A 40,737-nucleotide genomic window follows, 5' to 3' on the forward strand; every position below is an offset into this window, starting at 1 on the left:
TCAAATAAAAAATTACCTCAAATTCGAGAACATGCCATTAAAATTAAAGATTTAGAATCAAAATGCGATAATATTTTACGACAATCGATTAAGCATTTATTTTCTGTTGAAAAAGATCCAATTCGCATTATTCAATATAAGGAAATTTATGAAAATCTAGAGGATATCGCTGACTATTGTCAGACAGTTGCAAATACCCTTGAATCCATTATCATGAAAAATGCATAAGGAGCTTAAAAATGAGCCTTGTTTTAATTTTAACCATATTAATTGTTATTGGCGCCCTTGCATTTGATTTTATTAATGGTTTCCATGATACAGCAAATGCAATCGCAACTTCTGTTTCAACTAAAGCACTAAAACCCCGCCAAGCCATTCTATTGGCTGCAGTAATGAATTTTGTTGGTGCTCTAACATTTACAGGCGTTGCTAAAACAGTTTCAAAGGATATTGTTGACCCATTTACATTACATAATGGCTCGGTAGTAATTCTAGCTGCACTACTTGCAGCTATCTTTTGGAACTTACTTACTTGGTATTACGGGATCCCAAGTAGTTCTTCCCATGCGATTATTGGATCCATTGCAGGTGCAGCGATTGCAGCAGAAGGATTTCATGCTCTGAACTATAGTGGTTTCATAAAAATTCTTGAAGCACTTATCCTTTCTCCAATCTTAGCTTTTGCATTAGGCTATACTGTGTATAGCATTTTTAAAGTGGCTTTTAAAAATTTTAACTTAACAAAAACGAATCGAAATTTCCGGTATATCCAAATTGCAACAGCAGCTTTGCAATCTTATTCCCACGGAACGAATGATGCTCAAAAGTCGATGGGAATCATCACCTTGGCACTTGTTGCCAATAAATATCTTGATCCTGATGCTGGCATTCCTTTTTGGGTACAAGTATCCTGTGCAATTGCAATGGGTTTAGGTACCTCTATTGGCGGTTGGAAGATTATCAAAACAGTTGGCGGGAAAATTATGAAGATACGTCCAATTAATGGTGTTGCTGCCGATATAACCGGTGCCGCTATTATTTTTGGGGCGACATTTATCCATTTACCTGTAAGTACTACCCATGTTATTTCTTCAGGTATACTAGGAGTAGGTGCTTCACATCGTCTTAAAGGAGTAAAGTGGGATACAGCTCAACGGATGTTAATTACTTGGGTTATTACCCTTCCTATAACAGCATTAATTGCCGGATTTACTTATTTCATTTTAAATCTATTCTTTTAATTCAAAAACCAGAGAGTACTTTCTCTGGTTTTTTGTATATTTCTTCTAAATATTAATGAAGACAGTTACCGATCTCCCTTATGTTTCCCCTAAGGAATACCACCGGTCTTTTTAGACTGGTGGTATTTTTGAAATTCTTATTCTTTTTATTCCTTACTTTCTTTCCATTAAATCGGTTGTCCCGTATATTTCCGCCATCATCTGGTAAGAATCCTTTAATCTTTCATGAAATATTGGATTGTCCCAGCTTTTCCAGCTATATAAATATGCATCTTTTTGCTGAAGCATGCCATTAGCCGCTTTTGGAAGTGTTTGTTGCACCTTACCGTCCTCTGTCGCGACGACAGTAACCCGTACTCCGTTTGTTTCAGCGCTAGCTGATAAACCGTTTTTCCATAAATCACCCATTACTTCCTTTAAGCTTGGATCCTTAAAATTCAATAGCTGCCATGGGATCCTGCCTTCAATCACTTTTTTATCGGTGCTAATGCTAATATCCGTTAAAGAATCAAACTTTTCACTTGCTGGATTGGCATTCCCAAACCTTAGTACTCCTGTTTCATCATCCTGAAATTTAATCGTTGTTTTAGTAGAAGGAATGGTTAGTTCTTTATTAAGTGCCAGACGGATGGGATGAAACACCCCATTATCCTTTTGGGCTGCATATGGTTCCTCCCGAATCATTTTTAAGAGCTTTGCATACTGGTAATAGAATGAATCATAATAACTATCGACCATTATTCTGGAGTCCTTTGGCCCTGTCAATTTGATGAAAAAATCAATTCCATAATCTGTTTGAACCTCTGTTTTATCGTTTAAAGCTATCTTCGTTTGCCCTTGATTGCCGATTGTATCAAGCAATAAGTAGACTCCCTGGTTTGCTAGTTCAACTGGCCGATTATATTTAAGCAAAAAATACAAATAGCCGCTGTCAGATGTAAGACGAACTTCCTTTAAAGGCACCTGTTTATTTGAAGACTGATACCCTTTTTTTACACCTGCCAGTTCCCAATCGGCGGATGTACCATCCACCACTATTCCTGTTCCCCTTTTACCAGATTCAAAACCAAGCAAACCAAAATGCTGTTCATTTGTTTGCTGATTGTTCCAATATGGACGGCGGTCGGGATTATCGAAATCCATCGTATTCCAGGTTCGCTTAAACCATTCATCCTGCCATGTAAAAACAAGTCCACCTGCATACCCTTCTGAGACTATCGATTGGTACAAACGGCTATCAATTTCTCCCTGCTCTTTCTCTGAATGTTTTCCCTGATTCATCCCATACGGATTCTTATGGGTTATTCCCCTAGATGACGGCACACCAAATTCTGCAACTAAAATAGGCATCTGATGAACGGTACGAAGCTCATGAAGGTAACCTGCATAATTATTTTTCTTTCCACTTGCATCCTCATAGTCAAGATATTTTTGTTCATAGTTAAGAAAATCGGGGTAATAAGGATAAATATGATAAGAAGCAAACTGACCCGCTTGAAAGGAATTTGCAGTCTGAATATGATTCGGGTCAATTGAAACCATGTCCTCATTCTCAAGCGGTTCGGCAGGATGGTTCAACAAATCGGTTGTTACCCAATTCGTAAAGCTCATGGAATGCTGCCAGTTGTATTGCTTTGCTTCGTAAGCTGCAGCATAGTCCATCATGCCCGCAAGCCAAACCTCAAACGGGCTGGCATTCTCCGTTTTAAAATAATCACCTTTTAATTGGGCTGCTCCTGCATGAAGTACATTTGTATTGGTCACCATTGCCGGATCCCATTCTGTTCCAATAATCAAACCAAGGACATACTTGGAAATATCATATTGATACACACCTGATGCATGTCCAGGACGTTTAGCAAGATTGGCATTCCCATGAATAATATCAATCATATTTTTTATTTCCAGCTTAGCGTCATCCACATTCACCTTCGCAAATGCATCCTGTGTTTGGATTAAATTCTCTTCATTTACCCATGTCCCATGGAACAGGTATAAAGGTTTTTTCGCCAGTTGATTATATTCATAAAATGCCTCGTAGAACTGTGGCGGGTGAAGTGTATAAATCCTAATGGCATTGGCATTCATCGCTCCAATTTCCTTAAACCAGCGGAAATACTCTTCTTTGGTAATCGCCGTTTCACCTGGAAAATAACCTGGCTTTCCAATTCCCATATTAACTCCCTTGATTAAAAAGTCCTTCCATTTTCCATTCTTTTGGATTTGAATATAAGAATCTCCTGTCTTACTATTTGTCTTCACACCGTCATGTTGTACTATTTCAATTTCTTCTTGAGTCTTTACTTGATTCAGACCATTTTTTAAAATATCCTTCATCATCGGTACATACGCTTGCCAGTAAAAAGAATCTTTTGATCCAAAAGTTCTTTTCCATGTATCAAAGCCCTTCGTTTGATAAATTTCAGGCACTTCCGCTTCATCAGCATAATCTCCAGAAAAATAGTAGGAAGAATACTTTGCATTTTGGTGATAAATGACTGCCGGAAAATGATCTGGAATCCCATATCCTTTAAGCTTTTCCTTTGCAGATGATGAAATCGGCAGTTTATACGAGGCCAAAACTTCATTCTTGTCCATAGGCTCGATAATATCGAACCAATACTGGTACTTCCCCTTTATTTCATGGGTAAAATGTTTTTTTCCCTTATTTGTTAATTGAAGCAGGAGCCCATTATCCTTCACATCCTCGTTTGCAATCACTACAACATAATCATTGCTGCTGACAAAAACAAAACCTTCTCCATTAAAGGTCCATTTTTTGTTTTGCTTCTGATAATTCTCCTTTACCCATTCAGGTACTTCCCGACTATTAAGATCTGAAAAATATCGGCCAATCCAGCCAGACCATTCAACATTAAGTAAATTAGCAATTTCAGCCTTTGCAGTTTCTGAGGTTGGACTTGCAAACGTATTAAATTCCGCGATCAACGTTTTCCCTTTTGAATGAATTAGTGTTTTTTCAATTTGATTAACCTCACTCGATTTAAGGCCACCATAAATTTTTGCTGACCTTTTGCCTGAGGGGTTCTCTCGATAAAAGTCATCTTTATATACACCATATTGGTCTGTCAAATAGAAAACATCATATTGATTTAAGTCCTTAGGTAAGGGATCTATCGTATATTTTTTTTCAGTTTCTGGTACAAATCCCTTATAATCCTGTTTTTCAGAATAAGGTTTTTCTCCATTTTTAAAGTATTTTGCATTGTTTAAAATCCAAACCAGCCCTTTATGTTCGCGGTATGTTGGATTAGGCACCGTTTTATCTACGATTAATACATTTAATTTTTTGGAGGGCTCGATTTTCCATAACCAAAAGGGGCTTGTCACAAATATAATGAATAGAACTGCATAGATAATTAATTTGGTTTGTTTCTTCATTCTGATACACCTTTTCTCTTCATTTCTCCCCAGCTTGTATCCCCTTTTAGCATTTGCCATATACCTTCGCAACGCCAAATAACAGTCATCGGCCTATACCAAATGGTTTCTGTTAAAGAATATAGGAATAGTTTAATGATATCTGATACCTTTGGATACTTTGTTAAACTCCATTCCTCTAAAAGAACTGCTGCCATCGAAAAAATCGAACCATATAATAAAGATAATAGAAATAATAAAATAGCAAACTCAATATAGATTCCACCAAGAAATAAACAAAGAAGCATAAAAATATATCCGAATAATTCGATTATCGGGCCAAAAAACTCGACGATCCAAAAGTATGGGAAAGCCAGGAGTCCGATTGAACCATACTTAGGATTAAAAGTTAATTTTCTATGAATCCATAAGCTCTCAAATAGACCCCTATGCCAACGTCTCCTCTGTCTTCTTAAAAAGGTAGTATCTTCTGGTACCTCTGTCCAACAAACAGGATCCGGGACATAGACAATCTTCTTCTTTTGTCCTTTTTCCTTTAAAAGGCGGTGCATTCTCACCACTAATTCCATATCTTCTCCGACCGTATCAGTTCGATACCCTCCTGCAGCAACCACCCAACTCTTTGAAAAAACTCCAAAGGCACCGGAGATAATTAATAAGAGATTATGCCTGCTTAGTCCAATTCTTCCCATTAAAAAGGCACGTAAATACTCAATAATTTGCATGACAACTAAAGGTTTATCTGATAAGGCAATCTTTTGAATACGGCCGTTTTGAATTTGACAGCCATTCGCAATCCTTACACTGCCTCCGGAAGCAATCACTTCCTCATTGGAGTCGATAATCGGCTTCATCACCTTTAAAAATGCATCCTGTTCGAGTACAGAATCACCATCAAGAGAGCAAAAATAGGGATAATGAGAAAAATTAAGACCAACATTTAGTGCATCCGCTTTTCCTCCGTTCTCTTTATCGATAAGAAAAAGATTTGAAAAAATGGCGGATTGATAAATCTTTCCTATTGGTTTCGTGTTTATTTGTTTTCGAACAACTTTTTTTATTTCTTGCATATCATAGTGATCTATCATTTTATCGAGGGTGTGATCGGTTGAACCATCATTCACAACAATCACTTCGAATGCAGGATAATTCACACTTAATAAGGATCGTACACTATGGACAATCCCTGCTTCTTCATTATAGGCCGGGACAATGATCGAAACGGGTTTTGTATATATTCCCTCCATATAATCTTCATAGACCTGAACACGATCAAGTTTATATTCCTTTCGAAGCTGCAATATCGAAATAAGTAAAATAACTGTGTAAAACAAAATGACAATCACCATATAAACGGCAATGAACAAAGTAAAAGCAGTAACAATATCTTCCCACTGAAAAAATGGCATCGTTTATACCCCTTTATGCAGCCATTCCCAGGCCATATCTTTTGCAAAAACATCTTTAGATGTTTCTAACACCTTACGTAAAATATCTTTCCCATTTGCAAACTGACAGATAGACTGTCCAGCTTGGTAACGAACCCACCACGTTTGATCATGCAAAAGCTCTATTAATCTTGGCATTGCTTTTTCTACTTTTAATGAACCAATTAATTTAGCAGCTATCATCCTTTCCTCCCATTTAGTAGAATAAAGTAGATCTAAATATGGATTTATATTTTTTACATAGCCAATTTCCGCTAATGCCTTTAAAGACCTTAGCTTTACTTCTCCTGTGTTGATGAGAATACTATTTTCAATGAAGGGAAGATAACTTCTCTCTCTTTTTATTGAAATAACTTCAAGAACGGCCTTCTGTAAGGGAAGCTCAGCTTTATGAAAATGAAGAACAAACTGATCAAATTGCTTTTTCTCTAAGCGAATCAAAATATGACGGTAATCATATTCAGATAGGTACTGATAATTATTGGTAAGCAATTGGAATAGTGGTTGAAATTGGAATAATGCAAGGATTCTTAAGATATGTACTAGTTCTTCATGGGAAAGTCGATTCTTTTTCGTTAACCCATAAACATCATCTAAAAGTGATATCATATTAAAATCATCAATATGATATAGGGTATTCATGCGTGTACTCCACTTTTTACTTTTAAGCCGCTTTCGATAGTATTCAGTTAAATGCATTGATGCAAATTCGGTTAAACGTTTCCTTTCTTCCTCACCTTCTAATACATTTGCATAGCGGCTAAGCAGTTCTTCGATTGCCTTTTGCTGAAGGGGTGATTCTGGAGTTAATTTCCTTGAATAACTTCCTTCTGTTAGCAATTGAAAAATGAGAGGATTATATATTTCTTTGTATTTTTCAATTTTTTCCCTTCTCTTTAAATCTATCGCTTTTCGAATCGTTAAATACACTAATAAATTTATCAAGATACATAAAATAGAAATGGTTAGAACTGAAAGGATAAATAATTCATTATTTGGCATCTTATTTAATCCTTTTAATTAACCGTTGTATTCTTGCTTGCAGCTCCGTAATACTAAATGGCTTCGTCAAATAATCGTCTGCACCGAGTGTTAATGCCCTCTTAATATCAGGCTCACTTTTTCTCCCCGTAAGCATGAGAACATAAATTCCCTGTCTATTTTTATCACTTTTCACCTTTTTTAAAACTTCCATTCCGTCCATTTCTGGCATCACACCGTCCAAAATTAAAAGATGTTCACCTGATTCTTCTAAGCGGCGTGATTCCAAAAATTGAATGCCACTCTCAAACTCTATTAGATCGAGTTTATAATCGTCAAAATTCATCATTTTAATTGTCCTTATTATTATCGATCGAATAAATTCCTCATCATCAATAATCGAAAATAATATTGTTTTTTTCTTTTGATTTAATAATTCTGGATTAAGCGAATTAAAATACATAAAATTACTACCCCTTAATTACAAGTGTCTATATAAAAACAGGACCCAACTTTCAGGACCCGAAACTCAATATATTAATTTAGTGTTGTTACTTTTTTTGTACAGCTCTCCATAGCTGCCAAAATCGCCCCGCGAAATTGCTCCTTCTCCAGCGTTGCAACTGCTTCAATGGTTGCGCCGCCAGGTGTACAAACATCATCTTTAAGTTCTCCCGGATGTATTCCTGTCTCTAATACCATTTTGGCTGCACCTAAAACGGCCTGAGCAGCAAGCCGATAAGCTTTATCTCTTGGTATTCCTTGACGTACTCCCCCGTCAGCCATTGCCTCTAATAACATGTAAACATATGCTGGGGAGGAACCGCTTATGGATGGGACGGCATCCATGAATTTTTCTTGCAAACGCTCAGTTTTACCAAAACAATGGAACAAACGCTCCACCTCAATTAGTTCATCCTCGCTAAGATAATCATTTGCACATATAGCACTCATTCCTTCACCAACTAATGATGGTGTATTTGGCATTGTCCGGACAGTCTTTACTTGAAAGCCAAATGCCTGTTCTATATCCTTTAAGGTAATTCCTGCTGCAATGGTGACAATGATAGCATTTTGTTTAATATTCTTTTTTATTTCTTCAATGACTACACCGTGAATGTCAGGTTTCACTGCAAGGATCAGTATGTCTGCAAACCTAGCAACGTCAATGTTAGATAATGATGCTATTATACCGTGTATCCGTACGATTTTATCAATTGTTTTTTCTGTTGCCGCACTTGCCATAATATTTTCTTTTGGAATCATATTAGATTTTACAATTCCTTCGATCATAGCTTGGGCCATTTTCCCCGCTCCAATAAAACCTATCTTTTTATTCATTTTGCTCTACACCCTATCTCTCCTACTTATACATTTCATTTTCTAATATAATGACATTTTCCGCAAATGTTTTTCTTCCGACTTCTTTCGTATTTTCAACCAAACGATAAACATTATCACAGCATTGTTTGGCACCCTTCACTAATAACGGCACCCCAATAACATCGATTTTTAATCCTCTTGAGAAAAATCCTCCCATTGACATTGTAAAGGGAACTGTTGGTGAGGTATTGGAAAAAACAATTTTTTCATCGAATTTAAATTTTTCTTGAAGTAATAAACTCATTTCTTTTAAAGCCGGAACGACTAATTTATTCCTTTTCCGTCCAAGTGTATAAACGGAGTTGCCCTCGTCATCACACCCATGGATGATAAGTTTTCCGAAATCTTCCTTTGTCAATTTATTAAAAAATTTTACATTCAATATTTCCTCTCTTGTAAGTTCCCGTTCTGATTGGGGCAGTTGTTTTAAATGATAAGCGGCTGCCAATGCAGTGGTATGTGTCCCGCCATAATCATTATAAATGTAAATCATCGTATCATCCCTTTTTAATTTTCTAGGTATATTATGTACTTTTATACTTCCTTCAATTCTAGAGATGACACGTATTAGGGAAATACAATAAAAGAGAAGCTAATCAATGATGAATAGCTTCTCTTTTGTATAATTATTATTTAATTAAATCTTTAGGAGAAAATGCACCGGGAAGAAGATCTTTAACTTGGATTCTTTGAATATCGCCTTTTAAATTTGTTAGTATGACTTCCATTTCAGCATCACAAAGTTCAGAAATCACCTGGCGGCAAGCGCCACATGGAGAAACTGGTCCATCAGTATCCGCTGTAACAACGAGGGAATCAAATTGAGTTACCCCCTCTGAATAAGCTTTAAACAAGGCCGTCCGTTCGGCGCAGTTTGTCATACCATATGAAGCATTTTCTATATTACAGCCATGATAGACCATACCCTCTTTTGATAAGAGTGCTGCGCCCACCTTAAATTTAGAATATGGAACATATGCAAACTCTCTTGCTTTATTTGCTTCTTGAATAAGCACTTTTTCTTCCATTCTACTCACGCTCCGCCAGGGAATATTAATGCTGGAATAACTTCATAATCCATTCAAGTAAAACGCCGCCAAAATAAACACCGAATACACCAACTACTGCTGAAAATACAGGGGGTGCAGGCAATGGCAATTTTAAAAATTTAAACAGCATACCAACAAGTAATCCAGCAAATAATGCCATTAAAACTTCTTTCATTCGGTTTCCCTCACATTTATATTATTAATAGTTATTATTAGATAGCTCACCTTTAGCGATGGAAACACCGGAACTAGCTCCAATGCGGGTTGCTCCTGCTTCTACCATTGCCAATGCATCTTCACGGCTGCGGACACCGCCGGACGCCTTCACACCAATTTCAGGGCCGACTGTCTGACGCATTAAGCGGATATCCTCAACTGTTGCTCCTCCTGTCGAAAAACCAGTGGATGTTTTCACAAAATCTGCCCCTGCTTTTACAGAAAGCTCACATGCTCTTACTTTTTCTTCATTTGTTAATAAGCAAGTTTCGATAATAACCTTGACTAATGCCTTTCCCTTTGCAGCCTCCACAACGGCACGAATATCTTTTTCCACCAATTCATCCTGCTGATCTTTAAGCGCCGCAATATTAATCACCATATCGATCTCATTTGCGCCGTTTTCAATAGCATTTATTGTTTCAAATGCTTTCGTTTCCGGTGTTGAAGCACCTAGAGGGAAGCCAATTACGGTACATACCTTCACTTCTTTTGTGTCTGTAAGCATTTCAGCAGCAGTACTAACCCAAGTAGGGTTAACACAGACAGATGCAAATAAATATTCTTTAGCTTCCTCGACAATTTTTACGATTTCTTGTCGAGTAGCGTCTGCTTTTAATAATGTATGATCAATCATTCTAACAACATTTTGAGTCATTTTTATATCCTCCCACTTATTTAAAAAATTATTTATCGTTTCATTGTTATTTATCACAATTTAACTATAACAAAGAATATGAACATTTGTAAATGACTTTATGAACAAATGTAAAGAAATATAAAAAAAAAACAGCAGTTAATGCTGTTTAATTAAATCATTTCTATTTATCAAGTAAGAATTTAGCTGTGAATTGATCCGTGACTAGCACATTTGCATATTTTCCTTTTAATGCACCATATATTCCTTCAATTTTATTAGGACCGCCTGCCACAACAATGGAATATTCCTTCTTCCTTAATTCATCAAGATTAACTCCAAGAGTTCTTTCATTCAAGCTTTCATTACATATTTCACCACTTTTATCAAAGAAACGTGAGCAAATGTCACCGACTGCTTTTCCATTTAGGGATTTCAAGTCACTCTCTGTAAAATAGCCTAACTGAAATAATAATGAGTCTGTTTTGATTGACCCAATCGTAAACAATGCAATATTTGCCTGATTACCCAGCTCTAATATTTTTCGAATATGACGATCCGCCTCCATTGCTTGTTTTACAACAACATGGTCAACAATAGCAGGTAATGGAAGATGGTGAGGGGCAGTATTATAGGCCTTTCCAAAAAGGTACAATATTTCGGAAGCATATGTGTTCGTTTCCGCATGGCTTACGCCGCCTTTTAATTGAACAACTTTTACATTCTTCACAAACTTTTGTTTTAATTCGATAGCGATATGATAAAGAGTAGTTCCCCATGTTACCCCGATAATATCATCATCCTTAACGATCTCATCAAGATAATTTGCAGCCTTTTCTCCAAGGTAATTTTTAATAATATGATTCTCATATTGAGGAATGGAAGCGATTATAGCCTTTTTTAGATTGAACTTTTTTTCTAATTGCACAGCTAAATTTTCAACATCCTCAGTGGGATCCATAATATTAATCTGGACGATCCCATCACTTTTCGCCTGTTGTAATAATCTCGATACAGTAGGACGGGAAACACCTAAAATCTTGGCAATCTCGTTTTGATTATAATCCAATAAATAATATAATTTGGCAGCTTCAATGACCTTGCTTAATTTTTCTCGATCCACTTGTATCACCCAAAATTTTTGAAATTTTTATCTTTATTGTAACAAAAAAAGTGTGCAAGTTCACAATATCTTTACATTTGTAAAATCCTATTTGAACATTCTTGTTTTTTCAATTCACAATCCGGTTAAATGAATTTTCACTTGGATATAGGGAAAAATCTATGGAACGATACCTCCTGTAAGGTGAATATTGAAATAGTCACGAAAAAGTCATTCGAATCGATTAAATTCTTCTGTATACTGAAATAAGAAAATGGATTGTTAGGAGGGGATATTTTGGAGAAATTGGGAGGATTTATTTACCGGCATCGAAAATGGATGTTAATAATTTGGATTTTAGTCATTTGCTTATTTGGTTTTTTCGCATTAAAATTACCCACTGTTTTAAGTGGTAATGGCTTTGAATATAAAGGGGAATACAACGAAACAAGAAAAATTCTGGAAGAAAAATTTGGACATGCTAAATCAACGATTATCCTAGTTTTTGAAAAAGATAAATCAGTTAGTGACGATGATTTTAAGATTTATATTCAAGAAACACTAAAAAAATTATCTGACTTTGATGGGGCGAAAAAAATTACCTCACCCTTCGAACGAGAAGGAATGATCAAAGGTCAATATGCATATGGACTCATCACTTTCGACAAAAAAGCCGAAAACCTTGGAAAAGAAATTGAGCAATTAAGCACTCTACTCAAAAATAAACCTGGATTAAAAGTCACAATGACCGGGGAACCCATTATTGTCCAAGACTTGAATATCGCAAGTCAAGAAGATTTAGCCAAGGCTGAAATGATTGGTCTGCCGATAGCCTTAGTCGTCCTTATCCTTGCCTTTGGTGGTCTTGTCGCTGCATCACTGCCACTTGTAATCGGGGTGGTTTCGATCTTAACGACAATGGGGACTGTTTATTTTTTTAGTTATAGTGCCGATTTGACCATTTTTATTTTAAATATCGTACCAATGATTGGACTTGCCTTAAGTATCGATTTTGCTTTGTTATTTATTAATCGGTACAAAGAAGAATTGCAAACAAACTCCATCCAAAAAGCACTGGAAATAACTGTTGCGACCGCAGGGCGGTCAATTATCTTTTCAGGGCTTTGTGTTTTTATTGGATTATCCGGGCTTTGGTTTATCAAAATTGATATTTTTCAAAATGTTGCCCTTGGCGGAATGACTGTTGTATTGATTTCTGCACTTTGTGCATTAACCTTCCTTCCTGCCTTACTTGCCATTTTAGGGAAGAACATTAACAAGCTGAGTGTCATAAAGATTTCGAATAAGCAATCGAGCATATGGCATAAATTTGCTTCCCTTGTGATGAGACGCCCTATCATAATGGCAACTGTGGCACTTGCCATTCTGTTAATTGGACTTATACCAGTGAAGCAAATGGTCTTAGCTATTCCCGGAACAGATTCCCTTCCGGCAAAATATCCTTCAAGATTGGCCTTAGAAACTTTTCAAGAGCATTTTATCGCTAATGAAAAACGAGATGAGAAAAAAGTGACGATTGTTCTTCAATCAAATGGTAATATCATCGAAAAAAACAATTTAGAAAAGGCTAATAAGGTGATTGACAAACTTGAAAGCGACAAACTTGTATATACGGTTGACTCACCATTCTCAGCGACAGGATTGAAGGATGTTGATCAATTATATCAATTGCTTACACATGGCGACAAAACCATGTTAGCTCCTATTAAAGACTATTTTATCAGGGATAATCAAATGCTTTTGGAAGTGTATTTAAAAACAGGTGAACATTCCTCTAAAGCTAGACAGTGGGTAAGTGAATGGTCTGGAAAAGATTTAGGACTGAAGGCATCTTTTGGCGGTCCGATTAAATTCGAGCAAGAAATTTTTGCCGAAATATTTCAAAAAGCACCGTATGGATTATTATTAATTGTCGTTTCTACTTTTATTATTCTCATGGCGGCATTTCGATCCATTCTTATCCCTATTAAAGCTATTTTAATGAATGTTTTGAGCCTTGGCTGTACGTTCGGAATTGTCGTCTGGATTTTCCAGGAGGGACACTTTGGAATAACGCCTGTTGATATTGCCTTAATTTTACCGGTTTTCGTGTTTTCCCTTGTTTTCGGACTCTCTATGGATTATGAAGTCTTTCTAATCTCAAGGATTCAGGAATTCTATATAAAAACAGGTGATAATACTGCGGCGACCATTTCCGGTTTAACTTATACGAGTAAAATTATTACCTCTGCAGCTGCTATCATGATTGTCGTTACAGGTGCTTTTGCGTTCACAGGTGTAATGCCGGTTAAACAGCTGGGTGTGGGAATTGCAATCGCCATTTTCATTGATGCAACCATTGTAAGAATGGTTTTGGTTCCGGCTTTAATGAAACTGTTGGGTGATTGGAATTGGTGGTTTTTTGGTTATCAAAACAAACGTCAGCGAAAGATTCGCAAGAAGCCAGCCTAATTTTTAGGCTGGCTTCTTATATTTATGGCTAACTATTTTGGCCATAGGCTGACTCTATTTTTTAAGATATACTTGCCGCGACTAGTGAAGCACCCTTTTGCAATGCCTGCTTGTTAATTTCAATTAAATGATGCTTATCAGCTGAAAGAACTTTCTTTAATGATTCAATTACAGAGTCGGCCAAAACAATTTTTGTATGTTCTAGAAAAGCTCCTAATAAAATCATATTTGCGACACGGGAATTTCCAAGGTCATTAGCCATGTCTGTTGCACTAATTTCTATGATTTTTATGTCTTTACGAGCGGATGCCCTGACTACTAGTGATGAATTGAGAATTAAGATCCCGCCTGGTCGAATAAGCGGCTCGAACTTATCGAATGAGGGATTATTCAATACAATCGCTGTCGATGGTCTTGTAACTAGTGGCGATCCAACCGGTTCATCACTTACAACAACGGCACAATTAGCTGTACCTCCTCGTTGTTCAGGTCCATAAGATGGAAGCCACGAAACTCCTTTTCCTTCAAGCATGCCTGCATAGGCAATCAACTGCCCCATCGACATGACTCCCTGTCCCCCAAAGCCAGCAATAATAATTTCTTCAAGCATCCCTATTTCACTCCCTCTTTGTTTTTATAAACACCTAGAGGATAAACAGGAACCATATTGTCCTTTACCCAGACAAGGGATTCTGCCGGGTCAAATCCCCAGTTTGTTGGACAGGTCGACAGAACCTCAATCAGAGAGAAACCTAACCCTTTTTTCTGTGTTTCAAATGCCTTCCTAATGGCTTTCTTTACCTTTTGTATATGCGGTACATCATGGGCTGAAACCCGCTCAATGTAAGCAGCACCATCAAGCGTAGAAATCATTTCACAAACCTTAATCGGTGACCCTTGGATACTGACATCACGGCCGAATGGAGTGGTTGCCGTTTTTTGGCCAATCAATGTCGTAGGCGCCATTTGTCCCCCTGTCATTCCGTAAATAGCATTATTGACGAAAATAACGGTGATATTCTCTCCCCTTGCGGCCGCATGGATAACTTCACTAATACCAATCGATGCGAGGTCACCGTCACCTTGGTAAGTAAACACAAACCGATTTGGCAGAACCCGCTTCACTCCTGTTGCTACTGCAGGGGCTCGCCCGTGCGCCGCCTGTGTCATATCACAATTAAAATACTCATACGATAACACCGAACATCCTACCGATGCAACCCCAATCGTATCTTCCAAAATATCCATTTCTTCTAAAACTTCGCCAACAAGGCGGTGAATCACACCGTGAGTACAGCCGGGACAATAGTGTGTAGGCGTATCGGTCAGGCCGCTTGTTTTTTTAAAGACTGTCTTCATTGTCATACTGTTACACCCCCGGCAACAGACATAATCTTATCGTAAATTTCTTCTTGTGTAGGAACAACGCCGCCGGTTCTACCGAAGAAGTCTACCAGTGCAAAGCCATTCACAGCCAATTTAACATCCTCAATCATTTGCCCTGCACTCATTTCAACGGAAATAAAGCCCTTTACCCGTTCCCTTGTTTCGATAAACGGTTTTTCGGGGAATGGCCAAAGGGAAATCGGCCTAATTAAACCAACCTTAACTCCTTCCCGTCTCGCTTTATTAATGGCGTTCAAGGTAATCCTTGCGACCGTTCCGAAGGCTACCATAATATAATCAGCATCATCGATTAGGTATGTTTCATAACGAACTTCATTTTCTTTAATCCTGGAAAATTTCCGCTGCAAATTCCTATTTCGCTCTTCTAAGCTTTCTGCATTAAGCTCAAGTGATGTGATAATTTTCGGACCACCATCGCCTCGGGTACCTGTTGTCGCCCATTCCTTCTTAAACTGTTCCGTTTCTGAACGTTCTCCAAATTCCACAGGCTCCATCATTTGCCCCAGCATGCCATCGCCCATTAAAATTACCGGTGTCCGGTAACGATCAGCGATGTCGAAAGCATCCTGTGTCAATTCCACAATTTCCTGTAAGCTTGCTGGTGCCAAAACAGGAATGTTGTAATCCCCATGTCCACCGCCTTTTGTTACTTGAAAATAGTCTGATTGTGCAGGCTGGATATTTCCTAATCCTGGGCCTCCACGAACGATATTACATATAACAGCAGGAAGCTCTGACCCGACTAAATAAGAAATTCCTTCTTGCTTCAGGCTGAAGCCTGGACTTGAGGAGGAAGTCATGACCCTAACGCCTGTACCCGCTGCACCATACACCATATTGATCGCGGCTATTTCACTTTCAGCCTGTAAGAATAATCCATCCACTTCAGGCAGTCTTCTTGCCATGTAAGCTACAAGTTCGCTTTGCGGCGTGATGGGGTAGCCAAAAAAGTATTTACATCCTGCATGTATAGCTGCCTCCGCAATCACTTCATTTCCTTTCATTAACACTTTCCCCATGAGAATATCTCCCTTCGAATCACACTGTTTGCAAAATCTTTACCGGTCTATACACAGAAATTACAGCATCAGGGCATATTTGCGCACACTTTGCACAACTAATACATTTTTCTTGGTTAACAACTGATGCCGGCCGGTACCCTTTTCCGTTTAAATAGTCTGCTAGAAAAATAACATTTGTTGGACAGACTTGAACACAAAGACTGCAAGACTTACAAATGTCTTCATTAAAAACGACTTTTTTCTCCATATACCTTCTACTCCTTTTCCCATGACATCTTCATATACCGTTTAATAAAAACAACTTCATAGTTGTTCGCAAAGTTTTCAGCTTCCTTTTTCAAATGGTCGGAAATGGTGGTATATAATAAAGGAATTTCTAGCTTTTCGGATAAGCTACTACTTAACTTATAGCCTTTCTCAATATCCTTTATTGTTGTTTCAGAGCCAATGTTTGTGTTGTTAATAATACCGCTTACCTTTAGACGAGAGGCTCTTTCAATCTGATTAACTGTATAAAGAGCTCCCTCCAATGTACTGACATATGGCCGATTTCCATTAAGAACAAACAGTAATTCCAGGTTTAAATCCTTCCATTCGTGATAGTATTGTCCAAGTGCTGTCGCGCCGTCTTTATCTCCTCCGGCATCTACAATTAATCGGTACCTATGGTCATGTAGAACTCGATACATTTCACCAGACACGATAGGGAGATCGGCAGTGGCCAAACGATTCTTCGGTGCAATTAATTCAACTCCATGTTGTTGAAAGATACTAGATACATCTCGTGAGCGAAAATACGGGTTTATAATATCTAAATCATTAATAGCTACTTTTTCGTGTGTATGTTTCTCGGTTAAAGCCAGATTAATGGCAATTTCCGTTTTTCCGCTTCCAAAGTGTCCGGATAAAATAGTAATTTTATTTTTTTTACTCAACGATAAAGTCTCTTCCCTTCATGACTTTGTAAACGCTTCCAATATAACTTTTTCTAAATTATTCCAAGTTTAAATCAACTTCTATTATAAAACACAATAGGTCAGCACCGCCTTGAGTAATGTCACACTTCACTTAATTGTCATAAATAAATTAATATAGAAAAACCAATACTAAGATTACCTAACTTCAAGAATATGATGGAGGTAATTTAAGTGGACAAAAAAAGGCTTCCTTTTATTCTTTTCCTACTCACACTATTTTGGCTTTCTTGTTCCTCCTTTTCGTATGCAGTTGAGGACACTCCGGCTCATTCAGGAATAGTCGATTTGCGCATCCTCGAAACAACTGATTTACATGCTTCCTTAGTCAATTATGATTACTACCAAACAAAAGTGGACAATAGAATCGGCCTTGTCAAAACCGCAACATTAATCCAAGAAGCAAGGAACGAGGTCAAGAATTCTTTATTGTTTGATGATGGTGATCATTTAAAGGGAAATCCACTTGGAGAGTATTTAGCAAGAATTAGAGGAATACGGAAAGGAAAAACACACCCGGTATACCGGGCATTTAATTACTTACAATATGATGCGATTGCCATCGGAAATCATGAATTTAATTATGGCTTAGAGTTTTTAAAGGCTGCATTGAAAGGATTAAAGATGCCCGTTTTAAACGCAAATGTGTTTTCAGTAAAAAAAAATAAACCTTACTTTACCCCCTATGTAATTTTAAAAAGGAATGTAGTAGACCGAAGTGGAGAGCATCATGAGCTGAAAATTGGAGTTATAGGTTTTATGCCAACACAAATCTTGAAATGGGATAAAGCAAATCTCGAAGGAAAAGTAATAGCTATGCCAATTGTTGAAACAGCGAAGGTATTTGTACCTATTATAAAGGCTGAGGGAGCAGACATTATTATAGCCCTTGCCCATACAGGCATCAGCAGTGAACCATACATTCCCGATACAGAAAATGCTGTCTATTATTTGACGAAAATCCCAGAAATTGATGCTATTTTGGCTGGACATTCTCATAGTGTCTTTCCTGGGCCTGTTTATAAAACAATTGCAAATACAAATATGGAAACAGGACAAATAAATGGTAAGCCTGTAGTAATGGCAGGTGCATTTGGAAATCATCTCGGAATTATTGACCTTCAGCTTTCAAAAACAGAAGACAAGTGGAAGGTATTAAATAGCACATCATTTACAAGGGCAATTGTAGATGAATATGGCAAATCACTTGTAAAAACAAATAAGGGTTTGTATAAACTGGTTAAACCAGAGCACGAAGAAACAGTAGATTTTATCAAAAAGTTAGGATTATAATGATTAAAAGTGCTAGAAAAAGACAAATGTAAAAATTTATCTTTCTATAGTAACAATTTATCAATTCTATTTACACTAAAAATAAATTTTTGTCCGTCTCTTGGTCTATGGCTGTCAATTTCATATAGTTGAAATGGGGGGCTATGATAAAACTCGGACGAAATTGACGTAATTTTCAGATTAACTTTCTCTTTACATCCCAAGAATATTTTTATAAAATAAAGTATAAAATACATATGTTGAATTTTGGTGGAGTCTGTCAAAGCGGGCTTCTTTTTGCATTTTTCAATGGTATGTATAAATACTTTGGGAGAAGAGGTCGATATATGTCAACACAAGCAATCATTGCAATTGGTGTATTTCTCATTACTTACGCTTTTATAGTCACAGAAAAGATACACCGTACCATCATCGCAATGGCCGGCGGAATCATGATGGTTTTATTAGGAATTGTCGGTCAAGAAAAGGCACTGCACCATATCGATTTTAATACACTCGGATTGCTGACAGGAATGATGATTATTGTCGCAATCACTGCTGAGACAGGTTTGTTCAAATACATAGCCATTTGGGCAGCAAAAAAAGTGAAAGGAGATCCTTTAAAAATTTTACTTGTCCTTGGAGTCATTACTGCATTAGGTTCGGCCTTTCTAGATAATGTTACAACCGTTTTATTAATGGTTCCCGTAACCTTCAGTATTACAAGGCAATTGCGGGTAAACCCGATACCATTTTTAATTACAGAAATTATCGCATCCAATATAGGCGGAACTTCCACCCTAATCGGTGATCCACCAAATATCATGCTTGGTAGTGCAGTTAAAGAACTAACCTTCATGGCATTTATTAATAATCTTACGGCCATTAGTTTTTTTATATTATTTGTTAATATTGGCATATTAGCTTTCATTTATCGGAAACAGCTTCGGACATCGGCTGAATTAAAAGCTGCCTTGATGGACATGGATGAAAAGGAAGAAATCACAGACAAAACACTATTAATTAAGTCGTTAATTGCCCTTACGATTACTATATTAGGCTTCTTCCTGCATCAACTGCTCCATATTGAGTCTGCTACTGTTGCATTAACTGGAGCATTTCTGTTACTTCTATTAACCGGGGAAGGATATTTGGATAAAGCTTTTTCTAAAGTAGAATGGACCACCATTTTCTTCTTTATTGGGCTGTTTGTTTTGGTTTCAGGTTTAATTGAAACAGGGGTTATATCTTTATTAGCGGATTATTCAGTTCATTTAACCGGAGGGGATGTTGCTTCTACTTCGATATTAATTCTCTGGGTAAGTGCGATTGCATCTGCATTTATTGATAATATCCCATTTGTTGCCACAATGATCCCAATGATCAAAGATATGGGCGAATTAGGAATAAATAATTTAGAACCTCTTTGGTGGAGCTTGTCACTTGGTGCATGTCTTGGCGGTAACGGAACATTAATTGGTGCAAGTGCCAATGTGATTGTTGCCGGGCTTGCAGCAAAAGAAGGTCATCCAATAACGTTTGGGAAATTCTTATTAATTTCTTTCCCATTAATGATTCTCTCAATCATAATCTGTACGATTTACATTTATTTAAGATATTTAATCTAGGGGGAAAATCATGAAGGCAGCATACAAATATGACGATAAGCTTCTAGAACTAAGGGAAACAGCAAACGAAGAGGATATTGAATTCTCGATTACCTTACTTAATAGTGAGTTAAAGAAAAGGATGATAAAAGTTCGAGAGTTTTTTGAGGAAAATAAGGTTTTAACTGATATTCATTATTACATTCACCCAAATAACAGATACCAAGTGATTGTCAGAAAAGACATTTACAATGAATTTATAATCCAATTATTTAGACAGCAATTATTAAAAGAAATAACATGGTCCTAAATTATTCAAAAAAAGTGCTCCTTAGAGGAATTCTAAGCAGCACTTTTTTCTCATAAACAACCGTTTTATTCTATCCGTTCCAGGAGTGAAAAACTGGATTCTTTAAATCTAACTTTCCTGCCCCATTTCTTGCAAGGAAAACTAAGTGTTTCTTATTCCATCCAGTTTGTATGGAATACCCCATCTTTATCGACACGTTGATAAGTATGGGCACCAAAGTAATCACGTTGTGCCTGTAACAGATTTGCCGGAAGAGTTTCTGTACGATAGCTGTCATAGTAAGCAATGGCACTCGTGAATGATGGAACTGGAATTCCACGCTCAATTGCTACAGCAAGAACTTGACGCAATGCAGATTGATAGCTCTCAACAATTTCTTTAAAATAAGGATCTAATAACAGGTTCGCTAATTCTGGATCACGGTCGTATGCTTCTTTAATTTTTTGTAAGAATTGAGCACGAATAATACAGCCGCCGCGGAAAATCATTGCAATGTCACCATACCGAAGATTCCAATCATATTCTTCTGATGCTGCACGCATTTGCGCAAAGCCTTGGGCATATGAACAAATTTTGCTCATATACAGAGCTTTACGAACCGCTTCAATTAACTCTTCTTTATTACCTTCATAGCCTTTCGCTTCAGGACCACTAAGCACCTTACTTGCCTTAACACGCTCATCTTTCATAGCTGAAATACAGCGGGCAAATACAGATTCCGTGATAAGTGGAAGTGGAACACCCAAATCTAACGCATTTTGGCTAGTCCATTTTCCTGTACCTTTTTGGCCAGCAGTGTCTAGGATCAAGTCAACCAATGGTTTACCTGTTTCTTCGTCTACTTTTGTAAAAATATCTGCGGTAATTTCAATTAGGTAGCTGTCCAGTTCACCTTTATTCCATTCGGCAAAAACGTCATGAAGTTCTTCGGCGGACAAGCCAAGGACATTTTTCAAGATAAAATAAGCCTCTGAAATTAATTGCATGTCACCATATTCAATCCCGTTATGCACCATTTTCACATAGTGGCCGGCACCGTTTGGACCAATATAGGTACAACAAGGGTCCCCTTCCACTTTAGCTGAAATTGCCTCTAAAATTGGCTTCACTAAATCATAGGCTTCTTTTTTACCTCCCGGCATGATCGAAGGACCTTTTAATGCCCCTTCTTCACCTCCGGAAACTCCTGTACCAATAAAATGGAACCCTGCAGTTTCAAGTTCCTTATTACGTCTAATCGTATCCTGGAAGAAGGTATTACCGCCATCAATGAGGATATCGCCTTCTTCAAGATATGGCTTTAATGAATCAATCGTTGCATCTGTTGCCGTGCCGGCCTTAACCATTAATAAAATTTTGCGCGGTTTTTCTAAGGAATTTACAAATTCCTCAACGGTCCGGGCACCGACAAAGTTTTTTCCTTCTGCTTCGTTTATTAAAAACGCTTCTGTTTTATCATAGGAACGATTAAAAACAGCAACAGAATAGCCGCGGCTTTCAATATTTAATGCAAGGTTTTTTCCCATAACCGCTAGACCAATCACACCAATTTGTTGTTTAGACATTCTAAATCCCTTTCCTTTCTAAAAATCCTTACAACCCTATTCTAACCTATTTTAACTGTTTATCGCTTATAATTAAACTCAGGTATAGCTTTCCAACAGCGTAATGCCTCATTTGTCACAATCTTTACCTCCAAAGTTTCTTTTATAAATAGTTTGCGCAATTTTTGTATGATTAACTTAACTCATGATCAAAAGTCACTTAATGTTCAAGAACTTCACTCTTTGTTCAATATTGAGCAAAGATATCTTTTCTATAATAATTATATTGAACTAAATATTGATAGATGGGGTGTGTTGAATTGGAAAAGTTGCTTTATGTGACCGCAAATCCAAAGGGTTTAGAAAAATCAAAAGGCCTGCAAATTGGGGAAGCCTTTCTTGAAGCTTTTCAGAAGGAACGTCCCGACGTAGAAATAAAGAAAATGGATTTGTTCACCTTAGACTTTCCACAAATGGATGCTGATTTGGTTTCGGCAAGAGGAAAATTAGCTGGTTACGGATATACATTGGATCAGCTGTCAGATGCCGAACGCGAAAAGATTATAAAAATGCACGCTCTTGCAGATGAATTTATCTCATATGATTATTATGTTTTTGTGTCCCCCGTGTGGAATTTGAGTTCACCTGCGGTCTTAAAGGCTTTCCTCGATAATTTATTTATAGCTGGAAAAACCTTTGCCCATACACCAGACGGACCAAAAGGGCTATTAAAAAATAAGAAAGCTGTCCATATTCAAACTAGAGGCGGACAATATACAGGCACTCCTCTTCAGGAAATGGAATCTGGTGACCGCTATTTAAAAATTGCCCTCAGCTTTTTAGGTATTGAAGTTATGGACACATTAATCGCAGAAGGATTCGATTTATATCCGCAAAAGGTACCTGAAATTATAGCAAAAGCCAAAGAACATGCCAGACTCGTTGCTAAAGAATTAGCTAAAGGTATATCAGTTCAAGTGTAAATTAACAATCGCGAAAGCTTCCTCTTGAGGAAGTTTTTTCATTTTCACATTCTTTTACTTTCAAACTTTGTTAAAAATATCAAATTAATAGCATAATTGGAATGCTTTAAAACTAATTAAAGAACATTACTATTGCTCAAAAGTACATTGGACTTTTCATATCTTAAAGGCATATATCATGAACCTTATGGGGTTATTCGTCTAATATCATTTGCATTCCTTAACAAAATATATCTTTTTTCAAAATATTTAGTAAATTTTGTTGTAACTTGTGGAAAATACATGTTAAAATTTCCCTATCAGCCCTTTTTGGATGGTGACGGAAATGGAAATTACGAAACACCTTTTCTTAAATCTCTCCCTTTTAATCATACTACTATTTTTTTGTTTAATATTTCTCGAAAAAAGTCAAAAATACACCCTTTCTAAATCATCAATAATAATTTTGTTTATCGCAACTTTATGGTTATGTATTCAATTCTCCTACACCCCCGTTCCATCTGCCAGGTATGATTTAAGAATTATTCCTTTGGTTCTAGGCGGCCTTTATGTTGGAATCGGTCCAATTCTTGTTTTAGCAATTATACTCTTAAGAAGTTTCTATGGTTTGAATATAGGTTTTTTTCAAACCCTTATACTATATGCACCACTCAGCATTATACTTTGGAACCTATATCCTTGGATTTCGAAGCAGGCTCCTGAACGGCGGATTTTTGTAACGGTATGTATGGGAATGATCCTTGGCCTGCTAACGGTTTTTGGGATGAGTTTCACTAATTCTCACTCCAACCTTTTTGATGCTTGGTTTGCTTTCCTTGTCATACCTGCTCTGGGAATTGGCATCATTTCATATGGGATTGAATTTGTTAGAAAAAATAATGAAATGCAGCAGCAATTGATTAAAGCAGAAAAATTAAAAGCAGTCGAACAAATGGGAGCCGCTATTTCCCATGAAATTCGCAATCCTTTAACTGCGGCTAGCGGATTTGTTCAACTTCTTCAGGATGATTACCTTTCAAGGCAAAAGAGAAAAGAATACTTATCCATCGTTAAGGAAGAATTAATTTCCGCTGAAAGAGTTATTCAGGATTATTTGACCTTTGCGAAGCCATCTCTGGAAACGTTAGAAGAACTGAATGTAAAAAGTGAACTCCGACAAATTATCAATATTCTTCAACCCCTGGCAAATCAGAATTCTGTTGAGATCATTACTGACTTTTCAGTTATAGGTTTCATAAAAGGAGACAAACAGAAGTTCCGCCAGTGTTTTGTAAATGTCCTCAAAAATGCAATCGAATCAATGTCAACAGGCGGTTATTTAACGATTTCAACTGAATTTAGCCAAAGCTATGTAACAATTATGGTGAAGGATACAGGTGTAGGTATGACAAGTGAGCAACTTGAACGATTAGGCGAACCTTTCTATTCCACAAAAGGGAAAAAGGGAACGGGTCTGGGGATGATGGTAGTGTATAGTATTATTCGTGCAATGGATGGTTCTATCTGGGTAGAAAGTGAAGTAGAAAAAGGGACTACATTTCTTGTTGAATTTCCTACCATTACTTCAATCATAAAAACCCAACAAGCCGGCAGAGCTTAATTATCTGCCGGTTTTGTTTTGCATTTTTCTTATTTTCCTGCTAATCAGTACCTATTATTTATTACTTCCCTATAAACATTTGCGTCCAGTGTTTCCCAGTCTCTTCAAATCCTACCCCGATATGAGTAAAATTTGAACTTAAAATGTTTTTACGATGACCTTCACTGTTCATCCAGGAAGTTACGACTTCCTGTGGAGTCCTTTGACCTTGGGCGATATTCTCACCTGCGGATTTATAGGTAACACCAAAATCTCTCATCATATCGAACGGAGATCCATAAGTTGGGCTTGTATGTGAAAAGTAATTCTTTTGCTGCATATCCACTGACTTTTTCTGAGCAATACCATTAAGCTGGGTATCCGCTTTTAATGCAGGAAGCCCGTTTTTACTCCGTTGTGCATTTGTTAAATTGATCACTTGTTGTACATATTGGCTGACTGTTCCAGTAGTTGGTGCAATATTTTGTGTTGGAGCAGCTGGTTTTGGTGCTGGTTTTGGTGCCGGTTTTGTCTGTGGTGCTGGTGCCGTTGGCTGAGTTTGCTGTGGTGCCGGTGCCGGTACTGCCGGTTGAGTTTGCTGCGGCGCTGGTGCCGGTACTGGTGCTTTTGCAATCGGTGTTTGCTGCTGTATATATGGCTGCCCTTGTTGACCGAACTGAAATCCATTGCCTTTACTAGGATCTATGGTAGTATACTGATATTTTGCATCTTGGATTAATATCGCTCTTGTATGAGGATATTGATCACTGTTTAAAGATGTTTGATACGCAGAAATCATGTCCCGATTATTTTTTCTTGTTTTACGCTGATCATTATATAGATTAACATCTAAATCACTTTCACTGTTGTTACGATTCGTATAATCCTCGGTAAGTGGACCATTATGGTCAATACCGTCATCTCTTCCATTTCCCACGTTAAAATAAGGATAGTTCCTGTTGGTTGTATTCATTCCTACCTGGTTTGTAGTCTTGTCATTTATTTGATTTTTATCATTGTTATTACAAGCAGCAAGTCCCATTGTAAGGCATGCTGTTAAAAGTAAACCAACTGGTTTTTTTATCAATTGAAATACCCCCTTTTTGAAAAAATTTCTCTTGCCTTTTTATTTTTCATCTTTTCAATAAAGTTATTTGTGGTAATATCCGACTGTACCGAAAGAAAAAGGCTTTATGAGCAAAAAAAAACAGGTGCATGTGCATCTGTTTTTTATAATTAACTTTCCAGTAACGGAATTCTGCCTTTATATTTATTGATTAATTTCCGATTATGTTCTTCTGCCCCATCTGCATTACTGCTTTTAAAAATGGGAGGAGTAAAGTTGTTTTCAATCATGATCTTTACGGATTCCACCATTATTCCGTTGACAATAGCTGTCCCGATTACAGTTGACCCGGAACCAAAGGAAACGTCCAGTAATTCATGCTCCATTAATGCATCGCCAATCCTAATATGATTATCAATTGCAAGATCAGCAGCGTCAGAAAGAAATTTTCCGCTTGTGTGCCTTGAAGAAACACTTTTTGAATAAACTAATGATGTAATGGCAATAACAAAAGCACCCTGTTTTTTAGCAAATTCTGCTACGTCAATCGGAACAGGGTTCCTGCCCGATGTTGACACCACAATTACCACATCTTCAGGTAGAATTTTCATATCACCTAAGAATTCTTTGGCAAAATCATTTTTCTGTTCAAATTGTGATGAGCGTACTGCGCCTTTATGGAGCATTAAATCTTCTATAAGAATAGGGTTAATTGATGCAAGACCTCCTGCCCTGTAAAAAAGCTCTTCTCCAAGCATATGGGAGTGGCCGCAGCCAAAAACATGAACAATCCCATCCCTTTGAATGCACTGGGCAATTTTAATAGCAGCTGTTGTAAGGTTCTCATTTTCAGCTTTTTCAACAGTATTTATTAACTCCTTTAGCTTTTGAAAATAGAGATCGAACATATAAAATCATCCTCAAGATTAGTTATCGTTTCATTTGAATCATGAATTTATAACGGTCTGCACGGTAAACAGATTTCACAAATTCAACAGGAGTATCGTCATGCAGATACGTATTCCTTTGGATATGCATAACAGGTGCCCCATTTGCAATTTTTAAAAGTTTTGCCTCATTTTGACTAGCGCTAGACGACTCAATTACCTGCGAAGCGCTATCGATGCGTAAGTTTAAATGTTCTTCGATATGACCGTATAAAGATTGATTTGCAATTTGTACTGTTAGCCCCTTAATCAGATTCGCTGAAATATAATTGGTTTCTAATGCCATCGGGACACCATCCGCTAAGCGGATCCGTTTAATTTCATAAACCGGCTCATATTCAGAAATCTTTAATTGACCAGCAATCTGACTTATAGCAGGAATAATTTCAAACTTAATAAGTTTATTACTTGGAGTTAATCCTCTAGCTTTCATATCTTCTGTAAAGCTGGTTAGTCCTTGGAGAGGTTGTTCAATTTTTCGCTCAGCAACAAATGTGCCCTTTCCTTGCAGCCGGTATAAATAACCTTCATTAACTAGCTGGGTAAAGGCCTGTCTGACAGTCATCCGGCTAATTTGATATTTTTCAGCATATTCTCTTTCTGGAGGAAGTGCATCACCAGGGCTCAACTCACCATTTTCAATTAACCCTTTAATATGTTCCTCTAGCTGATAATAAAGTGGAATGGGGGAATTCTTGTTTATCATTCTCCTTATTTACACCCTTCTAATTAAACTTAACAATTACAGGTTTTAATTTTATTTACTGATTTTGTCTGGCTGCCTAAAAATTATTGACAGTGACTCTTTAAACCTGAAATTGCTGCTTTATCAGCAATAATTGTAACACACGGATGATTTTTCAACACGGAGGCAGGAAAACTTTCTGATACTTTTCCATTCAAAAGTTTACCCATTGCTTCTTTCTTGTTTTCACCAGAAACTAAAAGAAGAATTTCTTTACTTTTCATAATGGTAGAAATACCCATAGTAATCGCTTTAGTCGGTACATCCTCGATACCTTTAAAAAATCTTGCATTTGCATTAATGGTGGAAGGAGCTAATTTGATTACATGTGTTTGAGAGGTAAAGGTTGTCCCTGGTTCATTAAATCCAATATGTCCATTACTGCCAATTCCAAGAATTTGCAAATCAATACCGCCATAATTTGCAAGTAATGATTCATAACGAAGGCATTCTTCCTCTATGACTTTACAATCTCCACGTGGAATATTTGTGTTACTTTTATTGATGTCAATATGATTAAACAACTTCTCATCCATAAAATGGCGATAACTATTTTTATTTTCACCTGATAGACCAATGTATTCATCTAAGTTAAACGTGGTAACATTTTGATAAGAAGTCCCGTTTTTCTGATGATCTTCTATTAAATTTTTGTATGTTCCTACAGGAGTTCCTCCCGTTGCAAGTCCCAGTTTTAGTTTAGGATTTTGGGAAACCTTTTCAATAATATATTCAGCCGCTTTCTGACTCATTTCTTTGTAATCTTTTACTTCTATTATTTTCATTGGCAGTTTTCCCCCTTTTTATAGGAAAGTGTTCCCCGGCAAAATGTCATAAAGACTTCCATATTCTCATCAAGGATTACGATGTCTGCGTCTTTCCCAACAGAAATGCTTCCCTTTCTGTCAAACACATTCAACTGCTTGGCTGGATTGACTGATGCCATTTCGACCGCTTCCTCAAGTGAACATCCTGTATAAGTCAAAATATTTTTTACGGCATGTCCTAATTTTAAAATACTGCCGGCGAGTGTTCCGTCAGCAAGGACTGCCTTTCCATCTTTAACAGTAACCTCTTGGCCTCCGAGGTCATACAAACCATTTTTTAAGCATTTAGCACGCATGGAGTCAGTGATTAAAATTAATCCATCACTCTGCTTATTCATGTAAGCGAGATTAACCATCTCCGGATGAACATGTACACCATCGACAATGATTTCTGCTTTTAATTCCTTACGTAAAAATGCTGCGCCAACCACACCAGGTTCACGATGGTGCAGTCCCCTCATTTGATTAAAAAGATGGGTCACATGATTTGCTCCAGCTTCAATGGCTTCGCCGACTTGTTCATAGGTTGCATCAGTATGACCGAGGGATGCGATAATTCCATTTTTCTTTAAATAGCGAATCATTTCTAATCCGCCCGGCTGCTCTGGGGCTAATGTGACAAGTTTTATTGTTCCATTAGATAGTTTTTGCCACTCTTCAAATAATTCGAGATTTGGATTCACTATATGCTGAATCGGCTGTGCTCCAGCTTTTTTTGGATTCACAAATGGCCCTTCAAGATGTAGTCCAAGTATTTCAGCATTCCCGTTTGCTGTCTGCTTTTCGATATATTCACCTGCATTAATTAATGCATTTTCAATTTGTTTGCCTTCTTGGGTCATAGTAGTGGCTAAAAAGCTTGTTGTTCCTTCTTTTGGCAATGTTGCTGTCATCGTATCCAATGCTTCCTTAGTTCCATCCATTGTGTCCGCACCATTCACACCATGAATATGCACATCAATAAAACCAGGCACCGCGTTAAAATGTGCAGGAACTTCAATCACTTCAAAGTCTTCCCCAATAATAGGTTCATCCATGGTACCAAGTCCTGCTATTTTTTGATTTTTTATTATAATAAAACCGTTTTCAATGATCTTTTCTTCTGAATAAATTCGAATACCCTTAAGTAAAATATGATTATCTTTTTGAGTCATTTTCAAAACTTCCTTTCAGGTTCTATCTTTATTTTACACTTTAAAAGTATAGTTGTCTATACCAATTGACGGAATAAAAATGACAGGCTACTCACCTATCACTTTTATAAGATATCCATTTATTGATATTTTATTTACTTACTACCCCATGCCCTCCAAATTCATTTCGCAATGCAGAAACAACTTTCCCTGAAAAAGTATCTTCTTCTAATGATCGGTACCTCATCATTAAAGCCAGTGTAATAACTGGGGATGCTGACTGAAGATCTAAAGCCGTTTCAACCGTCCATTTTCCCTCACCAGAGGAATGCATAATTCCTTTGATTCCTTCAAGCTTTGAATCTTTAGAGAAAGCATTTTCGGTAAGTTCCATTAGCCAAGATCGGATGACAGAACCATTACTCCACACCCGTGCAACCTTTTCGTAATCAAAGTTAAATGGGCTTTTATCAAGTAATTCAAATCCTTCTGCAATCGATTGCATCATCCCATATTCAATGCCATTATGTATCATCTTTAGATAATGACCGCTTCCACTTTCTCCTGCATAATGGTAGCCGTTCGCCATGCAAATATCTTTAAAAATTTCTTCTACTAAAATGAATGCCTCTTTGTTCCCGCCAATCATTGTACAAGCGCCATTTCTCGCCCCTTCAACGCCTCCACTAGTCCCAACGTCGAGAAAATGAATGCCTTTTTCGGAGAATTCTGCTGCCCGTTTGATGGATTCCTTATAATGTGAGTTACCGCCTTCTATGACAATATCCCTATCTGCTAAGTATTCCTTCAGTTCGTTAAGCACACTGTTGGTAACTTCCCCGGCTGGTACCATTACCCAAATGACTTTAGGGGATGGAAGGATTGCTGTAAGCTCAGATATTGAACTTACACCATGAGCCCCTTTTTCTGATATTCCTTTAACTGCAGTTTTATTTACATCATATGCAACAACCTCATGCTGATGGTCCATTAAATTTAAGGCCAAACTATAGCCCATTTTACCCAAACCAATTAATCCTATATTCATCTTTTTCATATTCCCTTTCATGATATTTTTCCTTTACCACTATGTTAATATTCTTTCCTTTTATCAATTTTCGCAACCAATTTGACAATCACTGCTTTTATTCTCTGAAAAAATAAGTCGAAATTATTAATTTGGTAAATAAAAAAAATCGACAGGCAGATAGTCCTGTCGATTTTGTTAAGCATACAATTGTGATTCTTCATTTTGGAAAAAGCTTTTCATTGCATGAAATACATCTGCTTTTTGCTTAAGAATATAATAACGGAAATGTTCATCCTTGATGTTTTTGTAGGCTGACATTAAGGTAGAATGCCTATTGTATTGGTTGACTTCGCCATAGCCAAACATGTTAGATACCTTCATTAATTCTTCAACAAGCTTCACACAGCGGGCGTTATCCGATGTTAGATTATCACCGTCTGAAAAGTGGAATGGATAGATGTTGAACTTGCGAGGATTGTATTTAGTTTCAATGATCTCCAGTGCTTTGCGGTAGGCGGATGAACAAATTGTTCCACCGCTTTCTCCTTTCGAGAAGAAGTCTTCCTCGGTCACTATTTTTGCCTCAGTATGATGCGCAATAAACTCAATTTCAACTGTCTCGTATTTTGTTCTTAAAAAGCGTGTCATCCAGAAGAAAAAGCTGCGGGCCATGTACTTTTCCCATATTCCCATACTTCCGCTCGTATCCATCATCGCAATGACAACAGCTTTAGAATCCGGTTTAACCACTTCATTCCAAGTCTTAAATTTTAAATCATCTTTGTAAATAGGGTGGAATGCCGGTTTCCCACTCATTGCATTTCGTTTAAAAGCAGACATCATTGTCCGTTTTTTATCAATGTTTCCCATTAATCCTGTTTTTCTGATATCATTGAATTCAATATTTTCGACGAGATTTTCTTGCTCCTCTTTTTTCTTTAAATTGGGAAGTTCTAATTGCTTAAATAATGCTTCTTCGAGCTCCATTAATGACACTTCTGCCTCAAAATAATCTTCTCCAGCTTGATCTCCTGCCCCTTGGCCTTTACCGGGACCTTTTTGTCCACTGGAGCCGTCACGTGCTACTACGTCTCCGACTTGACTGTCACCGTCACCCTGGCCCACGTGTTTGTTTTTGTCATAATTATAACGAATTTTATATTCGTCTAATGAACGAATCGGAATTTTTACCACATCTCGACCATTAGACATAATTATGCTCTCTTCTGTAATTAAGTCTGGTAGATTGTTGCGAATTGCCTCTTGGACTTTTTCCTGATGCCGCTGCTGGTCATCGTGGCCTTTACGGTGGAGGGACCAGTCTTCTCTAGAAATCACAAATTGATGGTTATCGGTTGACATTATAAACCCCTCCTTATGAAATTAATGAATACAGTCTAAACTGCACACTTTTTTAGCAAATACATAAGATAACGCGAATGAAAAAAATTAAATAAAAGATGGATTACTTTATCCTATGCAAAAGCGATAAATAATTTACAAATAATTTCGACAATTAGGCTCTTGCCTAAAAAGTTGGACGAGTCCTCCTTGAAATGATTAAGAAAAGCGCAAGAAGTTCTCTCGCTACTGGGCACTCCTCGAAAAAGCTAACACTTTTCCTTCGTGCGAGGTATCGCTTCCGAAGCGTGTTTTAATGGTGCTGGACAATTCTCAAAGTCGAAATTTCTTATCTTTTAAGAAAACTCGCCGATTGGCGAGCCTGCCGTAGCACTTATTACCAGATAGGAAAAGTAATACTTTCCTATCGGAAAAAAAGAGACTGACAGATACGTTCTGTCAGTCCTCATATTTTAATCCTATCCTTCACTACCTATTTAACAGGCTTCCAACATACCGAAGTAATTCATTAGCTGATGTTGAATTATATCCATGTTCATCGATTAAACGGGCAACAACATCATTAATCTTCTTCAATTGCTGTTCATCTGGTGTTTTTGAAGATGTAGTAATCTTGACGACATCCTTAAGATCTGCAAACAGTTTCTTCTGAATGGCTTCCCTAAGCCGGTCATGCGAATTATAATCAAAGCGTTTGCCTTTCCTTGCGAAAGCTGAAATTCGGATTAATACCTCTTCTCTAAAGGCCTTTTTGGCATTTTCAGAAATACCAATCTGTTCCTCAATTGAACGCATTAGTTTTTCATCCGGATTAATTTCTTCACCAGTCAGTGGGTCGCGAAGCTTTGCCTTATTACAATAGGCCTCCACATTATCTAGATAATTGTCCATAAGTGTTTTAGCGGACTCTTCGTACGAATAAACAAATGCTTTTTGAACTTCTTTCTTGGCAATATTATCATACTCTTTTCGTGCTAAAGAGATATAATTCATATAGCGGTCACGCAGCTCGGAAGTAATCGATGGATGTTGGTCAAGCCCATCTTTTAATGACCGTAATACATCAAGTGCATTAATGGATGGTACTTCTTTTCGAATAATCGTAGACGAAATACGGTTAATCACGTAACGCGGGTCAATTCCGCTCATACCTTCATCCGGGTACTCGCGCTTCAGCTCGTCAACATCAGCCGTATTAAATCCTTCCACACTCTCACCGTCATAAAGGCGCATTTTTTTCAGTAAATCAATATCTCCTTTTTTCGGCTCCTTTAAGCGAGTTAAAATGGTAAACATCGCAGCCACCTTTAATGTATGCGGTGCTATATGGACATCGGAAACATCACTCTCATTAATCATTTTTTCATATATTCTTTCTTCTTGTGAAACCTTTAAATTATATGGAATCGGCATGACAATAATCCTTGAATGGAGCGCTTCGTTTTTCTTATTGGAAATAAAGGAACGGTACTCCGTTTCATTCGTATGTGCTACAATTAGCTCATCAGCGCTAATTAAGGCAAACCTTCCTGCTTTAAAGTTCCCTTCTTGGGTTAATGACAGCAAATGCCAGAGGAATTTCTCATCACATTTTAACATCTCCTGGAACTCCATCATCCCGCGGTTTGCTTTATTGAGCTCTCCATCGAAACGATAGGCACGGGGATCTGATTCAGAACCAAATTCTGCAATGGTTGAAAAATCAATACTTCCCGTTAAATCTGCGATATCCTGTGATTTTGGATCGGAAGGACTAAAGGTTCCAATCCCTGTTCGTTTATCCTCTGAGAAAAAGATTCTCTCCACTAAAACATCTTCGATTCTGCCCCCATATTCCTGCTCAAGACGCATCATGTTCAACGGTGAAAGATTCCCTTCAATCCTTATGCCGTACTCCTCATAGAAATCAACACGCAAATGATGGGGAATTAAGTGCAGCGGATCCTCATGCATTGGACATCCCTTTATGGCAAAAACAGAACCTCTATCCGTATGGGAGTAACTTTCTAAACCTCTTTTTAACATCGTAACAAGAGTTGATTTACCACCGCTTACCGGACCCATTAACAGTAAAATCCGCTTTCTTACATCAAGTCTTTTGGCTGCGGGATGAAAATACTCTTCAACAAGCCTTTCTAGTGATGCTTCTAATCCAAATAATTGATTGCTAAAGAAATTGTACTTCTTTGACCCTTTAACTTCTTCAATTCCGGCATCCTTGATCATATTATAAACTCGAGAATGTGCAGATTGTGCTACCCATGGCTTTTCCTTTAGCAACAATAAGTAATCAGCGAACGAACCTTCCCAACGCAGTTTTTCCTCTTCTTCGCGATGCATCTCGATTTTTTTTAAAATATCCATAAGGCCCTCCCCCTGTAGCTTAATCAGAGACGATTAATATACTCTATGCACTTAGCCCTTTGAACATGCTTAACCATATTGCTGTACAGTCTATCTTTTTTATGTCAATAAAAAGAATATTGCACTTTTCATTTTCTGAAGATAGGCTATAATAAAACTATATGTTCATTATGAAAAATTGTATGAATTAAGGGGGCACTACATATAATGAATACATTCATGGTTATTTTAGTCATGATCGCATTTTTAGCAGCTATTTTCACTGCAGGTTACAACGACAAACCAGGTACAAATAAATAATTTATATGAAAAAAGGCTGCCGATATTGGCAGCCTTTTTCGTCGAATTATTTTAAATGTGCATAATTTTGCTGGCGTAAAGCTTCATAAATAAGAATTGCCGCAGTATTGGATAAATTTAAAGAACGAATATTTTCAGTCATGGGAATTCTCAATGCAGTTTCAATATTTCTTTCGATAACATCCTTTGGAAGACCCGTTGTTTCCCGACCAAAAATAAAATAATAATCTTTGCTCGGATCACTATAATCAAAGGTGCTATACTGCTTTTCACCAAATTTCGTAATATAGAAAAATTCACCACCGGTATTTTTTTCATAAAACTCATCTAAAGAATCATAGTACGTAATATTTACATGTTCCCAATAGTCCAAGCCTGCTCTCTTTAACATTTTATCGTCTGTGGAAAAACCTAACGGCCGGATTAAATGTAAAGCGGTATCTGTTCCAGCACAAGTGCGGGCAATGTTCCCTGTATTAGAAGGTATTTGTGGTTGATATAAGACTACATGAATAGACACGAATTTCACCTCGAATTAAAACTCTAGATGCAATTATACCACTATCATTTATCCATTTAAAGAAAACTCGCCGAGTGGCGAGCCGTTAGACGAAGACAGAGGTGTAGTTGCACTTATGCCTTTTTGGAAAGTTATACTTTCCTAACGGCCAAGGAGAAACCTTATTCATCGAAGATAGAATAAAACTTATATTTAATCTTCGGAGTATATGCGGAGGAATCCTCGTAGGCCCAATACCGCATTCGGCTGTTGTAGGTATTGGCATTCACTAAAGGCATCCCATACGCATCCTTACCTGTAACAATCGTATTATGATTGAACCTGCCGTCTCCTTCAAAGTCATAGCAAATTACATCTCCTAAAATCAGCTGGTCAGGGCTGCTGACTTCCCTTGCCCTAAGTCCGCTTTTAGAATTGCCTAAATAGTTCTTTAGTGAATGTGCCACTACCCAACTATAGCTCCAATTTGTATGTTGGTACCACCAACCCATTCCCCGGTTCGGATGCCCCCTCATTGGTGCTTCACCTGCCCTAAGACATTGAGAAATATAGTTCGTACAATTATTTTCAAATTTTTGAAAGGCAGGATTATAAGTATTCCACCAGCGCTCAGCATATTGGACAGCCTTTAGGCGATTATATTCATAGTTTAGCCGGACAGCCTGTTCATCCAATTCCAGCTTTATTTGTTTTTTAGTTGGTTCTTGAGGATGAATCGGCACTTTAACTTCCTCATCCATAACTAAAGCACCATTGTAAAACTTAGCAATTCTTTCTTCCAGTTCTTCTTCTATATAAAGGAGACCCTTTTGTTTAATTAAATACTGATAATGAGCTTGGTATTTTAAGGCTTGAAATTCCTCGTCTACAGCTTCCTCGATGATTTTACCCGAGGCATTAATTTTTACAATTTCAGCAGACCTTTTTGCAAATGCTGCTTGTTTCCTTTCAGCCTTTGGGAAAAATAGTTTGTTACTCCTTTTTTCGGAAACAAATAAATCGAGCCTTTTTTCAAATAGGTCTTGGAGTAATTCACGCATATTGTTTTCCCCCCTCTCTTTTTATACATATGAGGGAAAGAAGAAATTAATTTATAAAAGAGCAAAACCAAAACGGTTTGCTCTTATTTATTAAAACTCAAGGCTTTATCGATTTCTTCATGAACTTCGGGATCCATTTCATCTTCTTTTGCCTGTAATAACGCTGAAAATGCATGATTACCACCAATTTTCCCAAGAGCCCAAGCAGCCGTTCCTCTTGCTACAGGACTTGCTTCATTTTCTAATACTTCAATTAAATCAGATACTGCTGATTCATCTTTAAAGTGAGCAAGCGCAATAATTGCATTTCGCTGAATTGGTTTCTTCCCCCTCCATGATCCTGCTGCATCTCCGAACATATTTTTAAATTCACGGTTGCTTAATTTTAATATAGGTTTTAATAATGGTTTTGCCACATCAGGATCCGGTTCCATTTCTTCATGAAAATGAAAGTTTCTCCCCTTATTATGTGGACAAGCCGTTTGACAGGAATCACACCCATATATACGATTACCAATCTTTTCTCGAAATTCATCAGGTATGAGTCCTTTTGTCTGCGTTAAAAAAGAAATGCAGTGCTGGGCATTAATCTGCCCTCCTTGGACTAAAGCTCCTGTAGGGCAGGCTTCTAAACACTTTGTGCAGGAGCCGCATTGATCTTCTATTGGTGTGTCTGGTTCAAAAGGGATACTTGTAATCATTTCACCTATATACACGTATGAGCCATATTCCGGGGTAATAATCGCACAGTTCTTTCCGCTCCAGCCAATACCAGCTCTTTCAGCAACTGCACGATCTGAAAGCTCTCCAGTATCAACCATTGATTTTAACCTGGCATCTGGCACCTTGGTTATGATGAATTCCTCCAGCTTTTTCAACTTGTCACGAAGAATTTTATGATAGTCGAGCCCCCAAGAGGCCCTGCTGAAAATCCCTCTTCTCTCACCCTTCCTACTTTCCACACGTTCCTTCATTTTCGAAGGATAGGCTAGGGCAATAGAAATTATTGAACGGGGTTCTTCAAGTAGTAATGAAGGGCTAACTCTTTTCTCGATATCGGACTCCTCAAATCCTGATTGATAGCCAAGTTCCTGCTGTCTAATTAAACGGTTTTTCAATTCAGTAAATGGATCTGCGGTCGTAAAACCGACTTTTTGGATTCCGATTTCTTTGCTATAGGCAATGAGTTCTTTTTTCAATTTATTAACATCCATTATTTTCCCCCCTTTCCAATATAGTTCATCTATTTAAGTTGTTAAATTTTTAGTAGCACATCTATTTATGATAAACTATTTTCAATGAATTTTGGAGGTGGAAACGTTGGAAATTAAGCTATCATCGGAAATCTTGGAACAAATTCCCGGTTTTAAATTAGGGGTAATTGAATATAGGAATATCATGGTTGGGGATTCTACACAAATGCTAAAGGGCAGACTGCGTCTTTTCCAAGAATCCATTTATTTTGATTTAGAAAAAAACAATGTAACTAGCCTTCCAGGAATACAGGAATGGCGGAACATTTTTAAAAAGACTGGTAAGGATCCAAACCGCTATCGTCATTCTGCGGAAAGCTTATTTAGAAGGGTACAAAAGCAAAACTATCTTTCTTCTGTTCAAAGTGCCATTGATATCAATAATTTCTTCTCGCTGCAATATCAAGTTCCAATCGGAATATATGACATTGATCTGATACAAGGGTCAATTGAAATCCGGATTGGTAAAGCAGGTGAGGAATACATAGGACTAAACGGGAGGAAAAATTCCTTAGAGCGGTTAATTCTGTCTTCTGATCAAGGAGGGCCATTCGGAAGTCCTTTTGTCGATTCGGAAAGAACACTCGTAACATATAATACGAAAGATGCCATACAAATTATCTATTTGCGTCCATCAACCGATAAAGAAAACGCAGAAAAGCTCACTAAATCATTAATGGACATGTTTACCCAAATTCATGGAGGAGACGCTTCCTTCAGAATTCTTGGCTGCCAATAAGGTATCTCTTTTTTGATAAAATGAAAAAAACGCAATGCATCGTTCTCTTATGTAACGATACACTGCGTTAGTTAATATGTATGGAGCGGGTGATGGGAATCGAACCCACTACATCAGCTTGGAAGGCTGAGGTTTTACCAGTAAACTACACCCGCATGTTTTTTATATATGACAATTTAATAAGTAAACTGACCTTTACAATAATACACAGTATTTTTTAATGCGTCAAGTAGTTTTTGCGAAATTTGTCGATTTCCCTCCAAAAATGAAGGATTATTAATATAAGCAATCAAATGGCTTTTTTCTGAAAATTAGCTAATGTATATTCAATAAAATAAATTATCTCTAATGAGGTGAGCCCTATCAAACGAAAGCCGATCATTATCTCTAATCTTTTTTTTTAGGCATTGTGATTGGTTTTGCTGCTATTTATGTTAAAAATAGTATTATGATATCTAGAGAACTGCCAGTTCAGCACCTTGAACAATCGAACATATATCAAGCAGATATAGGAACATACATCTCTAGTAATCACGAATATTGGAATAATGAGTTGTGTTGGGGAAGAAGCGAGAAGTATAGTTTTGTAGTCTTACAAAAACATTATAACGAATACATAGAGGATCTTAATCAAATAATTAATGCTGTTGAGGATAAAGGTTTAAGAGCAGATTTCATTCATGTTCAAGAGTTATTGAAAAATGCATCTGAAACAGAAAAAATTGATTTCTTAATTGATGTTCATCGGGTTTTTCATGATTTAGATGTTAAATTTAATGGATATGCTAACAGCGACTATTTTGGAATTACGCAATATGGGGAGAATTATTAACAGTTGACTCGGTTTTTAATAATATTCACTTACCACGGCATATGAAGGATATTATCGCTGATAATCTAATGAAATTTGTCCTTCATAAGGGTTATGAAGGACTTTTTTTCGGTTTGTCTAATGAGATTTGTCCTTCATAAAGGTTATGAAGGACCTTTTTGCCGTTCGTCTAATGAGATTTATCCTTCATACGGTTATAAAGGACATTTTTCTGACTTACTAGTGTGTTTTATCCTTAAAAAGGGAAACACGCAAAAAAAGTTTTCCACATAGAATGTGAAAAACTTTTTTATCAAACAGATTGATACCGGTGGTCGGGGTCGAACCGACACTCCTCACGGAACACGATTTTGAGTCGTGCGCGTCTGCCAATTCCGCCACACCGGCGTATTAAAATGTTTTTTGAAGCAATGCCGAGGACCGGAATCGAACCGGTACGGTAGTCACCTACCGCAGGATTTTAAGTCCTGTGCGTCTGCCAGTTCCGCCACCCCGGCGAAATCTAAATACCTATTCATATCCATACTTGGCAAATAATATATGGAGGCGGCAACCGGATTCGAACCGGTGGTAAAGGTTTTGCAGACCTCTGCCTTACCACTTGGCTATGCCGCCGAATATTATGGAGCGGAAGACGGGATTCGAACCCGCGACCCCCACCTTGGCAAGGTGGTGTTCTACCACTGAACTACTTCCGCAAAATGGCTGGGCTAGCTGGATTTGAACCAACGCATGTCGCAGTCAAAGTGCGATGCCTTACCGCTTGGCTATAGCCCAATGAGAAAATAATAATTTAAAATATCCAATAAATTTTTTATGGGGCGACTGATGGGAATCGAACCCACGAATGTCGGAACCACAATCCGATGCGTTAACCACTTCGCCACAATCGCCACTATAAAATTAGTTGGCAGGGGTAGTAGGAATCGAACCCACACCAAAGGTTTTGGAGACCTTCGTTCTACCTTTAAACTATACCCCTATAAATGGTGGAGGGGGACGGATTCGAACCGCCGAACCCGGAGGGAGCGGATTTACAGTCCGCCGCGTTTAGCCACTTCGCTACCCCTCCACATATAATATGCTTTTGTCAGCTTCAGGTGCCGACGAGAGGAATTGAACCCCCAACCTACTGATTACGATTCAGTTGCTCTACCAATTGAGCTACATCGGCACAGTAAAAATAAATGGTGGCTCAGGACGGAATCGAACCGCCGACACAAGGATTTTCAGTCCTTTGCTCTACCGACTGAGCTACTGAGCCACTATAAATGGCGGTCTGGACGGGACTCGAACCCGCGACCTCCTGCGTGACAGGCAGGCATTCTAACCAACTGAACTACCAGACCAAATTGCGGGGACAGGATTTGAACCTGCGACCTTCGGGTTATGAGCCCGACGAGCTACCGGACTGCTCCACCCCGCGATAATAAAAATATAAGATTTTATCCATGCACATGGTATCCATGGACTGTATCAATCTCAGTAAGCTTATTCAAGTAGCAGCTCGATTGATACAACTCGCAGTTTATTCGTTGAAGCAACGCTCGTTGCTCCACCCCGCGATAATAAAAATATATGGTGGAGGATGACGGGATCGAACCGCCGACCCTCTGCTTGTAAGGCAGATGCTCTCCCAGCTGAGCTAATCCTCCAAATGGTGACCCCTACGGGATTCGAACCCGTGTTACCGCCGTGAAAGGGCGGTGTCTTAACCGCTTGACCAAGGGGCCATTTTAAAAGTAATTTATGGCGGAGAGCAAGGGATTTGAACCCTTGAGACAGGGTTACCCGCCTACACGATTTCCAATCGTGCTCCTTCGGCCACTCGGACAGCTCTCCATAAAAATGGCTCCGCAGGTAGGACTCGAACCTACGACCGATCGGTTAACAGCCGATAGCTCTACCACTGAGCTACTGCGGAATAATATTATAACAGCCTGGCAACGT

At 37.8% G+C, this 40,737-nt stretch carries 37 protein-coding genes and 17 tRNA genes; 10 read left to right on the plus strand and 44 right to left on the minus strand.

What is annotated here, in order from left to right; translation table 11 throughout:
* Positions 1-228: DUF47 domain-containing protein (locus tag V7150_RS21455; protein ID WP_335522332.1), on the plus strand; the 228-nt coding region annotated here is incomplete at its 5' end.
* An 11-nt stretch (positions 229-239) separates the two neighbouring features.
* Positions 240-1,241 carry an inorganic phosphate transporter gene (locus tag V7150_RS21460; RefSeq protein WP_335522333.1) on the plus strand — a complete coding sequence of 334 codons (1,002 nt, stop codon included), beginning with the start codon at positions 240-242 and terminating at the stop codon, positions 1,239-1,241.
* A 153-nt stretch (positions 1,242-1,394) separates the two neighbouring features.
* Here V7150_RS21460 and V7150_RS21465 read toward each other — a convergent pair whose 3' ends face one another.
* From V7150_RS21465 to V7150_RS21510, 10 genes are all read right to left on the minus strand, one after another.
* The gene (locus V7150_RS21465) at positions 1,395-4,643 is read right to left on the minus strand and encodes a hypothetical protein (protein WP_335522335.1); all 3,249 of its coding nucleotides are present in this window, start codon (positions 4,641-4,643) and stop codon (positions 1,395-1,397) included.
* Positions 4,640-6,052 carry a glycosyltransferase family 2 protein gene (locus V7150_RS21470; RefSeq protein ID WP_335522336.1) on the minus strand — a complete coding sequence of 471 codons (1,413 nt, stop codon included), beginning with the start codon at positions 6,050-6,052 and terminating at the stop codon, positions 4,640-4,642. The genes V7150_RS21465 and V7150_RS21470 overlap by 4 nt, the downstream gene beginning before the upstream one ends.
* A 3-nt stretch (positions 6,053-6,055) precedes the next feature.
* Entirely contained in the window at positions 6,056-7,093 is a 1,038-nt protein-coding gene (locus V7150_RS21475) for a HEAT repeat domain-containing protein (RefSeq protein ID WP_335522338.1), read from the minus strand.
* A 1-nt stretch (position 7,094) separates the two neighbouring features.
* Entirely contained in the window at positions 7,095-7,535 is a 441-nt protein-coding gene (locus tag V7150_RS21480; RefSeq protein WP_335522340.1) for a response regulator transcription factor, read from the minus strand.
* 74 nt (positions 7,536-7,609) lie between these two features.
* Positions 7,610-8,413 (minus strand): pyrroline-5-carboxylate reductase, encoded by an 804-nt coding sequence (gene proC / locus V7150_RS21485; protein ID WP_335522342.1) that lies wholly within the window; start codon positions 8,411-8,413, stop codon positions 7,610-7,612.
* A gap of 22 nt (positions 8,414-8,435) precedes the next feature.
* Positions 8,436-8,948, minus strand: coding sequence for a DUF3189 family protein (locus V7150_RS21490; protein ID WP_335522344.1), 513 nt, complete (start codon positions 8,946-8,948; stop codon positions 8,436-8,438).
* A 136-nt stretch (positions 8,949-9,084) separates the two neighbouring features.
* A complete protein-coding gene (locus tag V7150_RS21495; protein ID WP_283922131.1) occupies positions 9,085-9,483 on the minus strand; it encodes a cytidine deaminase in 399 nt (132 codons plus the stop codon).
* A 25-nt stretch (positions 9,484-9,508) separates the two neighbouring features.
* On the minus strand, positions 9,509-9,679 hold the full coding sequence (locus V7150_RS21500; protein ID WP_335522346.1) for a XapX domain-containing protein: 171 nt from the start codon (positions 9,677-9,679) through the stop codon (positions 9,509-9,511).
* Positions 9,680-9,703: 24 nt separating this feature from the next.
* The gene (deoC, locus tag V7150_RS21505; protein WP_335522347.1) at positions 9,704-10,378 is read right to left on the minus strand and encodes a deoxyribose-phosphate aldolase; all 675 of its coding nucleotides are present in this window, start codon (positions 10,376-10,378) and stop codon (positions 9,704-9,706) included.
* Positions 10,379-10,541: 163 nt separating this feature from the next.
* On the minus strand, positions 10,542-11,480 hold the full coding sequence (locus V7150_RS21510; RefSeq protein WP_335522349.1) for a sugar-binding transcriptional regulator: 939 nt from the start codon (positions 11,478-11,480) through the stop codon (positions 10,542-10,544).
* 276 nt (positions 11,481-11,756) lie between these two features.
* Here V7150_RS21510 and V7150_RS21515 point away from each other — a divergent pair, with 276 nt between their 5' ends.
* On the plus strand, positions 11,757-13,931 hold the full coding sequence (locus tag V7150_RS21515; RefSeq protein WP_335522351.1) for an MMPL family transporter: 2,175 nt from the start codon (positions 11,757-11,759) through the stop codon (positions 13,929-13,931).
* Positions 13,932-13,992: 61 nt separating this feature from the next.
* On the opposite strand, the gene V7150_RS21520 is transcribed toward V7150_RS21515, so the two are convergent.
* Genes V7150_RS21520 through V7150_RS21540 form a run of 5 tightly spaced genes read right to left on the minus strand, consistent with a single transcriptional unit; the run spans position 13,993 to position 17,295 of the window.
* Entirely contained in the window at positions 13,993-14,541 is a 549-nt protein-coding gene (locus V7150_RS21520; RefSeq protein WP_335522353.1) for a 2-oxoacid:acceptor oxidoreductase family protein, read from the minus strand.
* A gap of 2 nt (positions 14,542-14,543) precedes the next feature.
* Positions 14,544-15,296, minus strand: coding sequence for a thiamine pyrophosphate-dependent enzyme (locus V7150_RS21525; RefSeq protein ID WP_335522355.1), 753 nt, complete (start codon positions 15,294-15,296; stop codon positions 14,544-14,546).
* Positions 15,293-16,357 (minus strand): 3-methyl-2-oxobutanoate dehydrogenase subunit VorB, encoded by a 1,065-nt coding sequence (locus V7150_RS21530; RefSeq protein ID WP_335522357.1) that lies wholly within the window; start codon positions 16,355-16,357, stop codon positions 15,293-15,295. The genes V7150_RS21525 and V7150_RS21530 overlap by 4 nt, the downstream gene beginning before the upstream one ends.
* A gap of 19 nt (positions 16,358-16,376) precedes the next feature.
* Entirely contained in the window at positions 16,377-16,607 is a 231-nt protein-coding gene (locus V7150_RS21535; RefSeq protein ID WP_335522359.1) for a 4Fe-4S binding protein, read from the minus strand.
* Positions 16,608-16,614: 7 nt separating this feature from the next.
* A complete protein-coding gene (locus V7150_RS21540; protein ID WP_335522361.1) occupies positions 16,615-17,295 on the minus strand; it encodes a hypothetical protein in 681 nt (226 codons plus the stop codon).
* Between the two features lie 213 nt (positions 17,296-17,508).
* Here V7150_RS21540 and V7150_RS21545 point away from each other — a divergent pair, with 213 nt between their 5' ends.
* From V7150_RS21545 to V7150_RS21555, 3 genes are all read left to right on the plus strand, one after another.
* Positions 17,509-18,627, plus strand: a complete 1,119-nt coding sequence (locus tag V7150_RS21545) for a metallophosphoesterase (RefSeq protein ID WP_335522363.1) — start codon at positions 17,509-17,511, stop codon at positions 18,625-18,627.
* Positions 18,628-18,953: 326 nt separating this feature from the next.
* Positions 18,954-20,234, plus strand: coding sequence for an ArsB/NhaD family transporter (locus V7150_RS21550; protein WP_335522364.1), 1,281 nt, complete (start codon positions 18,954-18,956; stop codon positions 20,232-20,234).
* Positions 20,235-20,244: 10 nt separating this feature from the next.
* Positions 20,245-20,523, plus strand: a complete 279-nt coding sequence (locus V7150_RS21555; protein WP_335522366.1) for a hypothetical protein — start codon at positions 20,245-20,247, stop codon at positions 20,521-20,523.
* A 152-nt stretch (positions 20,524-20,675) separates the two neighbouring features.
* Here the strand turns inward: V7150_RS21555 and gndA are convergent, their stop codons facing one another.
* Positions 20,676-22,088, minus strand: coding sequence for an NADP-dependent phosphogluconate dehydrogenase (gene gndA / locus V7150_RS21560; RefSeq protein ID WP_335522368.1), 1,413 nt, complete (start codon positions 22,086-22,088; stop codon positions 20,676-20,678).
* A 299-nt stretch (positions 22,089-22,387) separates the two neighbouring features.
* Here gndA and V7150_RS21565 point away from each other — a divergent pair, with 299 nt between their 5' ends.
* Together V7150_RS21565 and V7150_RS21570 are read left to right on the plus strand one after the other, a co-directional pair.
* The gene (locus V7150_RS21565; RefSeq protein ID WP_335522370.1) at positions 22,388-23,050 is read left to right on the plus strand and encodes an FMN-dependent NADH-azoreductase; all 663 of its coding nucleotides are present in this window, start codon (positions 22,388-22,390) and stop codon (positions 23,048-23,050) included.
* A 445-nt stretch (positions 23,051-23,495) separates the two neighbouring features.
* The gene (locus V7150_RS21570) at positions 23,496-24,650 is read left to right on the plus strand and encodes a HAMP domain-containing sensor histidine kinase (protein ID WP_335522371.1); all 1,155 of its coding nucleotides are present in this window, start codon (positions 23,496-23,498) and stop codon (positions 24,648-24,650) included.
* A 61-nt stretch (positions 24,651-24,711) separates the two neighbouring features.
* Here V7150_RS21570 and V7150_RS21575 read toward each other — a convergent pair whose 3' ends face one another.
* The 11 genes from V7150_RS21575 to queG form a co-directional block, all read right to left on the minus strand.
* Positions 24,712-25,716, minus strand: coding sequence for a CAP domain-containing protein (locus V7150_RS21575; protein ID WP_420490317.1), 1,005 nt, complete (start codon positions 25,714-25,716; stop codon positions 24,712-24,714).
* A gap of 149 nt (positions 25,717-25,865) precedes the next feature.
* A complete protein-coding gene (locus tag V7150_RS21580; protein ID WP_335522373.1) occupies positions 25,866-26,603 on the minus strand; it encodes an SIS domain-containing protein in 738 nt (245 codons plus the stop codon).
* 22 nt (positions 26,604-26,625) lie between these two features.
* On the minus strand, positions 26,626-27,348 hold the full coding sequence (locus tag V7150_RS21585) for a GntR family transcriptional regulator (protein ID WP_335522375.1): 723 nt from the start codon (positions 27,346-27,348) through the stop codon (positions 26,626-26,628).
* An 83-nt stretch (positions 27,349-27,431) separates the two neighbouring features.
* A complete protein-coding gene (gene nagB, locus V7150_RS21590; RefSeq protein ID WP_335522377.1) occupies positions 27,432-28,172 on the minus strand; it encodes a glucosamine-6-phosphate deaminase in 741 nt (246 codons plus the stop codon).
* Positions 28,169-29,368 carry an N-acetylglucosamine-6-phosphate deacetylase gene (gene nagA / locus V7150_RS21595; RefSeq protein WP_335522379.1) on the minus strand — a complete coding sequence of 400 codons (1,200 nt, stop codon included), beginning with the start codon at positions 29,366-29,368 and terminating at the stop codon, positions 28,169-28,171. Before nagA ends, nagB begins: the two co-directional genes overlap by 4 nt.
* Before the next feature lie 130 nt (positions 29,369-29,498).
* A complete protein-coding gene (gnd, locus tag V7150_RS21600) occupies positions 29,499-30,416 on the minus strand; it encodes a phosphogluconate dehydrogenase (NAD(+)-dependent, decarboxylating) (RefSeq protein WP_335522381.1) in 918 nt (305 codons plus the stop codon).
* 156 nt (positions 30,417-30,572) lie between these two features.
* The gene (gene yhbH / locus V7150_RS21605) at positions 30,573-31,739 is read right to left on the minus strand and encodes a sporulation protein YhbH (protein WP_335522383.1); all 1,167 of its coding nucleotides are present in this window, start codon (positions 31,737-31,739) and stop codon (positions 30,573-30,575) included.
* 468 nt (positions 31,740-32,207) lie between these two features.
* On the minus strand, positions 32,208-34,103 hold the full coding sequence (locus tag V7150_RS21610) for a PrkA family serine protein kinase (RefSeq protein WP_283922109.1): 1,896 nt from the start codon (positions 34,101-34,103) through the stop codon (positions 32,208-32,210).
* A 346-nt stretch (positions 34,104-34,449) separates the two neighbouring features.
* Positions 34,450-34,923: a tRNA (uridine(34)/cytosine(34)/5-carboxymethylaminomethyluridine(34)-2'-O)-methyltransferase TrmL gene (trmL, locus tag V7150_RS21615; protein ID WP_335522386.1), complete on the minus strand. Its 474-nt coding sequence runs from the start codon at positions 34,921-34,923 to the stop codon at positions 34,450-34,452.
* A gap of 161 nt (positions 34,924-35,084) precedes the next feature.
* Complete coding sequence (locus tag V7150_RS21620; RefSeq protein WP_335522389.1) at positions 35,085-35,963, minus strand: amidase domain-containing protein; 879 nt, start codon at positions 35,961-35,963, stop codon at positions 35,085-35,087.
* Between the two features lie 83 nt (positions 35,964-36,046).
* Positions 36,047-37,177 (minus strand): tRNA epoxyqueuosine(34) reductase QueG, encoded by a 1,131-nt coding sequence (queG, locus tag V7150_RS21625; RefSeq protein WP_335522391.1) that lies wholly within the window; start codon positions 37,175-37,177, stop codon positions 36,047-36,049.
* A 106-nt stretch (positions 37,178-37,283) separates the two neighbouring features.
* On the opposite strand from queG, the gene V7150_RS21630 reads away from it, so the two are divergent.
* Positions 37,284-37,955: a B3/B4 domain-containing protein gene (locus V7150_RS21630; protein WP_335522393.1), complete on the plus strand. Its 672-nt coding sequence runs from the start codon at positions 37,284-37,286 to the stop codon at positions 37,953-37,955.
* An 81-nt stretch (positions 37,956-38,036) separates the two neighbouring features.
* On the opposite strand, the gene V7150_RS21635 is transcribed toward V7150_RS21630, so the two are convergent.
* Positions 38,037-38,110, minus strand: a tRNA-Gly gene (locus V7150_RS21635).
* 254 nt (positions 38,111-38,364) lie between these two features.
* Here V7150_RS21635 and V7150_RS21640 point away from each other — a divergent pair.
* Positions 38,365-38,787, plus strand: a complete 423-nt coding sequence (locus V7150_RS21640) for a hypothetical protein (protein ID WP_335522394.1) — start codon at positions 38,365-38,367, stop codon at positions 38,785-38,787.
* A gap of 305 nt (positions 38,788-39,092) precedes the next feature.
* Here the strand turns inward: V7150_RS21640 and V7150_RS21645 are convergent.
* The 16 genes from V7150_RS21645 to V7150_RS21720 all read right to left on the minus strand — a co-directional run bounded on the left by V7150_RS21645 (position 39,093) and on the right by V7150_RS21720 (position 40,711).
* Positions 39,093-39,174: transfer RNA gene (locus V7150_RS21645), tRNA-Leu, on the minus strand.
* A 24-nt stretch (positions 39,175-39,198) separates the two neighbouring features.
* A tRNA-Leu gene (locus tag V7150_RS21650) sits at positions 39,199-39,284 on the minus strand.
* 44 nt (positions 39,285-39,328) lie between these two features.
* Positions 39,329-39,402 (minus strand) — tRNA-Cys (locus V7150_RS21655).
* Between the two features lie 8 nt (positions 39,403-39,410).
* Positions 39,411-39,485: transfer RNA gene (locus V7150_RS21660), tRNA-Gly, on the minus strand.
* A 4-nt stretch (positions 39,486-39,489) separates the two neighbouring features.
* A tRNA-Gln gene (locus V7150_RS21665) sits at positions 39,490-39,564 on the minus strand.
* 40 nt (positions 39,565-39,604) lie between these two features.
* Positions 39,605-39,680: transfer RNA gene (locus tag V7150_RS21670), tRNA-His, on the minus strand.
* Between the two features lie 15 nt (positions 39,681-39,695).
* Positions 39,696-39,769 (minus strand) — tRNA-Trp (locus V7150_RS21675).
* Positions 39,770-39,774: 5 nt separating this feature from the next.
* Positions 39,775-39,859, minus strand: a tRNA-Tyr gene (locus V7150_RS21680).
* Between the two features lie 29 nt (positions 39,860-39,888).
* Positions 39,889-39,961, minus strand: a tRNA-Thr gene (locus V7150_RS21685).
* Positions 39,962-39,975: 14 nt separating this feature from the next.
* A tRNA-Phe gene (locus V7150_RS21690) sits at positions 39,976-40,051 on the minus strand.
* Between the two features lie 8 nt (positions 40,052-40,059).
* Positions 40,060-40,136: transfer RNA gene (locus V7150_RS21695), tRNA-Asp, on the minus strand.
* A gap of 3 nt (positions 40,137-40,139) precedes the next feature.
* A tRNA-Met gene (locus tag V7150_RS21700) sits at positions 40,140-40,213 on the minus strand.
* A 153-nt stretch (positions 40,214-40,366) separates the two neighbouring features.
* A tRNA-Val gene (locus V7150_RS21705) sits at positions 40,367-40,442 on the minus strand.
* Positions 40,443-40,445: 3 nt separating this feature from the next.
* Positions 40,446-40,520 (minus strand) — tRNA-Glu (locus tag V7150_RS21710).
* A 17-nt stretch (positions 40,521-40,537) separates the two neighbouring features.
* Positions 40,538-40,629: transfer RNA gene (locus V7150_RS21715), tRNA-Ser, on the minus strand.
* A gap of 7 nt (positions 40,630-40,636) precedes the next feature.
* Positions 40,637-40,711, minus strand: a tRNA-Asn gene (locus V7150_RS21720).
* Between the last annotated feature and the right edge of the window lie 26 nt (positions 40,712-40,737).

The sequence above is a fragment of the Neobacillus drentensis genome (genome assembly GCF_036965245.1).
Taxonomy (GTDB): domain Bacteria; phylum Bacillota; class Bacilli; order Bacillales; family Cytobacillaceae; genus Neobacillus; species Neobacillus drentensis_G.

What these genes read in the sequence shown, in the direction of transcription:
- V7150_RS21580 (WP_335522373.1), bottom strand. Translation starts at nt 26,603, where the DNA reads ATGTTCGATCTCTATTTTCAAAAGCTAAAGGAGTTAATAAATACTGTT.
- V7150_RS21550 (WP_335522364.1), top strand. Translation starts at nt 18,954, where the DNA reads ATGTCAACACAAGCAATCATTGCAATTGGTGTATTTCTCATTACTTAC.
- V7150_RS21495 (WP_283922131.1), bottom strand. Translation starts at nt 9,483, where the DNA reads ATGGAAGAAAAAGTGCTTATTCAAGAAGCAAATAAAGCAAGAGAGTTT.
- V7150_RS21610 (WP_283922109.1), bottom strand. Translation starts at nt 34,103, where the DNA reads ATGGATATTTTAAAAAAAATCGAGATGCATCGCGAAGAAGAGGAAAAA.
- yhbH (WP_335522383.1), bottom strand. Translation starts at nt 31,739, where the DNA reads ATGTCAACCGATAACCATCAATTTGTGATTTCTAGAGAAGACTGGTCC.
- V7150_RS21520 (WP_335522353.1), bottom strand. Translation starts at nt 14,541, where the DNA reads ATGCTTGAAGAAATTATTATTGCTGGCTTTGGGGGACAGGGAGTCATG.
- V7150_RS21525 (WP_335522355.1), bottom strand. Translation starts at nt 15,296, where the DNA reads ATGACAATGAAGACAGTCTTTAAAAAAACAAGCGGCCTGACCGATACG.
- V7150_RS21555 (WP_335522366.1), top strand. Translation starts at nt 20,245, where the DNA reads ATGAAGGCAGCATACAAATATGACGATAAGCTTCTAGAACTAAGGGAA.
- proC (WP_335522342.1), bottom strand. Translation starts at nt 8,413, where the DNA reads ATGAATAAAAAGATAGGTTTTATTGGAGCGGGGAAAATGGCCCAAGCT.
- V7150_RS21535 (WP_335522359.1), bottom strand. Translation starts at nt 16,607, where the DNA reads ATGGAGAAAAAAGTCGTTTTTAATGAAGACATTTGTAAGTCTTGCAGT.
- V7150_RS21500 (WP_335522346.1), bottom strand. Translation starts at nt 9,679, where the DNA reads ATGAAAGAAGTTTTAATGGCATTATTTGCTGGATTACTTGTTGGTATG.
- V7150_RS21460 (WP_335522333.1), top strand. Translation starts at nt 240, where the DNA reads ATGAGCCTTGTTTTAATTTTAACCATATTAATTGTTATTGGCGCCCTT.
- V7150_RS21480 (WP_335522340.1), bottom strand. Translation starts at nt 7,535, where the DNA reads ATGTATTTTAATTCGCTTAATCCAGAATTATTAAATCAAAAGAAAAAA.
- V7150_RS21490 (WP_335522344.1), bottom strand. Translation starts at nt 8,948, where the DNA reads ATGATTTACATTTATAATGATTATGGCGGGACACATACCACTGCATTG.
- queG (WP_335522391.1), bottom strand. Translation starts at nt 37,177, where the DNA reads ATGGATGTTAATAAATTGAAAAAAGAACTCATTGCCTATAGCAAAGAA.
- deoC (WP_335522347.1), bottom strand. Translation starts at nt 10,378, where the DNA reads ATGACTCAAAATGTTGTTAGAATGATTGATCATACATTATTAAAAGCA.
- V7150_RS21475 (WP_335522338.1), bottom strand. Translation starts at nt 7,093, where the DNA reads ATGCCAAATAATGAATTATTTATCCTTTCAGTTCTAACCATTTCTATT.
- V7150_RS21470 (WP_335522336.1), bottom strand. Translation starts at nt 6,052, where the DNA reads ATGCCATTTTTTCAGTGGGAAGATATTGTTACTGCTTTTACTTTGTTC.
- gndA (WP_335522368.1), bottom strand. Translation starts at nt 22,088, where the DNA reads ATGTCTAAACAACAAATTGGTGTGATTGGTCTAGCGGTTATGGGAAAA.
- nagB (WP_335522377.1), bottom strand. Translation starts at nt 28,172, where the DNA reads ATGAAAATAATAGAAGTAAAAGATTACAAAGAAATGAGTCAGAAAGCG.
- V7150_RS21465 (WP_335522335.1), bottom strand. Translation starts at nt 4,643, where the DNA reads ATGAAGAAACAAACCAAATTAATTATCTATGCAGTTCTATTCATTATA.
- V7150_RS21585 (WP_335522375.1), bottom strand. Translation starts at nt 27,348, where the DNA reads ATGATAAACAAGAATTCCCCCATTCCACTTTATTATCAGCTAGAGGAA.
- gnd (WP_335522381.1), bottom strand. Translation starts at nt 30,416, where the DNA reads ATGAAAGGGAATATGAAAAAGATGAATATAGGATTAATTGGTTTGGGT.
- V7150_RS21530 (WP_335522357.1), bottom strand. Translation starts at nt 16,357, where the DNA reads ATGGGGAAAGTGTTAATGAAAGGAAATGAAGTGATTGCGGAGGCAGCT.
- nagA (WP_335522379.1), bottom strand. Translation starts at nt 29,368, where the DNA reads ATGACTCAAAAAGATAATCATATTTTACTTAAGGGTATTCGAATTTAT.
- V7150_RS21620 (WP_335522389.1), bottom strand. Translation starts at nt 35,963, where the DNA reads ATGCGTGAATTACTCCAAGACCTATTTGAAAAAAGGCTCGATTTATTT.